A 56,440-nucleotide genomic window follows, 5' to 3' on the forward strand; every position below is an offset into this window, starting at 1 on the left:
CGCTCGAAGCGGGGCATCGGCTTGGCGCGAAGCATGTGCTTACCGTTGGCTTCGATCAGGACCGCGAGCGTCTCATGCGCAATTTTCGGGCGCTGTGCGAAGCGGCTGCACGCTTCGAGATGACGGTAGGCCTGGAGTTGATCACGTATTGCGCCATCGGCACGCTGGACGATGCGCTCGCCACCATCCAGGCAAGCGGTCAGCCGAACGCGCGGCTTTTGATTGATGCCTTGCAGTACTTCCGCTCGGGCGCGAAGGTTGAGGACATCGATAGTATCGACCCCGCGCTTATCGAATACATGCAGATTTGCGATGGACCGCGTGCCTCGCCGGTTGCGGTGGCCGACCGGCGAACCGAAGCACGCACCGCGCGTTTGCTTCCCGGCGATGGCGAACTTCCGTTGCACGATGTGCTGGTTAAGCTGCCCGCCGACCTGACGCTCGCCGTCGAAGCGCCCACGCTCGCATTGCGCGGACAACCATTCGATGAGCAAGCACGCACGATCATGTCGAGCATGAAGCGCTTCCTTGCAAAAGCGCAGTAACTCTATTCCGCGAGATATTGACGCTGGATGCGCACCGCGGATGCCTTGAGTATCGCTATCGACCGCTCCCCGATTTCCGGCGAGTAACGCACGGCTGGTATCGCGAGATTGAGCGAACCGAGCGGGAACCCGGTGGACGACAAAATGGGCACGCCAAGACCCACGATGCCCGGCGTGAATTCTTCAAGCGAATGAGCGAAGCCGTTTGCACGCACGGATTCCAGCTCGTTCAGCAAGGCTTTCTTGGTGCCGATGGTGTTCTTCGTGAAGCGCTCGAACGACACCGAGCGCATGTATTCGGCGCGCATGACATCGGGCAGGAAGGCGAGTATTGCCTTGCCGCCCGATACCGCATACAAGGGCGCGAGATCGCCGAGCCGCATATGCGATTGCAGGCGCTGCTGACTCACGACCGTTGCAACGACTTCGACCTGCTCGCCCTTGAGTTGATTGAGCGCGCACGATTCCGCCGTTTGCTGCGTAATATCGCCGAGGACCGGCTCGGCGCATGCAATCAAACTGCGCAACTGATTCGACTGCTGCGCGAGTTTCAGAATGGCATCGCCCAGCCGATACCCCTTCGTTTCAGGCACGAAACGCAGATAGCCGCGATCCGTCAGATTGCGGATGAGCTTGGTGAGACTGCTCTTGGGAATGTCGAGCGCCTCGGCAATCTCCGCATGCGACATCTCGCGGCCCCAGCGCGCGAGCAACTCGAAGAGATCGAGTGTGCGGTCCGCCGACTTGACCGTGCTGCTGGCTTCGATTTCCTCACGACGCATGCGCTGCTCCTCGTTCATATAGAGGAACATTTTAACTGCGCCGTGCTTCATGTCAACAATCCGCACCGTATAGTGCAGATTTTTATTCACGAGTGGGAACTTTTCATTTACCCGATACGGAATCGACGAACGCACCAAGATCGTTATCGAATCGCTTCGGCTCCTCGATGAAAGGCGCATGGCCCGACTTCGCATACAGCACGCTCCGCAACTTCGGGTTGATCTGACGCGCCCGCGCGATAGCCGGTTGCGCCTTGACGAGCGCATCGCGCGCGCCGTAGATCAGCAGCACCGGAACATGCGCCTGACCGAGACCATCGGCGGCGGCTACGCTCATCGACTGAACGGCAGCCTGCATGTCCCACGAAGCCATCGCGGCATTGGCGAGCAGGCGCTCGAACGTGACCTTGTCCGGCTGCGTGTCGAAGCAAAGCCTCAGGAAGGTGCGCTCGCCGTCGAGATGCGTCTTGAGATCGGCCGATGTCATGTCGCGATAGACATCGGGATGCGCCACGATCTGCTCGGGCGTAAGCTCGATCACACCATCCACATACACGGCGCCCGCGATCTTGCCGTCACCATAGGCCGCCAGATAGTTCGAGATGACCGCGCCGCCAAGCGACCAGCCAACGAGCACCGGCTTCCTTGCATGCGACGTTTCGATGACTGTTGCAAGATCGTCGGCCCAGCGGCGGCCGTCGGTATAGGCATCGGCATTCGTGGGCTTCCCTGAGCGACCGTGGCCGCGCATGTCGTAAGTGATGAGACGGTAGCCCTTCAGTCGCGCGCTTTTCACCTGCGCATCCCAGTTCAGGCGGCTGCCCAGCAGTCCATGAATCAGCACGACGGCGGGGCCGTCCGGGTTGCCGGATTCCTGCACGGCGAGCGCGACGCCATCCGGTGCATTGACGGTATAACTTTTTTCTTCCGCGAACGCAGCGGACGATACGGCGCTCAACGCGCCCGTCGCGATCAACGTGGAAACAAGGTAACGAACCATGCGAAAAGACACGATGACACTCCTCATTCATTCGAAAGTCCTGAGTGTCGCGCCTCACACTAATGTCAGGGTCAAGCGAAAAAGTGCTAGTCTTTTTGCATGACACGATCCGCTGAACACACGCTACTGACTATAGGCGAGCTATCTCGCGAAACCGGCGCGAGCGTTCGTTCGATTCGCCACTACGACGAGCATGGCCTGCTTACTTCGGTTCGCGCGAGCAACGGCTATCGCGTGTTCCCGCACGCGGCCATCTCTCAGGTGAAGCAGATACAGCGCATGATCGCGACCGGCTTCAGCCTCGCCGATATCCTCGCGTTTCCCGACTGCATGCGCCTGGTCGAAGGCGCGGTGACGTGTCCGGAGACCACCGCATTACAACGCGAACGCCTGGTGTCGATAGAGCGTCAGATCGCCGATCTGGAACGGCGCCGCGCGCGTCTGCTCAAAACCTTGAACGAAGGCGTCGTGCCGCCGCTGGATTGAGCTTTTTTGCCGTGGTCAACTGTCGGCTTGTTCAACCGACCGGCCATCCGGGCAAAGGAGTCGTCATGCAATCGCAGATTTCGCAGTTGTCGCGTTCCACGCTGACCGAACATATCGTCGATGCCAAGGCGCGCAAGGGACTCACCTACGCCGAACTCGCGGAAGGAACGAGCCTCAGCGTGCCCTACGTGACAGCCGCGCTTCTCGGCCAGCACCCGTTGCCGGAGCAAGCGGCAAAGAGCGTGGCGGACAAACTCGAACTCGGCGACGACGCCGCCGCGCTGCTTCAGACCATTCCCCTGCGCGGCAGCATTCCGGGCAACGTGCCGACGGACCCGACCATCTACCGCTTTTATGAAATGGTGCAGGTGTATGGCACGACGTTGAAGGCGCTCGTGCACGAGCAATTCGGCGACGGAATTATCAGTGCGATCAACTTTCGTATCGACATCAAGAAGGTGGAAGATTCCGAAGGCGGATCACGCGCCGTGATCACGCTCGACGGCAAGTTCCTGCCGTACAAGCCGTTCTGATCCTTCACGTCATGGCGCTGGCGCGTTGTGCACACAGCGGCGCGCCTTGCATAACCCTGCGACCATTCTCACCATAAACGCGGTGCCATGAGTCAGACGGCACAAGGCTTTCGCGGCGACATACGCGTTTGCCCCAGCGTTGACCTGCGCTATATCCGTCCGTATATTTTGCGCAGCCGGGCGCCATAACGAATCACAAGATCGCCCGCGCATCCCCCATGTCAAAGGTGACGCCGCATGATGTCCAGGGAAAGCATCGACTCCCATATGATCCGCGTTCTGCATACGCTCCTCACGGAGTCGAGCGTCTCGGGCGCCGCCAAGCTGCTCGGGCAATCGCAGCCGACTGTGAGCATTGCGCTGCGCAGGCTGCGTGAAATGACGGGTGATCCGCTTCTAGTGCGCAGCGGCAGCCGCATGGTGCCGACGAGTCATGCGCTCACGCTGATCGAGCCTGCCGCGCAGGCGCTCAGTCATATCGACGCGATCCTTCATCCCAACACCGAATTCGATCCGGCGTCGAGCAACTGCACGTTTCGAATCGGCTCGCCGGATTATCTCGATGTGTTCTTCGTGCCCGCCGTGATCGACGCGTTCCATCAAGCCGCGCCATCCGCGAAGCTCGAATTCAAGCACCTCATGATGGTCGATGGCGGCTACGAAAACGGCCTCGAAACAGGCTTGCTCGATCTCGTGATCGGCAACTGGCGCACGCCGCCCGCGCATCTGCATCTGCAACCGCTGTGTCAGGACGAACTGGTTTGCCTGATGCGCGCGAATCATCCGGTCAAGCCGGGCGAACTCACGAAGGACGCCTTCGAGAAAGCCGAGCATCTCGCTGTCACGACCTACAACACGACCGCGTGGGGCACCATCGATACGGAACTCGCGCGCAACGGTCTTACGCGCACGGTCACGACCACGCTGCCTTACTTCGGCATGGCGCCCTATGTGCTCGTGCGCTCGGACCTCATCTTCACGACGACACGCGCGCTCGCTTCCCACTACGCGCGCCTCTTGCCTTTGAAGATGGAGCCGATTCCCGGCGCAACGCCCGCACTCACGTATTACCAGTTATGGCATGAGAGAACGCATCGCAGCGCGACCACGCGATGGCTTCGCCGCCTCGTCACGAACGTTGCGCGCAAGCTCGCGGTCACGCCCGATGCATAGCACCATGAAAAACGACGCCGCAAGCTTTTGGCTGCGGCGTCGAAACGTCTACCGTGCGGCATCGAAGCGACAGGTTCTTCAAGCCACCGGCAAGCGCGACGCTGGTCGGTCAGAGGCAAGCTGCGTCGTTATCGTTGTAGAGCGGACTCGAAACTTCCCGATGTCATCGCCTTGAGAAGCGCGGCCTTGGCTGGCGTGGCCGAACCCAGCAAGGCGAATCCGAGTGGCCGGCCATCGGCGGCATGTTCGCAAAGCGCGTGCAGACCGTCGAGCGATTCGTCGGATACGTTGCTTGCATAGCGCCATGTTCCGGTTTCGTCGGGCAGCACGACTACCGTTGGAGATGCGGGCGCTTTAACCGTCACCGGCATGATCGGAAACGCGACGCGCGTTGCCTCGCCCGCGAGCGTGCGGGCAAGCGCGCGTGCTGCGTGCATGATCGGCAACACATACGGCTGCACTTTTCCTTCGATAGCCGCGCAATCGCCGAGTGCGTAAATATCGGCCGCACTCGTGCGGCAATAGGCGTCCGTACGTATGCCGCCTTCTATCGCGATGCCCGCTTGTTCCGCGAGCTGCGTGCGCGGCGCGAGACCTATCGCCGATAACACGACGTCGGCATCGATCGCCTCGCCATCGGAAAGCGTGAGCGCGTAGCCGCGTTCCGCGCGATTCACCGTTGCCACCGAACGCCCGAGACGCAGCCGCACGCCATGTCGTTCGAGAGCTTGTGCAAACGCATGACCCGCGCGTTCGGGCAGCAGCCGTGACAGCGGCGTGGCCGCGGGATCGATCAGCGTGACCTTGTAATTCGCGAGCGCGAGATCGTTGGCGAACTCGCAGCCGATCAGGCCCGCGCCGAGCAGCGCGACCGACTGCGCGCCTTCGAGCCGCTTTCTGAAGCGCACGTAGTCGTCGAGCGAGTTCACCGACAGCACGTCGCCTGCGCTATCGCCCGCGAGCGGAATGCGCCGCGCATCCGCGCCCAATGCGAGCACGAGCTTGCCGTAACGAAAAGATTGTCCATCGACGATGAGTTCGTGCGTATCCGCGAGAACGCGCTCCACCTTGCTGTGCGACAAAATGCTCGCGTTCAGCTGCGTGCCCATGGCGCGCGCATCGAAAGTGACGAGCGCGTGCGGCGCCTTGTTCATGGCAAGCGCGTTGGAAAGCGTCGGCTTCGAATAGAAGCTGCCGTCGTCCTCGCTGATGAGCGTGATGGGCACTTGCGCGTCGAGCTTGCGCAACTCCCGCGCCACCGTATAACCGGCGAGCCCCGTTCCCACGATAACGACCGGTAGACCCATATCGTGACTCATGCCGACACCTCCTGCATCTCGAAGTCCTGCTTGCCCGTGCCGCAATCGGGACAGAGCCAGTCGTCCGGCACGTCTTCCCAGCGCGTGTTGGCGGCAAGACCCGCTTCCGGCAAGCCCAGCGTTTCGTCATAGCGAAAGCCGCAGATCACGCATTCCCAGATTTTCATGATGCTCTCCGTTTCCGCCATGGCGATCAGCGGACGTACGCCTGACCAAGACCGATCTCGGCTAGCGCGCGGCGATATGCCCCCGAGGAACGATCCGCGAGAATCGGCGCTTCGGCGGCGCGGTCTATCGGCAGATCTTCGGGACATTGCAATTCGACGATCGCGCGATCTTCCTCGAACACCTGGCGATTGAACTCGTAGACGTCATCGAGCGGCAGATCCTTGTCGAAGTTGCGCGCAATCGGCACGAACAGACGCGTCAGACGCGCGGATACCGGGCTCGCGGCGTTGAGAATCGAGAGCCGGCCGCCTTCGGGAAAGAGCACAGTGAGACGTGCAAAGAACGGCACATCCACTTCGAAGATACGGCGCCACAAGAAGCCTTCGGGCGCACGATGCTGCATCGACTTCGGAAAGTTGCTGACGGTGCTGACATACTCCGCGCGCATGCCGTTGCCGCGCCGCTCGACCGTGTAGCTCGGCACCACGGGATTGCGCCGGTCCGCGAAGCTGCGATGATGAATCCACGCGAAATGCGCGACATCGATGAAGCCTTCCGTCTGACGTCCCGCGGATGCCTGGATGTCGATCGAAGGCGGCAAGATCTGCTGGAACCCTTCGCTGTTCCATGCAGGGAAATCGGGCAGCGCTTGCTCTCCACCGCCGAGCGACACCCAGATCAGGCCATAGGCTTCCTGCACCGCGTAAGTGGTCAGGCGCAGACGGTCGGGAATGGTGCCGCCTTCCTGCGACGGAATATGCTTGCACTTGCCGTCCGCACCGTATTCGAGGCCGTGATAAGGACACACGAGATGGCCGTTCTCGACCCAGCCTTGACTCAGCGGCGCGCCGCGATGCGGACACACATCGCGCGCGGCGACGAGTGCATCGTTCGCACGAAACACGACGAGCGGCTCATCGAGCAGCGTGACGCTCAACGGTTTGTCCGCAACCTGCGAGGCAAACGCGACCGGATGCCAGTATTGGCTGAGGATTTGCCAGTCGTGCGGATCGAAAGTGCAATTGCGTGGAAGATTGGGCGCGCGCTGAAACGTCAGCGGCGCGACGGTGGGGGTCGCCATTTTCGTGTCTCCAAGGAACTGGATCGTGTTGAAGCGGCCGGGATGGATTCGACCGCATGAACACTACGATAGCGACGTGCTACATGTCGCCCAATGGTTCGGGCGACATTGACTCTATGTTCGTTGGTCAATGAAACGATGCTTCGGCGGAGGTCACTTGCCAGGAATGAGCACTACTCTGAAACGCGCCTTGCCGCTCATCATGCGGTCGTAGGCTTCGGCCGCGCGCGAGAGCGGGTACTCTTCGGTCATCGGCTTCACGCCCGACAAAGCGCTGAACGCGAGCGTTTCTTGCGAGTCCGCCGCCGTGCCGGACGGCCAGCCTTGCACCGAGTTGCGACCCATGATGAACTGCGCGACGGGCACTTCCACGGGCTCTTGCGAGATGCCGACCATGATCAGCTTGCCGTTGATGCCGAGCCCGCCGATAGCCGCGCTCATCGCCTTGCCGCTCGTGGCGGTGGCGAGAATTACGCGTGCGCCGCCGAGTGCTTGCAGCGTTTCGCCGACGTTTTGCGATTCGCTGTCGATATAGTGATGCGCGCCGAGTTGCTTCGCGAGCGGTTCCTTGTCCTTGCCGCGCGCGATGGCGACCGTGACGAAGCCCATCTTGCGCGCGAACTGCACGCCGAGATGCCCGAGTCCGCCGATGCCGAGGATCGCCGCGACATCGCCCGCGCGGGTGCCGCTATTGCGCAGCGCGTTGAACGTCGTGATGCCGGCGCAGAGAAGCGGCGCGGCGTCGATATCGGAGAGATCGTCGGGCATGCGCGCGAGTGCTTCCTGCGGCGCCACCATGTATTCCGCGTAACCGCCGTCGTAGCTGATACCGGGAACGAGCGCGTTCTTGCAAAGCACGAAGTCGCCGTGACGGCAATTTTCGCAATGCCCGCAATGCCCGCCATGCCAACCGACGCCGACCCGCTGCCCGGCCTGCCATCCCTCGACGTTCGCACCGAGTTTCTCGATGACGCCTGCAATTTCGTGACCGGGTACGCGCGGAAACTCGAGACCCGGCCATTGGCCTTCTTTCGTGAGGGAATCGCTGTGGCAGATGCCACAGGCTTGCACTTTGATGAGCACGTGTCCTTCGGGCGGATCGGGTATTTCGCGCTCCACGAGTTCGAGCGGACCGCCGGCTTTCGCTACTTGCACTGCGTGCATCGTTGGCATCGTTTGCTCCTTGGTGTGGGAGGAACTTCGCGGCGTTGGGCGAGCCGCGTGCATGCTGTTCGGCACTGCAATGGGGATGCTATACGTAGTTGGGGGAAAGTTCAGGAAAGAGGTTGCTAAAGCGCGCTTCATGAATTCACATCACCCGCGCCCATCTCCGTCGTTCAAAATGCACCGTCTCGAACGCTTCGATCTGCGCCAGCGACTGAAGCGTCAAATCGACCGTATCCATTCCCTCCATCACCATGCGTTTATGACGCGCGCCGATGGAATACGCATATGGCTTACCCGATGCCGACACCACCGTCTGCCCTTCCAGATCGATGGAAATAACAGCACCCGGCGTCTCGGTCACTTCACGCGCAAGCATATCGACGACATCGCGTTCCAGTTGCACGAGCAGCAAGCGGTTATTCATCGCGTTCGAATAGAAAATCTCCGCGAAACTCGGCGCAATCACCGCAGCAAAACCATATTGCTGCAAACCCCACACCGCATGCTCCCGGCTGGAACCACATCCGAAATTCGCGCCGCCAATCAGAATGCGCGCCTTTGCAAACTCCGCCCGATTGAGCACGCAATCCCCACGCGGCGCGCCGTTTTCATCGAAACGCAAGTCGTACAGCAAACCATCCGCTAGACCCGCCTTGTCGATAATGCGCAGAAACTGCTTCGGCATGATCTGGTCGGTATCCAGGTTGTCGATGGACAACGGCGCCGCGCTGCCTGCAATCTTCGTCAGTCGCGTCATGATGCCTCTCCCATGAGCGTTCGAACGTCGGTGATACAGCCGGTCATCGCGGCCGCGGCCGCCATTGCCGGGCTCATCAGATGCGTGCGGCCGCCACGTCCCTGTCGACCTTCGAAGTTGCGGTTGGTGGTCGATGCGCAACGCTCGCCCGCGTCCAGCACATCGTCGTTCATGGCAAGGCACATCGAGCAGCCAGGCTCGCGCCATTCGAAACCCGCATCGATCAGCGTCTTCGCCAGACCTTCGCGCTCCGCCGCGCGTCGCACGCTGCCCGAACCCGGCACGATCATCGCGCGCACGCCGGGCGCCACGCGCTTGCCGCGCACGATGTCCGCCACCACGCGCAGGTCTTCGATACGCCCATTCGTGCACGAGCCGATAAACACACGGTCGATCCGCGTTCCCGCCAACGAACAGTTCGCCGTGAGTCCCATGTAATCGAGCGCACGTCGCAACGATGCCGCCGCTTCGGGGGTGGCCTGCGCGGCTTCGTCGGGAATGGGCTCGTCTATCGCGACGGCCTGATCCGGACTCGTGCCCCATGTGACAAAAGGTGCGATGGCATGCGCGTCGAAGCGATATTCGGCATCGAAGGTCGCATCTGCGTCGGAGTAGAGTTCGCGCCAGTCCGCGAGTGCGGCTTGCCAGGCGGCCTCATCGAGTGATTTTGCATGGGCGCGCACATAGTTGAACGTGGTCCGATCCGGCGCGATGAGCGCGGCGCGCGCGCCCGCCTCGACGGTCATGTTGCACAAGGTCATGCGCGCCTCGGCCGACAGCGACGCAATGGTCGAACCACCGAACTCGACAGCATAGCCACGCGCGCCTTGTGCGCCGATCTGGCTGATGATCCAGATCACCACGTCCTTGGACGACGTGCCGTAAGGCAGCGCGCCATCGATATCGATGCGCATGGTTTTCGCCAGCCGATAGACGAGCGCCTGCGTGGCGAGCACATGCTCCACTTCCGATGTGCCAATTCCAAAGCCCAACGCGCCAAGCGCGCCGTATGTCGTGGTGTGACTGTCACCGCACAACACGACCATGCCCGGACGAATGAGCCCGAGTTCCGGCGCCACGATGTGTTCGATACCCTGCAAGGGATCATTGGCCGCGAGAAGCCGGATGCCCGCGCGCTCGCAATTGCGCGCGAGATTTTGCGCCTGCAGATACGACGCCTCATCGCGAATCACGCGCGGCGACTCGGCGTGCGTCGGAATGATGTGGCTCACGACCGCAAGCTGCTGATGCGGGCGTCGCACCGCGCGGCCACGCGCATCGAGCGCGCTGAACGCTTGTGGACTGGTGTACTCGTTCATCAAATGCAGATCGACATAGAGCAGCACGTTCTGTTCGTCGATACGCGAGACGAGGTGAGATTCGACGAGCTTCTGGTACAGGGTTCGGTTCGACATGGCGTTAGTTGGTCAGAAAGGGCAGGACGTGCTCGAGCAAGATCGCCGGCGCTTCCTCGGGAATGTAGTGGCCGCAAGGCAGCGCCTCGCCCTCGACTTCCGGCGCGTAAGCACGCCATTCGCGCAGCGGATCGAAGCATTGTTCGATGACGCCCTCCTCACCCCACAGCGCCATGAATGGGCATTCAATTCGCTCGTTCGAAGCCAGCGTCGCGCGATCATGTTCGAGGTCGATGCTCACGCTCGCGCGATAGTCCTCGCAAATGCCATGCGCCGTGGCGGGATCGGACAAGCAGCGCAGATACTCGGCGTAAGCCTCTGCCGTGAACGGCGCGAGACCCGCGCTGCGCGCGCCGATGGTCTGCCTGAGATACAGGTCCGGGTCCGCGCGAATGAGCGTTTCCGGAAATGGCGCGGGCCGCACGAGCATGAACCAGTGCCAGTAGGCACGCGCGAAATCGAACGAGGTCTGCTCGTACATGGCGAGCGTCGGCGCCACGTCGAGCGTGACCAGACGCGTCACGACAGCCGGATGATCCAGCGCCATGCGAGCCGCGACACGCCCGCCACGGTCATGTCCGATGACCGCGAACGACGCATGGCCCAATGCGCGCATCAGCCCGACCTGATCGAGCGCCATGCGGCGCTTCGAATAATTCGAGTGACCGGGCGCGCCTGCGGGTTTGTCGCTGTCGCCATAGCCGCGCAAGTCGGCGGCGATCACCGTGAAATGCTCGGCGAGTGCCGGCGCCACTTCGTGCCAAATCGCGTGCGTCTGCGGATGCCCGTGCAGTAGCAGCAACGCGGGGCCTTGGCCGCCCTTGATCGCGTGAATCCTGATGCCATCGACGGAAATCGATAGCTCATCGAAGCCTTCGAACATGGTTGTCTCCCAACGTTGATTCGAGTCTAATTGATGCCTTAAGAGATTGGGTTTCCGCAAAAGCATTTCGGTCGTAACCGGCAGGAACGAATCAGGCAGATTTGGAGCGACGCGAGATGGATGGCTTTTCTGACCTCAACCTGTTTGCGCTTGTGGCGCGGCATCGCAATCTGGCTGCGGCGGCGCGCGAGTTGGGTGTGACGCCGCCAGCCGTGAGCAAGCGGCTCGCGCAACTGGAGCGGCGTCTGGGCGTGCGCCTGATGAATCGCACGACGCGGCGTCTGAGCCTCACGCCCGAGGGCGAGTTGTACCTGTCGAACGGCTCGCGCATTCTCGATGAGCTCTCGGAACTCGAACAGCTCGTCACGCAAAGTCGCGGCGAACCGACTGGTCTTCTGCGTGTGAACGCGTCGTTCGGATTCGGGCGGGCGCGTATAGCGCCTGCGGTGTCGGAGTTCATTGCGCGCTATCCGGCGATGAAGATCGTCCTGCATCTGACGGACCGTCCGGTGAGTCTTCAGGAAGAAGGTTTCGATGTCGGCATCCGCTTCGGCGAAGTGCCGGACGCGCGCATCAACGCGCGTCTGCTGCTGGCGAATCGGCGCATCTTGTGTGCATCGCCGGCTTACGTCGCGCGGCATGGCCGACCATCGGCGCCGCATGATCTCGCGCGTCACGCGTGCATCGTGTTGCGCGAAAACGAGTCGGCTTACGGCACGTGGCATTTCTCGCGCGGCAAGCGCACGGAGACGGTCAAGGTCGATGGCTCGTTATCGAGCAACGACGGCAGCGCGGTGTTGCAGTGGGCGCTGGACGGTCGCGGCATCGCGACGCGCTCGCAATGGGAGATAGACGAACATCTCGCGCGCGGTGAGCTCGTTTCCTTGCTCGATGAATGGGCTTTGCCGGACGCGAACATTCACGCCATTTATCTCGAACGCAATCAGCTTTCGGTCAAGCTCAGGACGTTCGTGGAATTTTTGGGGGAGTATTTGCGCGGGGCGTGATAGTCGTTTGAGCTTACCGTAGCGGCACATCTTCCGGCCAAATGATTTAGAGCGGCTTGGAATTTGGGTCCCGAATTCGTATCGGCCCGCTGGCCAGGGCCGGTTGCCCCGTCATTCGATCGATGCGAACCTTGGCTTTGTTGACCGCATCTGAACTTGCTCATCGGTGAAGCGGGTTTGATTGAGCGCAATTGGCACACCGCCGTTGTCGATTTCCGCTCAACAAATTCGTCGTCAGTGAACCTCATCAAAAGGATTTGCCATGAAATACCTCGGCCTCGCCTACTTCACCCCCGAAAAGTTCGCCGCGATGACACCGGACGAAATCAAGGCGCTAGTGAGTCAATGCCCGGCATTGGACGAGAAGATGCGTGCCACCGGCAAGGTCGTGGTTTCCGCCTCACTCGGCGATCTGGAAAACTGGAAGACGCTTCGCCCACTTGGTGGCACGACACGCGTTACCGACGGGCCTTACACCGAAGCGAAGGAAGTCGTGGGCGGCATGTTCATCATCGAGGCAGATAGTCCTGACGAGGCGGTGCGCATCGCGTCCATGCATCCGGCCGCGACATTGGGCGAAGAAGGCGGATGGGCCGTCGAGCTTATTCCCCTGGATTTTTATCTGGCACCATGAGTTGAACTGCTGCGCGGCGCTATTTCTCCGCAATGCCGTGACCCTTACCGCAGACAATGACCGGAAAAAACGTTTTCCCTATAGGTCAAACTTTCGTTCATCTTCAGGTTTTCTCGAGGCTGCCGTAAGCGTTGCAATGACTGCTCTTTCGTCACCGCACTCTTGGTCTAAGCGCGCGGAGCCTGCCGTTGCTCCCTGACCGATAGCGGACGACCGACAAAGCGCGGACATGGACGTCATGCTCGTACTCGCGCCACGGCGCCTACCCTGAAGACTCCGACTGAATCGCTCAATTCTTTGCTTTGAGAGGACGTATATGACTGCTTCCGTTCTGATCGTTGGCGCCGGTCCAGTCGGCATGACGCTCGCCTCCGAACTCGCCCGCTACGGTGTCCACGCGCGCATCGTAGACAAGGCGCCGCACCGTACCGATAAATCCAAAGCCATGGTGCTTTGGAGCAGGACGCTCGAATTGCTCGACCGGGGCGAAGGCGGCGCCGCGCCGTTCGTGAACGCAGGATTTAAGATCGACGGCGTCGTCTTCATGGCGCAGGACGAGGTGGTCGGTCGGGTTGCAATGGACACGATCCCCAGCACGCACAACTATGCGCTGGCACTGCCGCAATCCGAGACCGAGCGTTTGCTGGAGGAGCGTCTGGCGAGCCAAGGCGTATCTATCGAGCGCGGCGTCGAAGTAACGATGATCACGCCCGATGCCTCTGGCGCGGATGCGGTGTTGCGCCATCCGGACGGCCGCGAAGAGGCCGTGCGTGCTGACTGGCTGCTTGGTTGCGATGGCGCGCACAGCATCGTAAGACACGCCTTGAACGTGCCTTTCGAGGGGGAAACGCTGCTGAGCGATTGGTTCCTTGCTGACGTTCACATGACGGGGTATCCGCGCCCTGACACGGACGCTTCTGTCCACTGGCATAAGGATGGCGTCTTGCTGATTTTTCCCATCCAGGCTGGCCGTTACCGCGTCATCGGCGACTTGCCGGCGACGGCGGATAAGGTTTCACCGACGCCAACGCTCGCACAGGTGCAGCAGCTCGTAGACCGGCGCGGCCCGGCCGGTACCAAACTCCACGATCCCGTATGGTTGTCCGGCTTTCGCATCAACGGTCGCAAGGTGACGGGCTATCGACACGGCCACACGTTCCTTGCGGGGGACGCAGCGCATATTCACAGTCCCGCTGGCGGTCAAGGCATGAACACCGGCATGCAGGATGCGATCAACCTTGCCTGGAAACTTGCACTCGTGCTGCGCAACGAAGCGGATGAGTCGCTCCTCGACACCTACAGCCCGGAGCGCAGCGCGGTTGGCGACGAGGTACTGAAAGCCGCGGAACGACTGACATCGGTCGCCACGCTTCGCAACCCGATTGCACAGCGTTTGCGTAACCTTGCCGGGCACTTTGCCTTGGGCTTCTCGCATTTCACCCGTGGCGTTGCTCAAACCATGTCGGAAGTGACGGTCCACTATCCGCATAGCCCGCTCAACGGCCCATCCGTGCATGGGATGAAGCCTGGCGAACGCGTTGCGCCGACGTCCGACCACGCACCAGCAGGATCAGGCGTGCGGCCGGTGTTCGCGCTGTTCGCGGCGCCGACTGCGGCAGTGAAGCAGTTGATCAACGCCTATCCGGGCCTGCTCGACGACAACGTCCGACCACCATTGCAAGCCGACACGATCTCGCTCGTGCGGCCCGATGGATATCTCGCCTGCTCGGCTAGTGAAGCAGATACGATAGCCGCGTATCTCGATCGTTTGACGGCACGGCATGGCGTTCCTGCCTGATCCATTCGTCGCTTGATCGGGGGAGAAGCATTCTCCAGCATTGAACGGCTTGCCGCGAGTGGTGGCGGCAAGCTGGCTGCATGTTGCTTGACAGCCGTTCGCTGAACACTGCACGAAAACGCCGGCTTCTCGCAAAGGCTGCGAATCAGTCATTCACCGCCTCATACCGTGTTACTGCTCACCAAGCACGCCGAATCAACGCTCGCCCGGCAGCATCGCTAAATGCGTTGGCTAATCGTGGAACGGAACCCAGAGCATTTTTACATCGACGTTGAGCATGCCCGACTGTACTGTCGGATCATCGGTTGCTATTTTTCGGGCATCCGCAAGATCAGCAGCCTTGAAGATCGTCATGCCGCCGTCCGCCAGAACACCGGAGAGACCGCCGGCTTTCTCCATGAACGGACCGCTCATCACGGTCAGCCCTTTGTCCTGCATCTCGGCCATATAAGCCACGTGTTTCATAAAGTCCGGTTGCTCGTTGTACTTCACGCTTTGAATCCACTTCGGACCCGGCGTTTGAAACGCCACGAAATAATGAGGACCATTTTCATCGACCATTTTCTACTCCTGGGAAGGCTATTCGAAAGAGCACTTATCACTAAGACATGATGCGTTGCCGGAGCAAGTCATCGGAAAGTGCCTGAAGGGGAGGAGTTCGGCGAATGACGCCTCGACTCCGACATCTGCCTGTCGCCGTATATTCTTTCGCGGCGGCTTGAAATCAAAGATAGTCTCGCGCGGACGCTTTCGGTAGAGGGCGTGTTGGCATAGGACGTATTCAGTCTCCGAATAGCGTCGCTTGCGCTATCCACACGAGAGTTATCGAACCTTCAACCGGGGATCGGCGGCGAACAGGTCCGCTAAAAATTCGATGAAAACGCGGGTCCTGCCAGGCAACTGCCTGCTTCCGGGCCACACTGCGTTGATCGGAAAAGGCGCGGGCCGAAATGCCTTGAGAAGCGGTACGAGCCCGCCCTCCTCGACGTCCCGCGAATAAAGCCAGCCCGCGTTATGCCCAATGCCCAAGCCCGCAATTACCGCCGCTCGGACATATTCGGCGTCGTTGCTTCTTACTGGACCTTGCGGCACGTGTTCCTTCGTGCCGTCGGGGCCGGCAAACGGCCAGACTCGCGGAGACTCGCGAGACATCAGAGCAATGCATTCGTGATTGACGAGATCATCTACCGTCTTTGGCACGCCCATGCGATCGGTATAAACCGGCGAAGCGACAGTAAGGTACTCGGTGCTGCCAATTCGACGCGCAATTTGAGTCGAGTCGCTCAGCGGACCAATTCGTATTGCGACGTCGATGCCTTCTTCAATCAGATTGATATAGCGCTGCGCAACCGTGAACTCGACGCGGACGTCCGGGAACTGAGCGCAAAAGCGCGGCAGGTGCGGAACAATGCACATACGCCCAAAGGCTGGAGACAGGGCAACCCGCACCATGCCGGACGGCGACGCTTCGCCACTGCCGACGCGAGCCTCGACATCGTCCACGCTCTCGACGATCGCAACCGCACCTTCGTAGAAGCTTTGGCCAGCCTCTGTCAGGCCCAGGCCTCGCGAGCTTCGGCGCAACAGTTGCGCGCCGAGCCGTGCTTCGAGACCCGCAATCGTCTTGCTTGCCGTTGGCTGACTGATCCCGGCCGCACGCGCCGCCTTCGAGAAGTTGCCCGTGTCGGCAACACGGATGAAGAGCCGCATGACATCGATTCGATCCACTGGAACTTTCCTCCTACGAGATAAACGCGGCGGGACGAACGAGAAACGCAAGGCATCAGCACGGCTTATGGCATGCAGTTTATAGCTGGGTGATTCCTCCGTCCGCGATCAGATCGATGCCTGTGCTGTAGCTGCTTTCGTCCGAGGCGAGGAACAGCGCCGCCGCGGCGATCTCGTCAGCGCGGCCGATTCGGCCCAGTGGCGTGATCTGCTTGAACATTGCTCGTGCGCCGTCCGCCTCTTCCTTCGAACTGAACAGGCCGTCTACGATCGGCGTTTCGATCATTCCCGGACTCAGCGTGTTGACGCGAATGCCGCGGCCTTTGAATTCCGATGCCCAAGTCCGCGTGAACGAGCGGATCGCCGCCTTCGTTGCGGCATATACGCCGAAGTCCGGGAATCCCTTGATGTGCATCCCGGAAGAAACGATGACGATGGAGCTGTTATCGCGCAGCAGCGGCAGCGCCTTTTGCACCGTGAAGAACGTGCCCCGTGCGTTGATGCCGAAGGTCTTGTCGAAGTGTTCGGGTGTCACGGACTCTGTTGGCAACACCTCGACAAACCCCGCACTCGCGACGACGATGTCCAAGCCGCCTTTCGCGCGTCGCACCGTCTCGTAGAGGCGGTCGAGATCTTCAAGACTCGAGATGTCGCCCTGAACAGCCGTTACGTTCGAGCCGATGACAGTCTTCGCCTTGTCGAGTTCAGTTTGACGACGCCCCGTAATGAAGACATACGCGCCTTCCGCGACGAACCGCTTTGCGGTTGCGAGTCCAATCCCGCTACTTCCGCCCGTGATGACCGCAATCTTGCCTTGAAGCTTACCCATGATGATTCTCCGCATGACGTGGATGGTGCTCGACGCGAAGCTAGCTTCGCGACAAGCCGAGGCAAGAGAATGGAGTTGGCGGGCATGGATGAACAGAGGGCGCGGCGGCATAGCATGTATGCCGCGCATGCATGAGGTTCAGGAAGACTCGAAGGACGGCAAGGGCCTATGTTTTGAGTTGGACGAATCTCGACGGTTTCCGCCCGCGCATCGGGGCCGATCGAACACGAGCGCGTGGAAAACAGCCGACCGCCGCTCACAAAAGCCTCCAACGCGCGACCACCGTGCGAATCGGCAACGACCGTGCGCCTTACGGAAATCGCCGCCTTCGAAAGCCCTAAGCTCCATTCAACCCAACCGCACGCCGGCGCGCCAGTGCGTCACTCGAAACCATTGGAAACCGTCATGCGGATCGTCCGACTCGCCTTGAAAAGACCGCACACTTACATCGTGCTCGCCGTGCTGCTTGTCATTCTCGGCTCGGTCGCGATCGTCCGTACGCCGACGGATATTTTCCCCATCGTCAGCATCGGCTGGTCGGATAACGGCAGTTGATACGGCAAGCGCCTGCACCAACCCATCGGCAAGGAAACATGGCTCACGCAACCGAACCCGCGCCCGAGGAAGCAAGGCATCCTCTGCGCTTTCACGCACCCCACGCGCATCTGTCGAGCGTGTTCGGCAACGACTGGTTCGCATTGAAGGCCGAAGCCTTCGCGCGCTTCTTCGGCACGCCCACGTTTCTCATCGCGCAGACGCTGATCGTGGGCGGCTGGATCATGGCGAACATGCTCGGCATATCGCGCTTCGATCCGTATCCGTTCATTCTCCTGAACCTCGCGTTCAGCTTGCAGGCCGCTTATGCCGCGCCGCTCATCTTGCTTGCGCAAACGCGTCAGGCCGATCGCGACAAGGCGCTCGCTGAAGCCGACGCGCATCATCGCGAAGATATCGCGCTCGCGTGCCAGCAACGTGAAACCGAGCTTGCGCGCGAGACGTCGCAGATGGCCGAACTCCTTCGACGCAACACCGAACTCACCGAGCTTACGCGCCAGTTGGCCGAGCGCATCGAAACCTTGACGCGCGAGCTTCACGAGCATCTGACACCAACCCGACACTTCTGAAGCAATCCGATTCCCGCGCGTTCGTCTGCCTGCTTTTCACACACTCGTCAATTTTGACAAACCCCTACCGTCATTTTTGATTGTGCATTATGTGTTGTGCATCGCAATAACCGACGACTCGCGAGGATTGAAGATGAACCCCACCGAAGCACCCGCGCGTGCGGCGTCGCCCGACGCGAACCGGCTGCACGTGCGCCAGTTGAGTCACGCATTCCAGACCGCCGACGGCGTGAGTACCACCATCTTCGACCGCCTGGACTTCGCCGTGCGCGAAGGCGAGATCGTGTCCATCGTCGGGCGCAGCGGCGCGGGCAAGAGCACGCTCTTCAACCTGGTTTCCGGCCTGCTGACGCCGCAATCCGGCCACATAGCGATAGGCGCGCGCACCGACGGCTCGCCCGGACGCATCGCTTATATGCTGCAAAAAGACCTGATGATGCCGTGGCGCACCGTGCTGCAAAACGCGCTGCTCGGCGTCGAACTGTATCGCAAGGTGCGGCCCGACGACGTGACTCGCGCTCGCGACATGCTCGCGCGCTACGGTCTCGCAAGCGTCGCCGACGCATATCCGCATTCGCTGTCGGGCGGCATGCGTCAACGCGTGGCGCTCACTCGCACGCTGCTCGTCGAGCCGACGCTCGTATTGCTCGACGAGCCCTTCTCCGCGCTCGACTACGAGACGCGCCTCGCGCTCGAAGACGACATCATCGCGCTGCGCGAGCAGACCGGCACGAGCGTGGTGCTCGTCACGCACGACATCGAGGAAGCCATTGCCATGAGCGACCGCGTGATCCTGCTCGGCGGGCGCCCCGCACGCGTGCAGGACGAAATCGACATCACGCTGAGCACGCACGGCCCGCGCACCGCCGTCTCCGCGCGCGAAGCGCCCGAGTTCCGCGCCTATCACGCGCGCGTCTGGAACGGCTTGCGCAGCGGCGCCACCGTGCAATCCGACTCACGTACACCACAAGGAGCCGCACATGAGTGAAGCCGTGCTGTCCACCACCGTCACGCCCGGAAAGACCACGCGCCGCGCGCCGCGCAAGCTCGGCACGACTGGCGCCGTGATCGGCATCGTCGTGTTGCTGGTGGCGTTGTGGCAATTCGCCGTCGCCTCGGGCTGGATCAACGGCAAGCTGCTCGGCTCACCCGCCGGCATCTACGACGCCGCCGTGTTCGGGCTGTCGCAAGGCACGCTCGCATCCGATACCTGGGTCACGCTCTACGAGACGCTCGCGGGTCTTGCCATAGGCAGTGCGCTTGGCATCGGGCTCGGTTTGCTGCTGTGGTTCCTGCCCGCGATCTCAGGCGTCGCCGAAGGCCTCTCGGTCATCCTCAACAGCGTTCCGAAGATCGCGCTCGGGCCGCTCATCGTCATCTGGTTCGGCTCGGACGCGTCGTCGAAAATCTGGCTCGCGGCGATCTCCACTTTCGCCGTCGCGATGATCTCTTCATGCGCCGCCGCGCGCGAAGTCGATCGCGATTTGCTCAACCTCTTCCGCTCGTTCAAGGCGCGGCGCTCGATGATCTTCATGAAGCTCATCGTGCCGAGCGCGTTGCCGTGGATCTTCTCGACACTGCGCGTGAACATCGGCTTCGCGCTGATCGGCGCCGTGGTCGGCGAGTACATCGCGTCGCAGGCGGGGCTCGGGCACGCCGTGTTCGTCGCGGGCTCGCTCTTCGATCTGAACACCGTCTGGCTCGGCATCATCGTGCTGACCTTGATGGCATCGGTCCTTAGCTGGATCGTTCAATTTGCTGAAGCAAAGATCATTTCATGGAAGAGAAAATGAAGAAAAACGTTCTGCTCACGGGTGTCGCGGCTGCCTGCATGGCCGTCTTTGGATTGCAAGGCGCGCAGGCGCAATCGTCCGAACCGGTCGTCGTCTATCAGGCGTTCCAGTCGATTCAATACTTGCCGCTCTATGTCGCCATTGACAAGGGCATCTTCACGAAGAACGGCCTCACCGTGCAGAAAATCACGGCGGGTAGCGGTGCAGCGGGCGTGGCGGCGGTGATCGGCGGTCACGCGGACTTCTCGTTGCAAGACCCGATGACCGCGATGCTCGCGAACCTCAAGGGCGCGTCGCTCATCAACGTGGCCAACGTCGTGGCCGGCGTACCGGTGTGGGTGATCGCGCCGCAGGATTCGCCGGTCAGGAACCTGAAGGACTTGAACGGCAAGAGCGTCGCCACGGCCTTGCCGCCTTCTACGAGCACGTACCTGCTGCAACGGCTCATCAACGACGAAAAGCTTGCCGACGTGAAGATGAATACCGTGCAGATCGGCACCGAACTCGCGCCTGTCACGGCGGGACGTTCGGAAGCGGCCGCGCTGTACATGCCGCAAGCGGAAACCGGCATCTCGCAAGGCTATCGCATCGTGTATGCGTTTCCGAAGGCTTATCCGGGCGGCTATGCGTTCTCGACCATCGACACGCTTACGTCCACGATCAAGAACAAGCCGAAGATGGTGGAGGCCTTCGTGAAGTCGATAGGCGAAGCCGAAGCGCTGATTCAGCAATCGCACGATACGGCCAAGGCCGTGGCGCGCACGGAGTTCCCGTCGCTCGACCCGAAGATCGTGGATTCGGCGGTGCAGCGTCTGATCGATCAGAACATCTACGCACCCACGCCTGAAATATCGGAACAGGCGTTCAAGAACGCGCTTGCGTTGCAGGAATCCATCGGCAACATCAAGCCCGGCGCGATTACCTATGCGAGCGGTGTCGACAACTCGTTCGCGGCAGCTTCGGTGAAGGCCAAGTAAGCGATGACCGGTCTGCCTCGCTCTTTGCTCGCGACTCTCTTCGCGAATCGCCACGACGAAGCGGCGGTGAGCGCCACCTTGCAAGAGGCGCAGACGCGCGCCGACTTGCTCGATCCGTGGCTGCGCGCCTTCGTGCATCGTCCGGATGTCTACAGCGTGCGCGATGCCGTAACGGCCCCGCTTGCGGGCGTGCCAATCGGCGTGAAGGATCTCGCCGATACGCACGACATGCCCACGTCCTATGGATCGCCGATTTACAGCGGCCATCGGCCGGCTCATGACGCGCGCATCGTCGCTTCCATTCGCGCGCTCGGCGGCATCGTCTTCGGCAAGACCGCGACGACGGAGTTCGCCTGGCGCGGTCCCGCCGCGACGGTCAATCCGTGGAACCGCGCGCATACGCCGGGCGGTTCGTCGAGCGGCTCGGCGGCGGCGGTGGCAGCGGGCATCGTGCCACTTGCCATCGGCACGCAGACGGTCGGCTCGGTCATTCGTCCGGCTGCTTACTGCGGCGTGGTCGGCTACAAGCCCACGTATCGCAAGATCGCGACCGAAGGCGTGCATCCGCTTGCGGCTTCGCTCGATCACATCGGCTTCTTCGCGCGCTCGGCGGAAGATGTCGCGGTAGCCCATGCCCTTTTCGTCGATGCCGCGCCCGAGACCATCGCCGATAAAGCCTCCTGGCGCGCCTATTTCGATGGCGGCAACGGAGCGCCCCGGCTTGGCGTCGTACGCACGCCATTCTGGGACCAACTGATCGCGCCGCATCAACGCGCGAGCTTCGAGGCATCGCTGCAACGTCTGCGCGAAGGCGGCGCGCGTATCGTCGAACTGGACTACGGCGCGGACCTGCAACAGATGCGCGAAGCCACGCTGACGATACTCGCGATCGAAGCGCATCGCGCTATTGGCGACGCGGCCGCGCGCAAGCCCGAACTGATCAGCGAGCACATGCGCGTATTGCTTGCCGAGGGTGCCGCCATGCCGCTCACACGCTATCAGGACGCGTTGCTGTTGCAAGCCGAACTGCGCGTGCGTTCGCAGCAATTGCTCGAAGGTTGCGACGCGCTCGTGACCTTGCCATCGAGCGGCGAGGCGCCCGAAGGTCTGGGCGATACGGGCGACGCACGCTTCTGCGCGCCGTGGAGTTTGATGGGTGCGCCCGCCGTCACGGTGCCGTCCGGTTGGACCGACGCGGGCTTGCCGCTCGGCTTGCAACTCGTCGGCGGATATGGCGACGATCTGAAGCTGCTCCGCATCGCTGCATGGGTCGAAGGCATGCTCGGGTTCGAGCGGCGCGCGCTGCCCGACTGAACACACAAATCAAGGAGACGACGTTGAGCCAGCCATTTCGCACCATCGCGCAATATGTTCTCGGCACGCTGCGCGCGGAAATCTTGCAGGGTATTTATCCGCCGAACACGCGGCTTCGCCAGGAGGAAGTGGCCAAGCGGCTCAACGTCAGCACGACGCCTGTGCGCGAGGCGTTTCGCGACTTGCGCGCCGAAGGGCTCGTCGCTATCGATCCGAACAAGGGTGTCGTCACGCGTGAACTCACCGCCGCCGATGTCACCGAGATCTACGAACTGCGCATGGTGCTCGAACCGATGCTCGCCGAACGTGCCTGCGCCAACGCAAGCGAAACGAGTCTTGCCGCCGCCGAAGCCGTGCATCAGACAATGTGCGCGACGACCTCTTCCGAGACCTGGGCCATTCTCAACGAAGAGTTCCATCAGCATCTGATGGCGAGCGAAACCGGCACGCGCCTTTTCGATCTGGTCGAAGGGTTGTCGCTCGTCGCACGGCCTTATGTGTCGCTGTCGATGTACGTCAAGGGCGATATCATGGACAGCAACAATCACGAGCATGCGGGCTTGCTGCATGCCTACCGCGCGCGCGATGGCCGCGCCGTGCACGAGCAGACACGCGCGCACCTCGAAAACACGCGCAATGCCATAGCCGCGTGCGTCGAACAATCTTTCGCCCAAGCGGCGGCCTGATCGATCATGGATGACACGCTCGCTTCTCTTTCCGCTGTCGATGCACGCAGGCTCATCGCCACTCGCGAAATCTCGCCGGTGGAATTACTCGATGCGAGCATTGCGCGTATCGAGGCCCTCAACCCTTCGGTCAATGCGATGGCCGCGACATGCTTCGAGCGCGCACGCATCGAGGCACGGCACGCGGAACACGCGCTCATGCGCGGCGAAGCGCCGGGCTTGCTGCATGGTCTGCCCATCGGCGTGAAAGACCTCGAAGAGACCGCGGGCGTGCTCACGACATATGGCTCGGCGATGTATCGCGACCACGTGCCCGAGGCCGACAACGCCATGGTCGCGCGCATTCGCGCGGCAGGCGCCATCGTCACGGCCAAGACCAATACGCCGGAAATGGGCGCGGGCGCGAACACGCGCAACGTCGTGTGGGGCGCAACCGGCAACCCCTTCGCGCCGTTGCTCAACGCGGGAGGATCGTCGGGCGGGTCGGCAGTTGCGCTTGCCACCGGCATGTTGCCGCTGTGCACGGGCTCTGACACCGGCGGCTCGTTGCGCATTCCGGCTGCGTATTGCGGCGTCGTGGGCTTTCGGCCATCGCCGGGACTCGTGCCTGGCGATCGCAAGGACCTGGGCTGGGCGCCCATCACCGTCAGTGGACCAATGGCGCGTACCGTCGCCGACACGCGTCTGTTGCTCGCCGCGCAAGCGGGCTTCGATGCGCGCGATCCGCTTTCCCACGAAGTCGATGCCGATACCTTCACGAAGCATCGTCCAATCGATGCCGCTACGTTGCGCATCGGCTTCACGGAGGACTTCGGCACCTGCGCGCTCGACGACGCCACGCGCGCCACCTTTCGCAAGAAAATGGCAGCCGTCGCGCGGCATGTCGCGGTGTGCGAGCCGGTCGATATCGACATGCGTGACAGCGACCGCTGCTTCGACGTGATCCGCGCGCAGAACTTCGTCGCGCAGTTTCGCGAAGCCTATGAGCGCGATCGGTCGCTGCTCGGCCCGAACACGCGCGCGAACTACGAAATGGGCGTGAAGATGACGCTCGCCGATGTCGTGGGCGCGCACGTCACGCAGACCCGTTTGTACCGGCGCTTTCAGGAACATGTGCAACGGTATGACGTGATCGTGTCGCCGACCACTTCCATTACGCCATTTCCATGGTCGCAATGGCATCTGGAAGCGATCAACGGCCGGCCGCTCGACACGTACTATCGCTGGCTCGGACTCACATACGTCATCTCGATGATGACCAATCCCGCGCTCTCGTTGCCTTGCGGAATGGATCACGCGGGCATGCCCTTCGGTCTGCAACTGGTCGGCGCGCTGCGTGGCGACGCGCGCGTGCTCGATATCGCCGAAGCACTCGAAACCGCGTTTGCCGGGGACGAATCGCTCGAGCGCCCGACGCCCGACTTGAGCGCCTTGCGCGCGCCGGTGCCGCAACTGAAGTCGATCGTGACGCATCCGCCTGTCATCGTCTGAAGGGAAGGTGTGGGCGATTCGCGAAGCGTCGTCTAGACTGCAGGTTCTTCCCATTCGCGAGGAGATGCACGGTGTCCCGGAATAACGACGCAACGTTTTGGCGCAACGCGAAGCAGCATCTGATCCGCTACGGCGGCACGTTCGAACCCATGATCATCGAACGTGCGAAGGGCAGCTTCGTCTACGACGCGGATGATCGTCCCATTCTCGACTTCACCTCGGGACAGATGAGCGCGGTGCTCGGCCACAGCCATCCCGAGATCGTCGCGGTCATCAGCGAATACGCCGGCAAGCTCGACCATCTCTTCAGCGGGATGCTTTCGCGGCCTGTCGTCGATCTGGCGACGCGCCTCGCCGACATCACGCCCGAAGGCCTCGACCGCGCGCTGTTGCTCAGCACGGGCGCCGAGTCGAACGAAGCAGCCATCCGCATGGCGAAGCTCGTCACCGGCGGTTATGAGGTCGTCGGCTTCGCGCAGTCGTGGCACGGCATGACCGGGCACGCGGCCGCCGCGACCTACAGCGCGGGCCGCAAGGGCGTGGGCCCGGCTGCGGTCGGCTCGTTCGCGATTCCGGCTCCGTTCACTTACCGGCCGCAGTTCGAGCGCAACGGCGCCTACGATTACCTCGCGGAACTGGACTACGCGTTCGCGCTCATCGACCGCCAGTCGAGCGGCAATCTCGCCGCGTTCATCGCGGAGCCGATCCTGAGTTCGGGCGGCATCATCGAATTGCCCGAAGGTTACATGGCAGCGCTCAAGCGCAAGTGCGAGGAGCGCGGCATGCTGCTGATTCTCGACGAAGCGCAAACGGGCATCGGCCGCACGGGCAACATGTTCGCGTGCCAGCGCGACGGCGTCACGCCCGACATTCTCACCTTGTCGAAGACACTCGGCGCGGGGCTGCCGCTCGCGGCCATCGTCACGTCGGCGGCCATCGAGGAGCGCGCGCACGAACTCGGCTATCTCTTCTATACGACGCACGTGTCCGACCCGCTCCCCGCCGCCGTCGGTCTGCGCGTGCTGGACGTCGTCGAGCGCGAAGGACTCGTCGCGCGTGCGAACATCATGGGCGAAAGACTCAGGCGCGGCTTGCAAAATCTGATGGAACGCTTCGACTGTATCGGCGATGTTCGCGGACGCGGTCTTCTGCTCGGCGTGGAGATCGTCAAGGATCGCCGCACCAAGCAGCCCGACGACGGCCTCGGCGCGAAGATCACGCGCGAGTGCATGAATCTCGGCCTCAGCATGAATATCGTGCAGTTGCCGGGCATGGGCGGCGTGTTCCGCATTGCGCCGCCGCTGACCGTGCGCGAGGAAGAGATCGACCTCGGTCTCGATTTGCTCGGACAAGCCATTCAGCGCTCGCTCTGAGCGGGTCAATCTTCCAACCGGATCAACCCATGAGCCTTTTCGATGAAGACAGGATCGACTGTCATTGCCATATCTTCGATCCTGCGCGCTTTCCGTATCGCGACGACACGCCCTATCGCCCTGAAGGTCAGGAACTCGGCACCGCCGCGCAACTGATTCGCGTAATGGATGCCTACGGCGTGCGTCATGCGCTGCTGGTTGGCCCGACGAGCGGCTACCGGACCGACAACCGTTGTCTCGTCGACGCGTTGCAGACTTACCCGGCGCGGTTTCGCGGCATTGCGGTGGTGGATAACGACATCGGCCGAAGCGAACTGACTGCGCTGCGCAATGCGGGTGTGGTCGGCGTCGCGTTCAACCCGGCGATGGAAGGCGTCGAACTCGTGCTGAATGCAGGCGAGCTTTTCGCGTCGCTCGCGGACCTGGAGATGTTCGCGCAGGTTCAGGTGGTTGGCGATCAGATGGCGACGCTCGAGCCCTGGCTCGCGCGGCAACCGGTGAATGTCTTGATCGATCATGCCGGCCGGCCCGATAGCGCGGATGGCATCGATCAGAAAGGCTTTCAGGCGGTGCTTCGGATCGCAGAGACCGGGCGCGCGACGGTCAAATTGTCGGGCTGGCAAAAGTATGCGCACGAAGCGTATCCGTATGAGGACGTGTGGCCCTACGCTCACGCGTTGTTGCGCGCATTCGGACCGGAGCATTGCATCTGGGGCTCCGATTGGCCGTTCTTGCGTGCGCCAGAGCGGATGGATCATGGGCCGCTGCTTGCGCTCTTCGAGAAGATCGTCCCGGACGCGCAGGTCCGGCGGCAGATTCAGTGGGAGACGCCGCGTCGGCTATTTGGCTTTTGAAGGCGTGCGCCCGAACGCATTGAATCGAATCACCGAGGTAACGCAAGCCGCGAAACCACGTGCATGGCCTCCCGCAATTCCGCACGCGAGGCAAGCATCCGATACTGCTCGAACAACGCTTCATAAACATCCGCCGACGCGGCGTCCGGTTCGAAATGCTGGAACGCCCGCGCGCCGAAGCGAGCCGCACCGTCCGTGAAATCCCGCACCACGCCCGCCGCGACGGCGCCATGAATCGCGGCGCCGACCGCCGTTGCGTTGTGCATGTCGGGCACCGAGACCGGCTTGCCGAGCACGTCCGCCATCAACTGAAGCAGGAAGCGATTATTCTCGCTCAAGCCGCTCGCGAGGATGGTCCGCGTGACCGGCGCGCCCTCGCTCTGCATCAGCTCGATGATCGTGCGTGCGCCGAAGCACAGCGATTCCATCATCGCCCGATAAATCTCCGCGCGTGTCGTGGTCGTGCGCAAGCCAAGCAGCATGCCGCTCACCTGCGGGTCGGAAAGCGGCACGCGGCAGCCGTTCCACCAGTCGAGCGCGAGGAGCCCCGACCCACCCGGCCGCAAACGCGCCGCGCTCGCGTTGTACGCCGAGAAGTTCGCTGGCAAGTCCTCCGCCAGCGGCGCGGTTTTGACGAACCACGCGAGCGCATCGCCGAAACCGGCCTGCCCTGCTTCGTAGCACCATAGACCGGGAAGCGCCGCATCCTTCGCCACGCCTTCGATACCGTCGGGCAAGGGACGCTCGGTGTCATCGAGCAACATGTACACCGCCGATGTCCCCAGCGCGCCGACGAGCGTGCCCGCTTGCGTCGCGCCGAGCGCGGGAAGAATCACGTGCGAATCGATAGCCGCGACCGCCACGGCCGGTTCGCCTAGCATGCCCGTGCGCTCGATCCACTCGCGCCGCACCGTTCCCGCCGACGATCCGATACGCTTCGGCGCGCTCGATCGCGTGGCGAGTCCATCGACGCCGAGGGGTGGATAACCCGCATCCGAATAGTGGGCCTTGTAGCGCGCCATATCGGAGCTTCGCGCCTCCGTTCCGGTAAGCTGCCACACGAGCCAGTCGCCCGCCTCGATGAATCGCTCCGTCTGCGCCCAAAGTGTGGGCGCTTCCGCGGCAAGCTGCGCCGCCTTCGCGGGCAACCATTCGCCGGAAGTCTTGCCTCCCGACTTAGTCAGACGCACGCCGCGTTCACGGCTAATCTCGTCGGCCCAAGGCTGCGCCGAATGATGCTTCCAGAGCTTGACGTAAGCGTGAGGATCGTCGGGGAATCGCGTGGAAAGCGGCGTTCCGTCCGCCGACGCGGGCAATGGCGAACTCGCCGTGAACCCGATGCCGATAGCCTCGATACGCTTCCCACGTCCGAGCGCCGCGAGAATGACCTCGGCGCATTCGAGATAATCCGGCGCGTTTTGCAAAGCCCAGCCCGCCTTCAGCGGCAACCCGTCCGGAAGCGCGTCTATGAGCGTGCCATGCCGATACCGATGCGCATGCGTCGCGCACACCTCGCCGCTTTCGATATCCACCAGCACGCCTCTTGCCGAATCCGTTCCGTAGTCCAGGCCGATCAGGTAGCCACCGCTCATCGTCGCGATCCATGAGTTGAAGAAATTGAAATATAGTGCAGCGAGGTTCGCGCGTCATCGAAACGACGCGCATGAGGCCGGACCCGTTTCCCTATCCCAACACAACCCGTGGAACGATTCGCATGAAAGTGGACAAGCAAAGCTTCGCAGGGCGGCACGCGTTCATCACCGGCGGCAGCCGGGGCATTGGCTTTCAGACCGCCATCGCGTTAGGCGAAGCGGGCGCGGCGGTGACCGTATCGGACCTGACGGATCATGCGGTGAGCGAAGCCGTCGACAAGCTGCGCGCGGCCGGCGTCGATGCCAACGGCGTGGTGCTCGACGTCACCGACCCGGATCAATGCGACCGCGTCGCGCTCGAACTGAATGGCGGCGCAGCGGTCGATGTGCTCGTCGCCAACGCAGGCATTGCGTGGCCCGACACGCCCGCCGAGGAGATGAGCAACGAAGCGTGGCTCAAGGTGATCGACACCAATCTCAACGGCACGTTCTGGACGTGCCGCGCGTTCGGGCGTCATATGCTCGCCAAGGGCAAAGGCTCGATCGTGACCGTGGGTTCCATGTCCGGCGTCATCTCCAACAAACCGCAAAGGCAGGTGCAATACAACGCGTCGAAAGCGGCGGTGCATCATCTGACGAAGTCGCTCGCGGGCGAATGGGCGGAGCGCAACGTGCGCGTCAATTGCGTCGCGCCGACCTATGTCAACACGGTCATGTCGAACGTGACGGCAAAGGACGAGCGCTTCTTCAAGCCGTGGATGGACAACACGCCGATGCGCCGCATGGTGGAACCGGAGGAAGTGGCATCGGCGATTGCGTTTCTGGCGTCGGACGCGGCGAGCGCAATCACCGGCACCATCCTGCTCACCGATGCGGGCTACACCATCTGGTGACGCGTCACGCCGACAGCTTCGTCATCTCGGCGTAAAGGTCGGCCTTGCCCTCGAAACCGATGCCGGGCAAGTCGGGCATGGTGATATAGCCGTTTTCGACCTTCACGCCATCCGGGAAACCGCCGTAGGGCTGGAACAGATCGGGATACGACTCGTTGCCGCCAAGCCCCAGCCCTGCCGCGATATTCAACGACATCTGGTGCCCGCCGTGCGGAACGCAGCGGCTCGGCGACCAGCCGTGCTGATGCAGCATGTCGAGCGTGCGCAGATATTCGACGAGGCCGTAACTCAGTGCGCAATCGAACTGCAGCCAGTCGCGGTCGGCACGCATGCCGCCGTAGCGAACCAGGTTGCGCGCGTCCTGCATCGAAAAGAGGTTTTCGCCGGTGGCCATCGGCTTGTCGTAGTAGTTGCGCAGCGTGGCTTGCAACTCGAAGTCGAGCGGATCGCCCGGCTCTTCGTACCAGAAGAGATCGTATTGCGAGAGCGCCTTGGCGTACTGAATGGCCGTGTCGAGATCGAAGCGGCCGTTGGCGTCCACCGCGAGCTTCTGGCCGTCTTGCAGAATGCTCAGGATCGAATCGATACGGCGCAGGTCTTCATCGAGCGAAGCACCGCCAATCTTCTTTTTGACGACCGTATAGCCCCGGTCGATGTAGCTGCGCATCTCGTCCTTGAGCTTGCCGTGGTCCTGGCCCGGATAGTAGTAGCCGCCTGCCGCATACACGAATACCTTGCGGTCCGGCTGACCATTGCCATGACGGTCCGCGAGCAACTGAAAAAGCGGCTTGCCTTCTATCTTCGCGACCGCGTCCCAGATCGCCATGTCGATGGTCCCGATAGCCACCGAACGCTCGCCGTGACCGCCCGGCTTCTCATTCATGAACATGGTCGCCCACACCTTGTGGGGATCGATGTTGTTGCCGGTATCGTCGAGGAGCGTGCCCGGGTCTGCTTCGAGGATGCGCGGAATGAAGCGCTCGCGCATGAGTTTGCCCTGACCGTAGCGGCCGTTCGAGTTGAAGCCGTAACCGACGACAGGCTTGCCGTCGCGGATCACGTCGGTCACGACCGCGACGAGACTCAGCGTCATCTTGCTGAAGTCGATATATGCATTACGGATGGGCGAACTGATCGGAACGGTCTTTTCGCGGATTTCGACGATCTTCATAAATGTCTCCTGACGGCACTCGCTCATTGAAGACGTTAGGTTAGCCGCGAAGTGCCGGGTTAAGATTCACCCACATTCATTTCATTTTTTACTTAAAGTGAATACTGATTCGGCAACGGACTTCGAGTTCTTCATCTTGCTCGCGAAACTGAAGAGCATGTCCGGCGCGGCGCGCGCACTCGATCTCACGCCGCCCGCAGCGACCAAGCGGCTCGGCATCATGGAAAAGCGGCTGGGCGCGCAGCTCGTCAACCGCACCACGCGCAGCATCAGCCTCACGCCGGAAGGCGAAACCTATCTGCGCTATGCAACGCAGATTGTGGAACAAGTGCGCGAAATGGAAGAAGCGATCACGGGCGCGCGCACCGATCCGCAAGGGCTGCTGCGCATCAACGCGACGCTCGGCTTCGGCCGCACGACCATTGCGCCGCTCGTGTCCGAGTTTGCAAAGCGCTTTCCTCAGGTCGAGGTTCAGTTCGAAGTGACGGATCGGCCCGTCGATCTGATCGAAGGTGCGTTCGATATGGCGATACGCTTCGGCGAACTGCCCGACAGCCGCTTGAGCGCGCGACGCATCATGAGCAACCGGCGCTTTCTTTGCGCATCGCCGAAATATCTCGAACGCTTCGGCACGCCCGAAAAGATCGAAGACCTGCTGCAGCACCGCTGCATCATTCATCGGCAGAACGACGATGCCCATGGCGTATGGCGATTCATCGACGAAGACCACACGGAAGCGCTGAAAGTGCGCGGCGCGTTATCCAGCAACGATGGCGATATCGTCCTGCGCTGGGCGCTCGACGGACACGGCATTCTTATCCGCTCGGAATGGGACCTGGCGAAGTATGTACAGAGCGGACGGCTCGAAATCGTGCTGCCGAACGCCGTGCTGCCATCGGCCGATCTCTTCGTCTATTACCCGCGGCAACGCAACCAGACCGCACGCGCCCGTGCGTTCATCGACTTCCTGGTTGAGCGCTTTCAGGCGCCGTTCATTCCCGTCGATGCCGGCAAGCTCGTGCGCGAGCGCAAGAAACGCGGCGCCCGCCGTTGATCCGCTCGTGTACGGGCACGAACGTTCGCATCACGCGCGCCACGCGACTTGCCTCGTGCGTCGGACGATGCGAGACTCGGCACGCTGAAGTCGCCCGCAAAACGGAGGAGACATGCGGCCAGCCGATAGCCTGAAAACGCATTCACTCGCCGACACCGCGCCACTGCTTCCATGGGCTGCGGCGCTGGTGATTTTGCATATCGCGACCAATGGCGAATACGGCTTTCATCGCGATGAGCTCTCCACGTTGGAAGACGCGCGCTCGCTCGCATGGGGTTACGTCGGCGTCCCGCCGTTCATTCCGTTTCTTGCGCGAGGCGCGTTCGCGCTGTTCGGGCCGTCGCTGACCGGCTTGCGCTTTTTCTCGTCGCTGGCAATGGGCATCGCCTTCGTGCTCACGGGCCTGATTGCGCGCGAGCTCGGAGGAAGCAGACGGGCGCAGATCGTCGCCGCATTGGCCGCCGCTATTAGCAGTGTCGCGTTGAGCGCGGGCGCGCTTTATCAGTACGTCAGTTTCGACTATCTATGGTGGGTCGCGGCCGCATACTGCGCGGTGCGCCTGCTGTCCACGGACGATGCACGATGGTGTCTCGGCGTTGGCGCTGCCATCGGCATCGGCTTGTTGACGAAGTACACCATCGCGTTTCTGGCAGCGGGTATCGCCGCGGGCTTGCTCTTCACACCCGCCCGTCGATACTTCCGCAGCGCGTGGCTATGGCTCGGCGTCGCGCTCGTCGGCGTGATCGCGCTGCCTCACTTGATCTGGCAGTTTCAGCACGACTTCATCACACTGGATTTCCTGCAGAGCATTCACGCTCGCGACGTCCGCATGGGACGCGGCAACGGATTCCTGCTCGGTCAGTTCTGGATCACGACAAGCCCGTTCACGGTTCCCTTGTGGCTCGCGGGACTCTACTATCTTTTCGCCTTCGGGGAAGGAAAGCGGTTTCGCGTGCTTGGCTGGATGTTCGTCGTGCCGCTCGTGTTGTTCGTCGTGGCGAAGGGCCGCGACTACTATATGGCGCCTGCTTATCCGATGTTGCTCGCGGCGGGCGCGGTGTGGGCGGAGCAACGGATGGCATCGCTCAACATGCGCCACGCAGCGGCGATTCGCTGGTCCGTGTGCGTCGTGCTCGCAATCGGCGCGGTGCTGGGCGCCGCACCCGTACTGCCGATTGCTCCGGTCGGATCGACATGGTGGCGCTTTGCGGATCGCGTCAATGGCGGCAACTTCAACGAAGAACTCGGGTGGCCCGACATGGCGGAAAGCGTCGCGCGCATTCGCGACACACTTCCGGAGGGGCAACGTGCGAGCGTCGGCATTCTCGTCGCCGATACGGGCCAGGCCGGCGCCATCGATCTATTCGGCGCGCGCTTGAAGCTGCCGAGCCCGATCTCCGGCACCAACTCACACTGGTTTCGCGGATACGGCGACCCGCCGCCGAAGCCGCTGATCGTCGTGGGTTTTCCGAGCGATATCGTGCAGCGTGAGTTGGCGTCGTGCCGTATGGCCGCGCGTCTCACGAACCGCTTCGGGATTGCAAACAGCACGGTAAGTGGCCGCGATATCTTCGTATGCGAAGCACCGCGCCAACCGTGGCCGCAATTCTGGCGCGGCATACAGGTCTATGGATAGCGCGCATCTTCATTGCGCGTCCGTGCCCGCGGTCGTCTGAATGATAGTCTCGAGTTGCGCGCTCATCGGCAGATTGATGCTCGTGCCCGATGGCAGGCGGCGCAAAAACCAGCGCTTGTATTGCCGGTCCATTTCGCCGTCCGCCGCGAGTTCCTGGAACGTGTCCTTCACCACTTGCGCCAACTGCGGATCGTCCTTGCGAAACATGATGCCGTACGGCTCATACGAAAGGTAATCGCCGACCACGCGGTACGACCCGCCCGCGCCCGCGTGCTCGGCAATCAGCCCATAGAGCAAGACGTCGTCGGTGGCGAATGCGTCGGCATGGCCGTCGGCCACTTGCGCGAAGCCTTGCGCGTGGTCTGGCACGATCTGCAACTGAATGCCGAGCCGGAACTTGCTGTCCAGATCGCGCAGCGCCTTCTCGTTCGTGGTGCCAGCGGTCAACGTGACCTTCTTGCCCGCGAGATCGCGAAACGAGGCGATAGGCGAGCCGCTCTTGACCATCACCTTCGTGCCCGCGACGAAGATGATCGGCGAAAACGCCACGCGTTTCTGGCGTTCGATATTGCTGGTCGTCGAGCCGCATTCGAGATCGACACGGCCGCTCGTCACGGCGTCGATACGATTATCAGGCGTAACCGGCACCCACAGGATGGTCGGCGTCAGGTTGATCGCATCGCCGATGGCCGTCACCAGCGACTTGCATAACTCGATGGAATAACCGATAGGTTCATGGCGCGCGTTCAGATACGAAAACGGCACCGATGCCTCGCGATAACCAATCGCGACGACACCGCTCTTTCGCACCTTCGCGAGCGTTCCCGTGAGCGCGACGGGCGCGAAGCTATCGGGAATAGCGCGTGACGTTTGCGGATCGTCCTGCGCTCGCGCTCCGGCACAGGCGATCAAGGTCCCCGCGAGCGCGAGCATCGAGCAGAATCGCTGCATCTTCATGGCGCGGCTCCGCTCAACCTTCTGCCGGATGGGCGATGGTCGCTTCGAGCTCGGTTTCGATGCGCGCCGCGTTGGCGTCGGCTTCCGCTTCCGTCATCAGTTCGCCCTCCCACTTGGCGACCACCGCGCTCGCAATCGAATTGCCCACCGCGTTCGTGGCGGAACGGCCCATGTCGAGGAACGTGTCCACGCCGAGAATCAACAACAAACCCGCTTCGGGAATGCCGAACTGGTTGAGCGTCGCCGCGATCACGACGAGCGACGCGCGCGGCACGCCGGCCATTCCCTTGGATGTCAGCATGAGCACCAGCAACATGGTCAGTTGCGTGCCGATGGAAAGCGGAATGTTGTAGGCCTGCGCGATAAACAACGTCGCGAAGGTGCAGTACATCATCGAGCCGTCGAGGTTGAACGAATAGCCCATCGGCATCACGAACGCGGAGATCTTGCGCTTCACGCCGAAGCGGTCGAGCGCATCGAGAATCTTCGGATACGCGGCTTCCGAACTCGCGGTCGCGAACGAGAGCATGAACGCTTCTCTTATCAGTCCCAGCAGCTTGAGCACGCGTGGTCCGAGAAACAGGAAACCCGCGAGCGCCAACAACGCCCACAATATGAACAGCTCAAGTAGAAGTCGCCCATGAAGACCGCGAACTTGAGCAGAATGGTCAGGCCATTGACGGCGACAGTGGACGCCATCGCGGCCAGCACGGCGAGCGGTGCGAGCTTCATTACGTAGCCGGTGATCTTCAGCATGACGTGCGAGAGCTGGTCGATGGCGGCGACGAGAATCTTGCCCTTGTCGCCCAGCGCGGCGAGCGCCACACCGAAGAACATGGAGAACACGACGATCTGCAGCACTTCGTTGTTGGTCATCGCTTCCGCGAACGACCTCGGCACCATATGACTCACGAAGTCCTTGAGCGTGAACTTGGAAGTCGCCAAATTCGCCGATGCGCCGATATCCGGCAACGGCAGCCCGAGATTCTCGCCCGGCCTGAGCAGGTTCGACATCATGAGACCGAGCAGCAACGACACGAGCGACGCGGTGACGAACCAGCCGAGCGCCTTGGCAAACACGCGCCCGACCGAGGCTGCATCGCCCATATGCGCAATACCCACGACGAGCGTGGAGAACACGAGCGGACCGATCACCATTTTGATCAGTCGCAGAAACACGTCCGATATGAGCGAGATGTAGCCCGCGATTTCAGTAGCAGTCTTCTTGTCCGGAAAGCTCGAGTAGATCATGTAGCCGATCCCGATGCCCAACAGCATGGCGACCAGGATCCAGATGGCCGCATTATTTTTTCGGTTCATCTCGAAGCCTCCATTCACTGCTTTGATGGTTTGCGGGATGCAAAGCTCGAAACCGGATGCTGCCGCTTAGTGTGCCTTAACAAAAAGGGAATTGCATTGGCGTAATCCGCCATGCAAGGTGTTTGAATTGCCGGAATCGAAATGCGCGGCGATGGCATCGATGCATCGCATATATATCCGCTACGCTTGCCGCAATGCAGCGACAGGATCGAGTCTCGCGCCCGCCGAACGGCGCCGCGACGCTGGTGCGCTGCGCAACGGCACGTTTGGCGCGTTGCCTAACGCGCGTCCTCGTCAAGCACGAGGAGATTCTCGTGCGAAAAGCCGAGCGCGACCGGCTGGCCGCGTTCGGGCAGCAACCGGTTCGGGTCGTTGAAGACATCGAGCGAGACTACCGCGTCTTTCACGCGCGCGCGGATACGCACCACCGCGCCGAGGAAGCTGATTTCCTCGACGGTTGCCGCCAGCGAATTGCGGCCGCTCGCGGGCGGTTCCAGCACGATCGCTTCGGGACGCAACGCGAGAAGCCGCTCCCGGCCGGCATCGTCCGATGGCAACTGGCGCGACGTCACGAGTTCCTGACCGTCCACGGCCATGCGTCCGGTCGCGGGATCGATCACGCGGCCCGCAAGAATGTTGAGCGTGCCAACGAAGGAGGCGACAAAGCGCGTGCGCGGAAAGTTATAGATGTTGAGCGGCGGCCCGACCTGTTCGACGCGCCCCTCGTTCATCACGACGATGCGATCCGAAATGGATAGCGCCTCTTCCTGATCGTGCGTGACGAAGATCGACGTGATTCCAAGTTCGCGCTGTAACGCGCGAATGTCTTCGCGCAACGAGACGCGGATCTTCGCATCGAGCGCGGACAGCGGTTCATCGAGCAGCAACACTTGCGGCTTGCTCGCAAGCGCGCGCGCCAGCGCCACGCGCTGTTGCTGGCCACCCGACAGTTGCCACGGATAACGCTCGGCAAGATGCGGCAGCTTGATCAGTTCGAGCATTTGCGCCACGCGCTCGTCCATCTCCTTCTGCGGACGCTTCGCCACTCGCAGCGCGAAGCCTATGTTCTGCGCCACCGTCATGTTCGGAAAGAGCGCATACGATTGAAACACCATGCCGACGGCTCGTTCGCGCGTACGCAGATGCGTGACGTCGCGGCCATCGAGACGAATGATGCCGCGCGTGGGCGTCTCGAAGCCCGCGATCATGCGCAGCACGGTCGTCTTGCCGCATCCAGAAGGACCGAGGAACGTAATGAACTCGCCGCGCTCGATCTTCATGTCGAACTGATGCAGCGCGATGTTCGGCCCGAACGCCTTGTGAAGATTGTCGATTTCGAGAAATGCCATGCGTCGCGTGCCTCAGGCTCAAGTTTTCTGGCCGGCCAGCGCGCGCGCCGAACCGAATACCTGGATCAGCCCCATCGAGGCCCAGGTGACGACGAACGCGATGATCGCGAGCGCCGACGGCTCGTAGGCACGGTTCGCACCGATCAACTGCAGATACGGGCCGAACGCCGGACGATCCAGCAGGCTCGCGAGCGTGAACTCGCCGATGACGACCGCAAAAGTAAGGAACGCGCCCGACAGAATGCCCGAGCGCACATTCGGGAAGATCACTTTGAAAAGTATGGTCGCGCGGCCCGCGCCCAGACATTCGGCGGCTTCGGTGAGCGAGCGGATATCGACGGCGCGCATGCCGGCGTCGACCGCGCGATACATATACGGCAGCGACAGCGTGACATAGCCGAACACGAGCAAAAGGTCGGTCGCGCGTTCGTTGCCGGTGAGCGGCAGGATCGAACTGCTGTTGTAGATGCGCAGATAGCCGAACACGATGACGATGGCTGGAATCACGAGCGGCAGCAACGTGATGAACTCGACCACGGGGCGCAGCTTCGGCAAGCGCAGCTGCACCCAGTAAGCGGTTGGCACCACGAGCAGCACGCCGATCACGATGGTGAGAAAGCCCATCAGCACCGAATAGCCGAACGACGCCTGAAAATGCGGATCGCCGAGTACGACGCGATACGCGTCGAAGCTGTATTCGCCACGACGCATGCGCAGACTGAACTCGAATGTGGCGATCAGCGGAATCAAAAAATATAGCGAGCCGACGATCATCGCGATGGCGGCGCCCGCGCGCGACTGCGATTTCATCGGCGTCCCCTTTCGGCGCGCGCACGCAACCAGATATAGCCGCCGTTCGAAAGCCCCGTCACCACGATCATGCCGAGCGCGAGCGCGTAACCCAGGTTCTGGTTATGCAGCACGTCGCCGCGAATCTGCGCGTACAGCAGAATGGTCACGATATTGAGCGAGCTGCCGGTCAACGCATAAGCCGTGGCGACCGCGCCGAACGCGTTGGCGAACAAGAGCAGCGCCGCGCCCAGCAAGCTCGGCCACAGCACCGGCAAGCCGACATAACGCCAGTACTGCGCCGATGTCCCGCCGAGGCAATCGCAGGCTTCGCGCCATTCGCGCTTCAGACCGTCGAGCGCGGGCGTGATGATGAGCACCATCAACGGAATCTGGAAATACAGGTATGTGATGGTCAGTCCGGCGAAGCTCAGAATGCTGAAGCCGGTGGAATAGAGATTGAAGCCGAGGTACTTGCGCGCCAGCACGGTGACGAGACCCACGCGCCCCAACGTGCAAATGAAAGCGAACGCGAGCGGCACGCCCGCGAAGTTCGACGCCACGCCGGAGAAGGTCATGAGCGTCGGGCGAATCCATGCGGGTAACTGGCCTTTCACCGCCGCCCACGCGAGCAGCGAGCCGAGTATCGCGCCGCCCGCGGCCGACGCCGCGCTGACTTTCATGCTGATCCAGTAGGCATCGAGCACGCCCGGCTGGAACAACTCGCGGAAATTGACGAGCGTGAAGTGTCCCTGCGGGTCCTGGAACGCGCCCACCATCAAGAAGCCCGTGGGCAGCAGAAGGAATAGCAGCGCGAACACGAAGAACGGCAACACGCCGATATACGTGAGCCAACTCGCGCCGCCGCTTGCGCGCGCGGCACCGGCCGGCGGCACGGGCGCGGCCGGCGCCAGCAGATCCGGCCCGGCGCCTTGCGGAGGAGAGACGCTCATTGCAGGATCTCGTGCGTCACGCTTACTTCACGTTCGCGCCGACGATCTGATCCCAGCCCTTGGTGACGACGTCCTTGGTGGCGTCCTGTTGCGGCAGCGTCGGGAACACGACGCCTTTATACGCCGATGCGGGCGGCAGCTTGTCGAGCAGCGCCTGCGGCACCTTCTTCTGCGCCACGAGTTCGTTGTAGCGCATTGGGTGGCAATAGCCCGCAAGCCAGCCGAGTTGGCCTTCGTCGGAATAGAGGTATTCCATCCACAGCTTCGCGGCGTTCGGATGCGGCGCAAACGCGCTGATCGCCTGAACATAAACGCCCGCCACGACACCCGTCTTCGGCACGATCACCTGCACCTTCGGGTTGCCCTTGAGCGTGTCGCGGTCGGCGAGCGCGTTGTAGTCCCAGCGCACGATGATCGGCGTCGTGCCTTGCGCCAGCGACGCCGCCTTGCCGATCACCGGCACGAAGTTGCCGCTCTTGTTCAAATCGGCGAAAAATTTGAGTCCTGCCTGATCCGCCTTGCTTGCGTCGCCCTTGGTCTGCGACAAGCCCGCCGCATAGACGCCCTGAATGGCCTGATTCGCCGAGCGTGGATCGCCCGCGAGCGAAACCGCGTTGCGATAGTCGGCCTTCTGCAAGTCGCTCCAGTCGGCCGGCGGCTTGTCGATCATGTCGGTGTTGACTTCGAATGAAAGCACGCCGTAATAATCGCCGTACCAGTAGCCTTCGGCGTCCTTGGATTCAGCGGGAATCGCGCTCCACGTCGACACCTTGTACGGCTGCAACAAGCCTTCTTTCTTCGCCGTCGGGCCGAACGAAAGGCCGACGTCGATCACGTCCGGTGCCTGCGGTCCCTTGTTGCCTTTGTTGGCCTTGATCGCTTCGATCTCGTCGCCCGAGCCTGCGTCGGGGTTGAGTTCGTTGACGTGAATGCCGTACTTCTTCTGGAACCCGGCGATGACCGCGCCGTAACCGCACCAGTCATGCGGCAGTGCGATGGTGGTCAACTGCCCTTCCTGCTTCGCGGCTGCGATGAGCGCATCCGTTGGCGCCGCCACAGCCTGACCGATGCTGCCCGCGGCCAATCCAGCCGTGGCGCAGATGCACAAAACACGGCCTGTCCCGATACGCTTCATCGTCATTCTTGTCCTATACCGGAAGGTATTGCGTTGATGAGTTCCGCCGATTGCCGATGCAGGCTAAAGTCAATCAGCGCGTTTGGCAAGCCGCCAAAAAAGCCGGCTCCATGCGCGGCACCGGCGGCACCCTTCAGTTCCTTGGAGGCTCGCTGGGCGGCGCGCGGCGCGTGCCGAACGTCGCGACCACGATCGGACTCAGCGCCGCGAGGATCGCGCTGAAGTGCATCGTCGAAGCAATGCCGAGATGTTCGACGACCGCGCCGCCACCGAGCGAACCGAGCGCAATCGCGCTCGCGCCGCTGCGTTCCGGCTTGGCGCCGAGGGCGTGCCCATTAGCGCGTATCCCACGCGACGGCATCCGAGTCCGAAGGTGCGGCTCTTTATCGGCCGACTCGTCGATGCATGGCAGCCCGACCCATCGTGGGAACACGAGCCACGTGATTCACGATCCCGCAATGTGGACCACGCGCGAACGCGCTTCGAATGCGCTTTATTGAATCGCGCACGCCTGAGCGATACTGACACTGTCGGAACGCATGAGACGCGACGCTGTTGCTGAAGAGCCGTGACAACCCACCGAGGATTCGCACGATGGCCAAGATCTCCGCAGGCGTAGGTCCGAAGTTTCCGCAAGTGGTCGTGCTGTTCGGCGCCACGGGCGATCTCGCACGACGCAAGCTGTTGCCTGGCCTCTTCCATCTGTCGAATGCGGGGTTCATCCCCGGCTGCAAGATCATTGCCGTCGCGCTCGACGACATTCACGTGGACGACTTCCGCGTCACGGCGAAAGGCGCGCTCGACGAGTTTTCGAGTCGTAAGGTGACGCCGCAAGAGTGGGACACGTTCGGCGCCAATCTCGATTACGTGCCCCTGACAGCCGGCGCCGCAACGCTGAAGGCGGCGGTCCTGAACGCCGAGAAAAGCTTCGGCGGCGAATGCCGGCGCCTGCATTATCTGAGCGTTCCGCCCAACGCCGCGCTTTCGGCGGTCGGCATGCTTCATGAAGCGGGACTCGTGGAACGCTCGCGCATCATCATGGAAAAGCCTTTCGGCACCGATCTGGCAAGTTCCGTGTCGCTCAACGCTCACTTGCACGAGGTCTTCGAAGAGGCGCAGATTTTTCGCATCGATCACTTTCTCGGCAAGGAACCGGCGCAGAACATCCTCGCATTTCGCTTCGCCAACGGCTTGTTCGAACCGATATGGAATCGCAATTTCATCGATCACGTGCAGATCGACGTGCCGGAAACGCTCGGCCTCGGCAAGCGCGCGGGCTTCTACGAGCAGACGGGCGCGTTTCGCGACATGGTCGTCACGCACCTGTTCCAGATTCTCGCGTTCATGGCAATGGAGCCGCCCACATCGCTGGAACCTTCGCCTATCAGCGAGGAGAAGAACAAGGTTTTTCGCAGCATGTTGCCGATTCAACCTAACGATGTCGTGCGCGGTCAGTACACGGGTTATCGGACCGAGGAAGGCGTGAGCGCCGAGTCGGAAACAGAGACCTTCATTGCGCTGAAATGCTCGATCGACAACTGGCGCTGGGCGGGTGTGCCCTTCTATCTGCGCACCGGCAAGCGGCTCGCGGAAGGCCAGCGAATCATTTCCATTGCGTTTCGCGAGCCGCCGAAGAGCATGTTTCCGGCAGGTTCGGGCGTGGGTTCGCAGGGACCGGACCATTTGACCTTCGATCTCGCCGATGCCTCGAAGATGTCGCTCTCGTTCTACGGCAAGCGGCCCGGCCCCGGCATGCGTCTCGACAAACTGAGCCTGCAGTTCGCCATGCGCGACACGGGCTTGATCGGCGAAGTGCTGGAAGCCTACGAGCGCCTGATTCTCGACGCCATGCGCGGGGATCGCACGCTGTTCACGACTGCGGAAGGCATCGAGCGGCTGTGGGAAGTATCCACGGCGCTGCTCGAATCGCCGCCGCCCGTGCGGTTTTACGCGCCGGGTTCGTGGGGGCCGAATGCGATTCATCAGCTCGTCGCGCCGCGTGCCTGGCGGCTGCCGTTCGAGCGTGCCTGGCGCGATCCGAACGCGCTCGGAAGCTGATCCTCAGGCGCGTCCGTTGGCTGCCTGAACCGTGTCGGCTTTTGATCTGAACCGGTCGCGATAATCCACCGGATTGATACTGAGCCGCCGAAAGAAGGTTCTGCGAAAGCCGTCGGTATCCTCGAAGCCGCAGCGGCGCGCGATTTCCCGCATCGGCAATTCCGTGGCTTCGAGATAGTGCCGCGCCGCGTCGATGCGCGCATTGGCAAGGAAGGTCATCGGCGTCGTGCCGCAGTCCTTGGCGAAGATGCGCGAGAGATTGCGCGCGCTCATATGCGCGCGGTCCGCAAGCGATGCCACTGTATGTGCGACATGCAGGTTGTCGAGCATGAACTCCTGCAGTGCCATGGTCTGCGAGCCGGGCGCGGCCTGCGTTTCAAGGAGCGGGCTGAACTGCGACTGACCGCCCGCGCGCCGCAGATAAACGACCAGATACTTGGCGACATCCAGCGCCATCTGACGGCCGAAGTCGTCTTCGATCATTGCGAGCGACAAGTCGATACCCGCCGTGACGCCCGCCGTCGTGAAGATGTTGCCGTCACGAACGAAGATGTGGTCCGGCTCGATCCGCGCGCGCGGAAACGTCGCGGCGAGCCGCGGCACGTCCATCCAGTGCGTAGTCACGACTTTGTTGTCGAGCAGTCCCGCCGAACCGAGCGCGAAGAGACCATTGCAGATCGCCGATACGCGGCGGCACTGCTTGTGCTGCGCGCGCAGCCATTCGCTGAGCGCGGGATCGTCGAAGGCGTCGAAGATACCGAGCCCGCCCGGAACGATGATGGTGTCGAACTCCGGGCAGCGGTCGAAGATGGTGCGGTCCGGTACGGTCGTGAGGCCGCTCGACGACTGCACGCTGCCGCGCGTGGTGCCGACCGTCATCATTTCGTACTCGCATTCGCCCTTGCTCAACACGCGGACTTCGGCAAAGGCGTCCTTCGGCCCGGCGATATCGAGCAACTGGAACCCGGGAAAGACGAGCATGCCGACCTTGACGCGTTTCATCGGAGTTTTGGTGTCCGTCTGAAAGCGGGCGGCGGCGGAACACCGTCGCCCTGAACGATTAGTCTAACCGCCCAAAAACACGCGGTCGCGCATGTCATCGATTGCGCACCGCCGGCGCGAAAGCCGGTGCCTTGCGAGGCTGGCGAGCGCCGGCGAGTTCGCTACGCTCGGCGAGCACACCGAACAGCGCGCCAATGGTCGTCCAGACGATCGCCTGCATGCCGATGGACGCCATCCTGAACTTCCACAGCAGCGTGGCGGGAAAGCCGGCCGGCACTTCGTCGATCCCGGGCAGCACGATGATCATCACGGCAAGCATGACGCCGAACGCGAGAATACCGACGAGCGTTCCGTTCCACTGCCCGAACTTCCTCGCCGCGACACTGCGCACGTTGAGCGACAACAGCATGATCGCAAGCGAGATGGCGATGGTCAGAAAGAACAGCGCCGTGCGATAACCGATGGTTTCCGGGTCCCCGACCGATGGCGGATTCGCCGGATAGACGAGGCTCGGCACCACGACGAGCGATACGAACGCCGCAAGCGCCATCCACGCGGCAAGCGGCCGTGCGCCGAGCTTGCCCACCCTGCCCCACGCATATGCGAAGGCAAGCGCGAAGAGCCCGCCGAAAGCCGCGCCATAGGCCACGACACCCGTCAGCAAGCCCATGCCCGCCTGCGTCTCGCGACTGACGAGTTCGGGCTTGGGCGCATCGCCGTGAGCGGCGTGCGCGTGCTCTTCAATTGCAATCGCGCGTTCGACTTGCGGTTCGCCCACCACTCTCGCGAAACCGAACGCAAGCAGTCCCGCGACCACGCCCGCGAGCATGCCGCGCATCAACAGTTTGCCGACCATGATCGTCTCCGCGTCAATGACAGGGAAAGCCGAGCAGATGGCGTCCATCGTGCACGAACTCGTGAACGTACATGCCGGACACGATCGAGGTCGCGCCCTCTTCCGCGCCGACGAAATACAGCGCGAGCAACATCAAGAGACCGCCGAACACGATCCAGGGTAGTAGCTCGCGCAACGGGATTGGCGTGACCGGTTCGGTAGGAAAAGCAATAGCGTCGTTCATTGAAGACCTCGTTTGAATCGATGATGATGATTGGATGGATGCGCAAGACTCAGGCGTCAACGTTGACGCGCCGCGCCGTCACGACCTTCAGGAGTTCATCGCGCGACAACACGCCGCTCGTTTCGACCACGTTCAAAAGCGCTTCGAGAAAGCGTTCGTAGTAGTCCCAGCGCGGCTGGTCGATGCAACCGATAGCTTCCCACTGTGCAATCGATGCAATCAAGCTCTGCCGGAAGTCCTCCCACTCGAAGCAGCCCGCTTTCGATAACGACAGCGCAAGCCCGAACACATCGCGCTCCCAGCGGTTGGTGAAGAACAGCTTGCCGTCGAGACGCGGCGGCGAATCGGGCGCGCCGAGCATCGACGTCGCCGCGTATTCCTCGAATCGAGTGAACATGACGGGCCTCAGGTCGTGGGCGCTTCGATGAGGGCGACACCCATCATCGATTCCGGCGTCACGAGCGCGGCGAGTTCCGCTTCGCTCATGTGCTCCGTGTTGGCGGGACGCTCGGGCACGACGAACCAGCGGATTTGCGCGCTGCTGTCCCACACTTTCACTTCCTTGTCTGCAAGCACGTTCACGCCGAATTCCGCCAGCACGGCACGGGGCTCGCGCACGCCGCGTGCACGAAACACGGGGTCCTTGTACCAGTACGGCGGCAAGCCGAGAACCGGCCACGGATAGCACGAACACAACGTGCAGATGATGAGGTTATGCACGTTCTCGTCGTTGGCGACGGCGGCCATGTGCTCGCCTTCCGCACCCGTCATGCCGAGCGGCAGTGCAAGCTCCGCGATGGCCTTCGGTGTGTCGTCGACGAGGCGCTTCTTGTACTCCGGATCGGTCCATGCGCGCGCTACGATCTTCGCGCCATTGAACGGGCCGGCCATGGTTTCGAAGTGCTTGAGCACGGCATCGACGGAATCGCTCGCGATCACGCCCTTCTCGATCAACAATGCTTCCAGCGCGCGCACCTTTGCCGCGCTCGACGCTTCGCGGTCGTCGGGAAATTCAAAGAGTTGGCTCATGCTGCGGTGGCTCCGGATCAGTTGGCCGCTTGTACGTAGGCTTCGTACAAGTCGGCATAAAGGGTGGTGTTCGCTTCGCTCTTGTCGGCGCCCCAGATGTCGGCGGTATCGAACGCAATGCGATACACGGGCATGGGCGCGCCTATACCGTCCGGTCCCGTCGATACGAAATACGAGAACGCGCCCGGATACACGAGATCGACGACGCCGGTCTTGTTGCGCAGATAGCCGGGCAGACGCGTGTGATCGACCGCTTCGGGGTCGGCTATGCGTACCGCGTCGCCCTTCGCAAAACGCGCGGCGCTTTCGAGCGCGTGATAACTGGAGTCGCCGTTCGTCAGATACGCGTCGATCTGCGCGGTGAGCGCGGCGTCGGGTTTCCCAGGCAGCGCGGCATCGGGGTTCGCGCGGTAGTGCGCGGTCTTTTGCGCGAGTTCGTCGGCCGAGATGTAGCCTTGATCGACGAAGAACTGCGAGATGCCGCCGAGCCACTTCTCGTAGTACCGATACTTGAAATACTCGAACGGCTGCATGTCTTCCGCGCCCGTGCGCAGCGACGCCCACGTCCAGTCGTTCTTGAATGTCGTCGGCAGCGTGTCGACAGGATAGCGATGCAGCGCGTTGGAGAGATGCGCGCTTTCCGCCATCATCACGGTATGAATACCGAAGATGCGCGTCTCCCACGGTTCCACGAACACGCGCCGTTCGGTGCTGACGGGGCCGAGATTTTCGATGCCGCCAAGATGATGCTGTAGTTTCACGATGTGCTCCGTGCGTAAAGAAACGAGTTCAGCTCAGCCGATGCTCGCGTTTGAACAACAGCGCTTCGCCGACCACTTCCGACACGAAGCCGAAGACCGCGCCCGTCACGAGCGCCGCTGCGGCCACGAGTGCGGGATTGCCAATGCCAGCGGTCGTGATCGCCTTGCCTGTTGCCACCGTCGTGCCGACCGTCGATGCAAAGCCCCACACGATGGCCGGCAAGACATCGAGTAATCTGATCTTTGCTGCCTGCACCATCGCCGCGCTGCCGATGCCGACGAACACCGCCGCCGCAAACGCGCCACCGCTCGTCGTCGCAATGCAGAGCAACGTGAGCGATGCGATGACCAGCCCCGTGAGATTCGACGCGACGCTCTTCACGAGGCCCGCGCGACCGCCGCCAAGCACGAAGAACGACGCCCATGCAATGAACGTCACCCAGACGGGTACGGGAAATACGGTCCCGGTGAGCCATGTATCCGCGACGGCCAGTACGCCAATGCTCAATGTGTATGCTTCGGGCTTTTTCATGCGCGTGCTCCTCGATAAGAAATGAATGAATGGGTCAATGCATGCAGGAAAGAAGTCCATCGCGCATGTGGCGTGCGTCGATGTTTCTGCCGATCATCACGAAGCGGTTCTCACGCGCTTCGTCGCGCTTCCATGCGCGGCCGAAGCTCGCATCGAGCAGCATGTGGACGCTATGAAAATGCAGACGCCTTGCTTCCTCGTGCACGTTGAGCACGCCTTTCATGCGCAGCAGTTGTTGCCCCTGCGTCTGCACAAGCTGGTTGATCCACTGATTGAAGCGGCTTGCGTCAATGGCGCCTGGAACGACGATCGCGCAAGAAGCGATACTGTCGTCGTGTTCGTGATCGTGGCCTTCTTCATCGAGCAAACCGGGTTCGACGGCGAGCAGGTTATCGAGCGAGAAACTCCGCACGCCGAGCAATGCATCGACGTCGACGGCTGAATGGTTCGCGAAGTCGATCTGCGCGGTGGGATTGATTTGTCGGAGTTCTTCGACGAGCGCGGCCACTTTCGCGGGCACGGCCACATCCGTCTTGTTGATGATGATGCGGTCCGCAAACACGATTTGTTCGCGCGCGATGTCATCGTGAAGCTGGGCGGATGCGTGCATTGCATCGACAACGGCTACGACGGCTTCGAGTTCGAGACGTTCGCGCACGTCGGGGTCTGCGAGAAAGGTCTGTAGCACGGGCGCGGGATCGGCGAGCCCGGACGTTTCGATGATCAGCCGTTCCAGCCGGTCGCCGAAGCGTGTAAGCAGATCGCGCACGCTTGCGACGAGATCCGTGCGGACCGTGCAGCACACGCAACCGTTATTGATCTCGATGACGGCTTCTTCGTCGGCGACGATCAACTGACCGTCTATGCCGACTTCGCCGAACTCGTTGACGACGATGCCGATCTGCATCGGCCGCGTTGCATCGAGAATGTGATTGACGAGCGTGGTCTTGCCCGCGCCAAGAAAGCCGGTGACGACGGTAGTGGGAATTCTGCGGATTTGCATGGCGGAGTCATCCTTGGCGCGTGCTTCGCAGCGATGCGCGGTTTGTGAACGGATGACTCTTTAGCGACTTCCACGCCGTGTTTGGCGAGGTGGCTGTGTGCTGTCGATTGTTGGCGGGGTTGGGAAGGGTTTGTGGCCGTTTCGGTTGCTAGCGGCTGAGACGGACACAAGTGGCCGTTTGGTGGCGTGCTCGAGTTAGCGCCGCGTTGCGCGATGGCGGCGCATGGTGGAGCGGGAATGGTGCGGGACGTGCTGCTTGGGTGTGCACTTGAAGCGGCCAAACGCTTTGACTAAGAGGGATTCGACGACACCAACGGCGCAGCGCCGACCGCAGGGTCAGGTGTCATCACATGTGCTGCGCGCAAGCGAGCGCCAATAGCGTTTCCCGTTTCCGCTGCACTTTTGTCGATGCCACCAAGAAGAAAGTCCATGTGCTCCGAGACACTGGCGCTGATCTTTTGCTGATAGAACGTGTTCATCTCGACACGCGTATTGAAGCGCGAAGGGTCCTGCTCGGTGGGAACCAGCGACGCTTTCACGTCAGAAAGCGTGACTTGCCATACGGCCTCGGTGTCGCCGCGCGAGCGCGACGTGACGCGTACGGCTTTGACCTGCATCAACTGCGTCGCATGCGACGACATGATGATCTTCGGCAGAGCGCGTGAATCGGCTTCGGAGTCCAGGCGCAGCAGCGTCACAGGAATCGAACCGGCCGTTTCTCTTAACGTGTCGCCGAGCGTGTGCGCAAAATGTCTACCGGCCCCTGCGTTCCATGAATCGCCGAACAGCGAACTGTCCACCACGATCAGCAAGCTGCGTACTTTTGTGGGCTGCTGTCGCGCATTCACGGTCGAAAGCACTTCGGGGCCGCTTGCGCAGCCCGACAGTATCGATGCGGCGCAAAGCAGCGTGGCGAGTCCGGCTCTTCTCATCATGGAAGTTCCAGTTGTAGTTTTAGATGTTTACCGTGCAGGCGTTGGCGATGTTTACGGCTTGAACGATGCGAACTTGAGGTTGTGCCGCCTTTTATATGACGGACAACCTCTGTACGCGCTCGCGCTCTCAGAACGTCTGCCAGTCCCCTTCCGCGCTCGCAGTCGCTGCATGCGTCGGCGCAGGTTTTGCCGCTGTCTTCGCTGAGGCGCGAGGCTTGGTCGGCGCTGGAGCGCGAGGTTTGAGAGCGACGCGAGACGCGCTCGTTGGCTTCGCCGCCGTGGATACCGGAACCGCGCGCGCAGCCGCTGCATCCACCTTGAATACAGCGACGAGATCACGCAACGAAGCCGACTGCGACGCCATGGACTGCGCGGCCGCCGATGCTTCCTCGACGAGCGCCGCGTTCTGCTGCGTCATTTCATCCATCTGCATGACTGCGGTGTTGACCTGTTCGATGCCATGATGCTGCTCGCCCGATGCCGAGCTGATCTCGCCCATCAGATCGGCCACGCGCTTCACGGCCTGCACGATCTCCGTCATCGTGCGGCCCGCGTTGTCCACGAGCGCCGAACCATTGTTCACGCGCTCCACGGACTCGGTGATCAGATCCTTGATCTCCTTTGCGGCCGTCGCGCTGCGCTGTGCAAGCGTGCGCACTTCGCCCGCCACCACCGCGAAACCGCGACCTTGTTCGCCTGCGCGCGCGGCTTCCACTGCCGCATTCAATGCGAGGATGTTGGTCTGGAACGCGATGCCTTCGATGACCGAGATGATCTGCGCGACTTGCTCCGAGCTGCCGGCCCGGTTACGAACCGTGTGGCTGCAGTCCGTCCGTCTGCGGTTATTCGCCGGCTTGCACCGCTGAATCGAACGTCCGCAGGCGCGCATGAGTCTTCACGACCCTCAACCGCCCTTCTCCCCCACGTACCGACGACGACGGCTTTCAACGCTATAACGGTCATTCGACATGCAGCTATCGAGGCCCGAACGAAGACCGCAGCTATACGAACGTCATTCGAGCAATGATGCGATCTACATCTAAGTTTCCAACTCGAAGTCTGCATAAGCCGCCCTGCTCTCCGCTTATCTGCTCGACGAGCGCGAAGCCAGGTAACGTTGTGGCGCCTCTCCCGTGACCTGACGAAACATGACGATGAAAGCACTGGCACTGCGATAGCCAAGCTTCTTCGAAACTTGCGTCACAGGTTGTCCCAGCGTAAGGAGCGTGATTGCCTCCGCGACTCGTATCTGCTGACGCCATGCGCCAAAGGTCAATCCAGTCTCGGCATTCAGATAGCGCGCCAATGTTCGCCCACTGGTGTGAAACTGCTCGCCCCAGAAATCGAGCGTCAGTTCGCTCGCCGGGTCGTTCATCATGTGCTCGCAGATCTGCAGCAGCCGTGCATCGCGCGGCAATGGCACGCCGGGCTCTGCGAGCGCGGGCGTCTCTCTCAACACCTTCAGCAACAGCGGCGCGCTGAGCGAGGCATGGCTTCCCTCGGCGTATCGCTCGCCCGCGGCGCCCAGCACGATGGCCAGCTCTCTCATCAACGGCGACACGGCAATCACGGCCGGCTGATGCCACGACCACGGAAACACACGCGGCTCGAAATACACACTGCATAGTTGCGTGTCGCCGACCGCGTGCAGTTCGTGATCGACATCGGATGGCAGCCAAACTGCGCGCGACTGCGGCAGCGTCCAGGTGCGCGAGGGCGTGAGCACGCGCACGACGCCGCGCACGGCGAACACCAGTTGTCCGTGCTTGTGTTGATGCCAGGTTATACGCTCGCCATGACGATAGTCGACGAGGGTCGCCATCACGTCTCGCGACAGCGGGACGCGTTCGATCGGATAGCGTTTGAGCAGGAACTCTTTCATGGTCGCGAAAAAGTGGTACGCAAAAAACTATCGATAAAACACCAATAGTTGTCAGAAATTCGATATCCGGTGTCGGCCTGATTTTTCGACGAAACGCTAAACTCGTCGTCACTCAACACTTTGCGCCGACCCATCGGTTGAAATGTTAATGGTTCGCATTCTCGCATTTTTGTTGCCGCCCAATGCGCTTTGTGGGCAGCCGCCTGCCTTGGCTGCTTTCAACGAGGGTGTGCGCACGTGTCTCTGATAGCCTCGTCGATCCGCGGCGCGCGCGGGTTGTTGCCTGTCGCGCTGGTCGTCAGTCTCGTCAGCGGCGCGGCGAACGCGGCGCTCGTCGCGCTGATCAATCAGGCGCTGCGCGCAACCGGCGACGAACTACTCACGCTCGGCGTGCGCTTCGCGGCGCTGGGCGTCGTGGTCATTCTCACGCGGGTCGTTTCGCAGATGCTGTTCATGTATCTCGGACAGCACGCCAAGGCGAGGTTGCGCTTGCAGACGATCGGCCGCATCGCGGGCGCGTCGTACCGCGATCTCGAACGATGCGGCGCGTCGCGCGCCATCAACGCGCTCACGCAGGACCTCGACACCATCGTCGTGTTCTTCATCAGTCTGCCGTCAATCGTCATGCAGGGCGCGGTGATCGCGGGTTGTCTCGTCTATCTCGGCATGCTGTCCCTGCCGATTCTGCTGTTCGCGCTCGTCGCGATCGGCGCGGGATCGCTCGGCACGCATCTGATCGGCTCGCGGGCGCTTCTCCATCTGCGCGCTTCGCGGCAGCGTGAAGACGGCCTGTTGCAACGCTTTCGCTCGCTCTTCGACGGCGCAAAGGAACTGAAGCTGCATCGCGCGCGTGCCGAAGCGTTCGTCGCGCGTGATCTCGCCCCGCATGTGGAAGCGGTGCGCGCGCAGCGCACGCGCGGCTACATGCTGCACGCGTTGGCCGCGAGCTGGGGCAATCTGCTGCTGTTCGGCTTCGTCGGCCTGACCCTCTTCGTGCTCGCGCGTCTCTTCGATGCCGACGCGCACGTGATGTCCGGTTACGCGCTCGTCTTCCTTTACCTCATCATGCCGGTCGAAGGATTGCTGGCGGCCCTGCCCGCCATCGGCAGCGCGCGGATCGCGTTCGAGCGCGTCGATCAGCTCGAACAAGCCCTGCCGCCCGAGCCCGCAAGCGCCTCGCTCGACGCCGACGCGTTCGCGAGCATTACGCTCGAAGGCGTCGAACATCGCTACGTGCGCGAAGCCGAGGACGGTTTTTTCACGCTCGGACCTATCGATCTGACGTTCCGGGCGGGCGAACTCGTCTATCTCGTGGGCGGCAACGGTAGCGGCAAGACCACGCTCGCGAAGGTGCTGGTCGGGCTGTATGCGCCGGAGTCGGGACGCATCGTCATCGACGAAACGGTGGTGGACGACGGCAATCGCGCCGCTTACCGCCAGCTTTTTTCCGTCGTCTTCAGCGATTTCCATTTGTTCGATTCGCTGCTCGGCCTGCCCGCGCACAGCGAGGCCACGGCGCGCGCGCTGCTCGTGGCGTTGCAACTGGAGCACAAGGTGCGCATCGACAACGGCCGTTTTTCGACGCTCGATCTGTCGCAAGGCCAGAGGAAGCGTCTTGCCTTGCTGGTGGCGTTTCTGGAAGACCGCCCGTTCTATCTCTTCGACGAATGGGCCGCCGACCAGGACCCCGCGTTCAAGGACATCTTCTATCGCGTGCTGCTGCCGCAACTGAAGGCACGCGCCAAGACGGTGCTCGTCATCACCCACGACGACCGTTATTTCGATCTCGCCGATCGTATCGTCAAGCTCGACAGCGGTCAGGTGAGTTCCACGAAAAAGGCGGCGCTCGCATGAACGGCCACGTCTACCAGACGGCGTACGCGACCGCGACGCCGCCCGCCTTCTCGCTCGAAGGCGTGTCGCGCTCGGCGGGCGGGCGCACGCTCTTGCATCCGCTGGATCTGCATATCGAACCGGGCCGCGTGACGGGGCTTGTCGGGCACAACGGCTCCGGCAAATCCACGCTCGTCAAGCTGCTCGCAGGACAGATTGCGCCGGATACGGGCGTCGTCCGATGCGCGGGCCGGCCGCTCGCCGACTGGAGCACGCGCGAGTTCGCGCGTGAAGTCGCCTGGCTTCCGCAGCAGACGCCATCGACCGATGGCATGACGGTGCGCGAGCTCGTCGCGCTCGGCCGCTATCCGTGGCACGGCGCGCTCGGGCGCTTCACGGCCGGCGACGCCGCGCACGTCGACCGGGCGATGCAAGCCGCCGATGTTCATTGTTATGCCGACCGCACCGTGGACAGCCTGTCGGGCGGCGAGCGCCAGCGCGCGTGGATCGCGATGCTGGTCGCGCAGAACGGGCGCTGCATGCTGCTCGACGAACCGACGTCGGCGCTCGATGTCGGCCATCAGCTGACCGTGCTCGAACTCGTCAGGACGCTGTGCGCCGAGCGCGCGATGACCGCTGTCATCGTCATGCACGACATCAACATGGCGACGCGCTTCTGCGACCGGATCGTCGCGTTGCGCGAGGGGCGTCTGCTGATGCGCGAGGACGCGGCGGTCATCGTCGATCCGGCGCGGCTCGAAGCCATCTACGGCGTGCCGATGTCGGTTACGACCGATGCGTCCACCGGCCGCCGCATGTGTTTTCCGTCATGAAGTCGCCACCGAGACGCGCGCTGCTGCGAGGCGCCGCCGCGCTGCTCGCGTTCTCGCGCGCCGCGCGCGTCGTGGCCGGACCGGCGCCGCGACGTATCGTCGTATTGAACTGGGAGCTGACCGAGACGCTGCTCGCGCTCGGGCGCGCGCCGGTCGGCATTCCGCTGCCCGCGTGGTATGCGAACACGATCGCGGTGCCGCCGCTGCCGTCCGATGTCGCGGATATCGGCCTTCTCTATCAACCCAATTTCGATGCGCTGCTCGCGCTCGCGCCAGACCTGCTGATCGTCACGCCCGCGCATGCGGGACTGCTCGCGCCGCTGCGGCGTATCGCCCCGACGCTTACGCTCGGCGCGTATATGACCGACGGGCATCCCTACGCGAGCCTGTGCGCCGAAACCCGCGTGATGGCCGATGCCTTCGACGCCCGCGCCCGGGCCGACGCGCTCTTCGCGTCGACCGAGCGCGTCATGAGCGACATCGCGGCGCGCGTGCCGCGCGGCCGGCCGGTGATCGTCGCGGACGTGATCGACGAGCGGCATCTGCGTGTGTACGGCGCGGGCAGTCTCTTCAACGATGTGCTCGCGAAGATCGGGCTGTCGAACGCCGCGACTGCGCGCGTGCGCTGGACGACGAACGCGATGGGTTCCACCGTCGTGCCGTTGCCCCGTCTCCTCGAAGCCGCCGACGCCGATATCGCGTTGACTCGGCCGCTCGCGCCCGACATCCGCGCGGCGCTGACGGCGAGCCCGCTCTGGCGCGCGCTGCCAGCGGTCCGCGAGAAGCGCGTGGCCGTGTTGCCGGTGATCGCCCCGTACGGCGGCCTGATTTCGATGCAACGCTTCGCGACCGCGATGGCGAATGCACGCGCCATCATCGATAACGGCGGAGGTGGGCTTGCGTAGCAGCCGCGTCGCGCTCACTCGCCCGTCGGCGCCGCCACGCGACTGGCGGCTTGCACTTTTCGCCGGCCTGATGCTGCCCGCCGCGTGCCTCGCCGCGTTGCATTTGCATGGCGCGCTCGACGGCGCATCGTTCTGGAAGGCGCTCGTTTCGCCCGATCTCACCGACATGCGCGACGTGCTGGTGCACGAGAGCGTGCTGCCGCGCATCGCCATGACGCTGCTGTGCGGCACGGCGCTCGGGCTTGCGGGCGTGCTGGTGCAGCAGGTGTTGCGCAATCCGCTTGCCGAACCGATGACGCTCGGCATCTTCCCCGGCGCGTATCTCGGGCTCGCCGTCGTGAGCGTGTGGCTGCCGGGCTGGCTCGCAGCGGGTCGCGAAACCATCGCGCTCGCGGGTGGCGCGCTGGCAATGATCCTCGTGCTCGGCCTGGCATGGTTGCAACGCATGTCGTCGCTTGCCGTGATTCTCGCGGGCATGGTGGTGAATTTGTACTGCGGCGCGATCAGCCTCGCGATCGGCGTCATGCATTTCGATCTGCTGCAAGGCTTGCAAATCTGGGGCGGCGGCGCACTCGATCAGACCGGCTGGCAAAGCGCCGCGCGCGTTGCGGCGAGCGTGGGCGGTTGCGCGCTGGCGTCGGCGCTGCTGCATCGACCGCTGCAACTCTTCGATGCCGGCGATGCCACCGCTCGCAATCTCGGCGCCGCGGTCGGCTGGATGCGCGGCGCGGCGCTGCTGGTCGCGGTCGTGCTCACGGCGAGCGTGGTGGCGCAGGTCGGCGTGATCGGGTTCGTCGGATTGGCGGCGCCGCTCTTCGCGCGGCTCACGGGCGCGCGCCGCCTGCGCGACCGCCTCGTGTGGGCGCCGCTTTTGGGCGCCGCCCTGCTTTTCCTCACCGACGAACTCGTGCGCATCGTCTCGCAGGGCGAGCTGTTCTCGGCGCATCTGATTCCCACCGGCACGGTCACGTCGATGATCGGCGTGCCGCTCCTGGTCGTCCTGCTGCCGCGCCTTCGCACCACGCCGGACATCCGCGAAACGCATGACCGCGGCACCGCGCCGCACGCAGTGCGCACGATGCCGCTCGTATGGGCAGCGCTCTTCGCGATCACGTGCGCGTTGTCGTTCGTCGTCACGCGCGGACCGGACGGTTGGCTCGCGCATCCGGCCGACATCGACGCGCTCCTCTTCTGGCGCGTGCCGCACCTGCTGGCCGCGCTCGCAGCGGGCAGTCTGCTGGGCGCGGCGGGCGCGCTGTTGCAGCGCATGACCGCGAATCCGATGGCAAGCCCAGACCTGCTCGGCGTCGGCTCGGGCGGCATGTTCGGCGTCGTCGCGGTGCTGCTGATCGCGGGCAGCTTCGAACCGGCCGCGCTGTTCGCGGGAAGCGTGGCCGGCGCGTGCACCACGCTTGGCTTGCTGCTCTGGCTCGGGCGGCGCGCGCGGTTCGCGCCAGAGCGGTTGCTGCTCGTCGGATTGTCGATCAGCGCGCTGTTCCAGGCGGTCGTCGGCGCGGTCATGGCGAGCGGCGATCCACGCGCGGGCGTGCTGCTCGATTTGCTGGTCGGGTCGACCTACTACATCGAGCCGGCGATGGCATTGCTCATGGCCGTGCTGGCGATGTCGGTACTCGCCGTGGCGCCGCTGTTCGCGCGCTGGCTGGCGGCGCTCGGCGCCGGTCCGCAGGTGGCGGCGAGCATCGGCGTGCCGGTCGGGCGCGCGCGCTTCGGCCTGTTGCTGCTCGCGGCGGTATCGACGGCGGCGGCGACGGTCGTGGTCGGACCGCTGTCCTTCGTCGGGCTGATCGCGCCGCATATCGCGCGGCTCTCGGGCGGGCGGCGTCCGCTGCCGCAGGTCTACCTCGCAGCGATGCTCGGCGCGCTGCTGATGGTCGTCGCGGACTGGCTGGGACGGCAGATTCCTTATCCGGAGCAACTTCCGGCCGGTCTCGTCGCGACACTGCTCGGCGGTCCGTGGCTCGTCATGCTGATCCTGCTGCGCGGTGCGCGGCAAACATGACGGTTGCATCGAAGTCGATAGAACGGGGCCGCGCGTGCCTCGCACCACACAACCAATGTCCCCATCCGATTCAAGCCCGCATGCAGCGGGACGACGCCGTTTGTCTATTCAACGATGGGATGAGAAAACATGAGAAGAGGGAATGACCCGCGCGGCGCGATGCCCGCGCCGACGACGGGATGGCACGTGCGCGCGCCGCGCATGACGCCGCTTGCGCTCGCGCTTTTGACGATGCTCGGCGCGACGTCGCCGCCCACACGCGCGCAAAACCCGGCGGGCAGCGATGTGACGTTGCCCGCCGTCGTGGTGACCGACAGCACCGGCGCCGATGCGACGACCGAAGACAGCGGCTCGTACGCCGCGAAACGCGCGACCATCGCGGGCAAGAGTGCGCAATCGATCAAGGAGACCCCGTATTCGGTTTCCGTCGTCACGCGCCAGCAAATGGACGACCGCAACGACACGACCATCGAAGAAGCCTTGCGCTACGTGACGGGCGTCAGTTCGGTCAGCTACGGCGACGGCACGGCTTATTTCCGCGCGCGGGGCTCACAACTTGGCATCGAATTCGATGGCACGCCCATCGTCAGCGGCCTGCAATATCTCACGCAATTCGACCTCGCGATGTACGACCGCGTGGAAGTGTTGCGCGGACCGGCCGGCGTGATCGACGGCGCAGGCGAGCCCGGCGGCGTCGTCAATCTCGTGCGCAAACGGCCGCAAAATCAATTCCATCTGACGACCGACACACAAGTCGATTCCTTCGGCAGCGTGCGGCAGATGATCGACGTCACCGGACCGC

The 56,440-nt window shown here is 62.6% G+C and carries 56 protein-coding genes and 2 pseudogenes (2 of these 58 only partly in view); 26 read left to right on the plus strand and 32 right to left on the minus strand.

Annotated elements, in window-relative coordinates; translation table 11 throughout:
- Positions 1-545 carry the 3' portion of a sugar phosphate isomerase/epimerase family protein gene (locus tag NCT04_RS30480; RefSeq protein ID WP_250469605.1) on the plus strand. 262 nt of this gene lie to the left of the window's left edge, so only the last 545 of its 807 coding nucleotides appear in the window; its start codon lies beyond the left edge, outside the window; its stop codon occupies positions 543-545.
- A 2-nt stretch (positions 546-547) separates the two neighbouring features.
- Here the strand turns inward: NCT04_RS30480 and NCT04_RS30485 are convergent, their stop codons facing one another.
- Positions 548-1,378, minus strand: coding sequence for an IclR family transcriptional regulator (locus NCT04_RS30485; RefSeq protein ID WP_250469606.1), 831 nt, complete (start codon positions 1,376-1,378; stop codon positions 548-550).
- Positions 1,379-1,430: 52 nt separating this feature from the next.
- Positions 1,431-2,339 (minus strand): alpha/beta fold hydrolase, encoded by a 909-nt coding sequence (locus NCT04_RS30490; protein ID WP_502800714.1) that lies wholly within the window; start codon positions 2,337-2,339, stop codon positions 1,431-1,433.
- 87 nt (positions 2,340-2,426) lie between these two features.
- Between NCT04_RS30490 and NCT04_RS30495 the strand changes: the two genes are divergently transcribed.
- The 3 genes from NCT04_RS30495 (at position 2,427) to NCT04_RS30505 (ending at position 4,519) form a co-directional block, all read left to right on the plus strand.
- A complete protein-coding gene (locus tag NCT04_RS30495; RefSeq protein WP_250469607.1) occupies positions 2,427-2,813 on the plus strand; it encodes a MerR family transcriptional regulator in 387 nt (128 codons plus the stop codon).
- Between the two features lie 65 nt (positions 2,814-2,878).
- The gene (cynS, locus tag NCT04_RS30500; protein WP_244831632.1) at positions 2,879-3,346 is read left to right on the plus strand and encodes a cyanase; all 468 of its coding nucleotides are present in this window, start codon (positions 2,879-2,881) and stop codon (positions 3,344-3,346) included.
- A 237-nt stretch (positions 3,347-3,583) separates the two neighbouring features.
- Positions 3,584-4,519: a LysR family transcriptional regulator gene (locus NCT04_RS30505; RefSeq protein WP_250469608.1), complete on the plus strand. Its 936-nt coding sequence runs from the start codon at positions 3,584-3,586 to the stop codon at positions 4,517-4,519.
- A gap of 128 nt (positions 4,520-4,647) precedes the next feature.
- Here the strand turns inward: NCT04_RS30505 and NCT04_RS30510 are convergent, their stop codons facing one another.
- From NCT04_RS30510 to NCT04_RS30540, 7 genes are all read right to left on the minus strand, one after another.
- On the minus strand, positions 4,648-5,838 hold the full coding sequence (locus NCT04_RS30510; RefSeq protein WP_250469609.1) for an NAD(P)/FAD-dependent oxidoreductase: 1,191 nt from the start codon (positions 5,836-5,838) through the stop codon (positions 4,648-4,650).
- On the minus strand, positions 5,835-6,005 hold the full coding sequence (locus NCT04_RS30515) for a rubredoxin (protein WP_250469610.1): 171 nt from the start codon (positions 6,003-6,005) through the stop codon (positions 5,835-5,837). Before NCT04_RS30515 ends, NCT04_RS30510 begins: the two co-directional genes overlap by 4 nt.
- Positions 6,006-6,031: 26 nt before the next feature.
- Positions 6,032-7,087 carry a Rieske 2Fe-2S domain-containing protein gene (locus NCT04_RS30520; RefSeq protein WP_250469611.1) on the minus strand — a complete coding sequence of 352 codons (1,056 nt, stop codon included), beginning with the start codon at positions 7,085-7,087 and terminating at the stop codon, positions 6,032-6,034.
- A 153-nt stretch (positions 7,088-7,240) separates the two neighbouring features.
- The gene (locus NCT04_RS30525; RefSeq protein WP_250469612.1) at positions 7,241-8,260 is read right to left on the minus strand and encodes an alcohol dehydrogenase; all 1,020 of its coding nucleotides are present in this window, start codon (positions 8,258-8,260) and stop codon (positions 7,241-7,243) included.
- 136 nt (positions 8,261-8,396) lie between these two features.
- Positions 8,397-9,011 carry a 3-isopropylmalate dehydratase small subunit gene (gene leuD / locus NCT04_RS30530; protein ID WP_250469613.1) on the minus strand — a complete coding sequence of 205 codons (615 nt, stop codon included), beginning with the start codon at positions 9,009-9,011 and terminating at the stop codon, positions 8,397-8,399.
- Positions 9,008-10,426: a 3-isopropylmalate dehydratase large subunit gene (gene leuC, locus NCT04_RS30535; protein WP_250469614.1), complete on the minus strand. Its 1,419-nt coding sequence runs from the start codon at positions 10,424-10,426 to the stop codon at positions 9,008-9,010. Before leuC ends, leuD begins: the two co-directional genes overlap by 4 nt.
- Before the next feature lie 4 nt (positions 10,427-10,430).
- Positions 10,431-11,309 carry an alpha/beta fold hydrolase gene (locus tag NCT04_RS30540; protein ID WP_250469615.1) on the minus strand — a complete coding sequence of 293 codons (879 nt, stop codon included), beginning with the start codon at positions 11,307-11,309 and terminating at the stop codon, positions 10,431-10,433.
- Between the two features lie 116 nt (positions 11,310-11,425).
- Here NCT04_RS30540 and NCT04_RS30545 point away from each other — a divergent pair, with 116 nt between their 5' ends.
- From NCT04_RS30545 to NCT04_RS30555, 3 genes are all read left to right on the plus strand, one after another.
- The gene (locus NCT04_RS30545; RefSeq protein WP_244831649.1) at positions 11,426-12,316 is read left to right on the plus strand and encodes a LysR family transcriptional regulator; all 891 of its coding nucleotides are present in this window, start codon (positions 11,426-11,428) and stop codon (positions 12,314-12,316) included.
- 262 nt (positions 12,317-12,578) lie between these two features.
- A complete protein-coding gene (locus tag NCT04_RS30550; protein WP_244831651.1) occupies positions 12,579-12,950 on the plus strand; it encodes a YciI family protein in 372 nt (123 codons plus the stop codon).
- Between the two features lie 316 nt (positions 12,951-13,266).
- Positions 13,267-14,748, plus strand: coding sequence for an FAD-dependent monooxygenase (locus tag NCT04_RS30555; protein ID WP_284509472.1), 1,482 nt, complete (start codon positions 13,267-13,269; stop codon positions 14,746-14,748).
- A 231-nt stretch (positions 14,749-14,979) separates the two neighbouring features.
- Here NCT04_RS30555 and NCT04_RS30560 read toward each other — a convergent pair whose 3' ends face one another.
- The 3 genes from NCT04_RS30560 to NCT04_RS30570 all read right to left on the minus strand — a co-directional run bounded on the left by NCT04_RS30560 (position 14,980) and on the right by NCT04_RS30570 (position 17,305).
- Positions 14,980-15,309, minus strand: a complete 330-nt coding sequence (locus NCT04_RS30560) for a YciI family protein (RefSeq protein WP_244831655.1) — start codon at positions 15,307-15,309, stop codon at positions 14,980-14,982.
- A 261-nt stretch (positions 15,310-15,570) separates the two neighbouring features.
- On the minus strand, positions 15,571-16,458 hold the full coding sequence (locus NCT04_RS30565; protein WP_250469617.1) for a LysR family transcriptional regulator: 888 nt from the start codon (positions 16,456-16,458) through the stop codon (positions 15,571-15,573).
- A gap of 97 nt (positions 16,459-16,555) precedes the next feature.
- Positions 16,556-17,305, minus strand: coding sequence for an SDR family NAD(P)-dependent oxidoreductase (locus tag NCT04_RS30570; protein WP_250469618.1), 750 nt, complete (start codon positions 17,303-17,305; stop codon positions 16,556-16,558).
- 234 nt (positions 17,306-17,539) lie between these two features.
- On the opposite strand from NCT04_RS30570, the gene NCT04_RS30575 reads away from it, so the two are divergent.
- The 10 genes from NCT04_RS30575 to NCT04_RS30620 all read left to right on the plus strand — a co-directional run bounded on the left by NCT04_RS30575 (position 17,540) and on the right by NCT04_RS30620 (position 26,917).
- Entirely contained in the window at positions 17,540-17,860 is a 321-nt protein-coding gene (locus tag NCT04_RS30575) for a hypothetical protein (RefSeq protein ID WP_250469619.1), read from the plus strand.
- Between the two features lie 38 nt (positions 17,861-17,898).
- Positions 17,899-18,429, plus strand: coding sequence for a DUF1003 domain-containing protein (locus NCT04_RS30580; RefSeq protein ID WP_250469620.1), 531 nt, complete (start codon positions 17,899-17,901; stop codon positions 18,427-18,429).
- A gap of 133 nt (positions 18,430-18,562) precedes the next feature.
- The gene (locus tag NCT04_RS30585) at positions 18,563-19,417 is read left to right on the plus strand and encodes an ABC transporter ATP-binding protein (protein ID WP_250469621.1); all 855 of its coding nucleotides are present in this window, start codon (positions 18,563-18,565) and stop codon (positions 19,415-19,417) included.
- Positions 19,410-20,222, plus strand: a complete 813-nt coding sequence (locus NCT04_RS30590; RefSeq protein WP_250469622.1) for an ABC transporter permease — start codon at positions 19,410-19,412, stop codon at positions 20,220-20,222. Before NCT04_RS30585 ends, NCT04_RS30590 begins: the two co-directional genes overlap by 8 nt.
- On the plus strand, positions 20,219-21,199 hold the full coding sequence (locus NCT04_RS30595) for an ABC transporter substrate-binding protein (RefSeq protein ID WP_244831667.1): 981 nt from the start codon (positions 20,219-20,221) through the stop codon (positions 21,197-21,199). Before NCT04_RS30590 ends, NCT04_RS30595 begins: the two co-directional genes overlap by 4 nt.
- Positions 21,200-21,202: 3 nt before the next feature.
- Positions 21,203-22,513 carry an amidase gene (locus NCT04_RS30600; RefSeq protein WP_250469623.1) on the plus strand — a complete coding sequence of 437 codons (1,311 nt, stop codon included), beginning with the start codon at positions 21,203-21,205 and terminating at the stop codon, positions 22,511-22,513.
- Between the two features lie 23 nt (positions 22,514-22,536).
- On the plus strand, positions 22,537-23,199 hold the full coding sequence (locus tag NCT04_RS30605) for a GntR family transcriptional regulator (RefSeq protein WP_250469624.1): 663 nt from the start codon (positions 22,537-22,539) through the stop codon (positions 23,197-23,199).
- 6 nt (positions 23,200-23,205) lie between these two features.
- Positions 23,206-24,690: an amidase gene (locus tag NCT04_RS30610; protein ID WP_250469625.1), complete on the plus strand. Its 1,485-nt coding sequence runs from the start codon at positions 23,206-23,208 to the stop codon at positions 24,688-24,690.
- 71 nt (positions 24,691-24,761) lie between these two features.
- Complete coding sequence (locus tag NCT04_RS30615; RefSeq protein ID WP_250469626.1) at positions 24,762-26,063, plus strand: aspartate aminotransferase family protein; 1,302 nt, start codon at positions 24,762-24,764, stop codon at positions 26,061-26,063.
- Between the two features lie 29 nt (positions 26,064-26,092).
- Positions 26,093-26,917, plus strand: a complete 825-nt coding sequence (locus NCT04_RS30620; RefSeq protein WP_250469627.1) for an amidohydrolase family protein — start codon at positions 26,093-26,095, stop codon at positions 26,915-26,917.
- A gap of 29 nt (positions 26,918-26,946) precedes the next feature.
- Here NCT04_RS30620 and NCT04_RS30625 read toward each other — a convergent pair whose 3' ends face one another.
- A complete protein-coding gene (locus NCT04_RS30625) occupies positions 26,947-28,509 on the minus strand; it encodes an FGGY-family carbohydrate kinase (protein WP_250469628.1) in 1,563 nt (520 codons plus the stop codon).
- Between the two features lie 122 nt (positions 28,510-28,631).
- Between NCT04_RS30625 and NCT04_RS30630 the strand changes: the two genes are divergently transcribed.
- On the plus strand, positions 28,632-29,402 hold the full coding sequence (locus NCT04_RS30630; protein ID WP_250469629.1) for an SDR family NAD(P)-dependent oxidoreductase: 771 nt from the start codon (positions 28,632-28,634) through the stop codon (positions 29,400-29,402).
- 4 nt (positions 29,403-29,406) lie between these two features.
- Here NCT04_RS30630 and NCT04_RS30635 read toward each other — a convergent pair whose 3' ends face one another.
- The gene (locus NCT04_RS30635) at positions 29,407-30,573 is read right to left on the minus strand and encodes a mandelate racemase/muconate lactonizing enzyme family protein (RefSeq protein ID WP_250469630.1); all 1,167 of its coding nucleotides are present in this window, start codon (positions 30,571-30,573) and stop codon (positions 29,407-29,409) included.
- A 97-nt stretch (positions 30,574-30,670) separates the two neighbouring features.
- Here NCT04_RS30635 and NCT04_RS30640 point away from each other — a divergent pair, with 97 nt between their 5' ends.
- On the plus strand, positions 30,671-31,627 hold the full coding sequence (locus tag NCT04_RS30640) for a LysR family transcriptional regulator (protein ID WP_350029331.1): 957 nt from the start codon (positions 30,671-30,673) through the stop codon (positions 31,625-31,627).
- Positions 31,628-31,739: 112 nt separating this feature from the next.
- A complete protein-coding gene (locus NCT04_RS30645; RefSeq protein ID WP_250469631.1) occupies positions 31,740-33,263 on the plus strand; it encodes a glycosyltransferase family 39 protein in 1,524 nt (507 codons plus the stop codon).
- A 9-nt stretch (positions 33,264-33,272) separates the two neighbouring features.
- On the opposite strand, the gene NCT04_RS30650 is transcribed toward NCT04_RS30645, so the two are convergent.
- From NCT04_RS30650 to NCT04_RS30680, 7 genes and pseudogenes are all read right to left on the minus strand, one after another.
- The gene (locus tag NCT04_RS30650; RefSeq protein WP_250469632.1) at positions 33,273-34,220 is read right to left on the minus strand and encodes an amino acid ABC transporter substrate-binding protein; all 948 of its coding nucleotides are present in this window, start codon (positions 34,218-34,220) and stop codon (positions 33,273-33,275) included.
- Between the two features lie 13 nt (positions 34,221-34,233).
- A pseudogene (locus NCT04_RS30655) lies at positions 34,234-35,540 on the minus strand (dicarboxylate/amino acid:cation symporter).
- Between the two features lie 278 nt (positions 35,541-35,818).
- Positions 35,819-36,889, minus strand: a complete 1,071-nt coding sequence (locus NCT04_RS30660) for an ABC transporter ATP-binding protein (protein WP_250469633.1) — start codon at positions 36,887-36,889, stop codon at positions 35,819-35,821.
- A gap of 18 nt (positions 36,890-36,907) precedes the next feature.
- The gene (locus NCT04_RS30665; RefSeq protein ID WP_244831687.1) at positions 36,908-37,699 is read right to left on the minus strand and encodes an ABC transporter permease; all 792 of its coding nucleotides are present in this window, start codon (positions 37,697-37,699) and stop codon (positions 36,908-36,910) included.
- Positions 37,696-38,631 carry an ABC transporter permease gene (locus NCT04_RS30670; protein ID WP_244831688.1) on the minus strand — a complete coding sequence of 312 codons (936 nt, stop codon included), beginning with the start codon at positions 38,629-38,631 and terminating at the stop codon, positions 37,696-37,698. Before NCT04_RS30670 ends, NCT04_RS30665 begins: the two co-directional genes overlap by 4 nt.
- 22 nt (positions 38,632-38,653) lie before the next feature.
- Positions 38,654-39,772 (minus strand): ABC transporter substrate-binding protein, encoded by a 1,119-nt coding sequence (locus NCT04_RS30675; RefSeq protein WP_250469634.1) that lies wholly within the window; start codon positions 39,770-39,772, stop codon positions 38,654-38,656.
- 127 nt (positions 39,773-39,899) lie between these two features.
- The gene (locus NCT04_RS30680) at positions 39,900-40,127 is read right to left on the minus strand and encodes a hypothetical protein (RefSeq protein ID WP_250469635.1); all 228 of its coding nucleotides are present in this window, start codon (positions 40,125-40,127) and stop codon (positions 39,900-39,902) included.
- Positions 40,128-40,360: 233 nt separating this feature from the next.
- On the opposite strand from NCT04_RS30680, the gene zwf reads away from it, so the two are divergent.
- A complete protein-coding gene (zwf, locus tag NCT04_RS30685; protein WP_250469636.1) occupies positions 40,361-41,824 on the plus strand; it encodes a glucose-6-phosphate dehydrogenase in 1,464 nt (487 codons plus the stop codon).
- Between the two features lie 3 nt (positions 41,825-41,827).
- Here zwf and NCT04_RS30690 read toward each other — a convergent pair whose 3' ends face one another.
- The 11 genes and pseudogenes from NCT04_RS30690 to NCT04_RS30740 all read right to left on the minus strand — a co-directional run bounded on the left by NCT04_RS30690 (position 41,828) and on the right by NCT04_RS30740 (position 50,047).
- Positions 41,828-42,826 (minus strand): GlxA family transcriptional regulator, encoded by a 999-nt coding sequence (locus NCT04_RS30690; protein ID WP_250469637.1) that lies wholly within the window; start codon positions 42,824-42,826, stop codon positions 41,828-41,830.
- A gap of 94 nt (positions 42,827-42,920) precedes the next feature.
- Entirely contained in the window at positions 42,921-43,682 is a 762-nt protein-coding gene (locus tag NCT04_RS30695; RefSeq protein ID WP_250469638.1) for a CbtA family protein, read from the minus strand.
- Positions 43,683-43,695: 13 nt separating this feature from the next.
- Entirely contained in the window at positions 43,696-43,905 is a 210-nt protein-coding gene (locus NCT04_RS30700) for a CbtB domain-containing protein (protein WP_244831694.1), read from the minus strand.
- A gap of 49 nt (positions 43,906-43,954) precedes the next feature.
- Positions 43,955-44,302: a nitrile hydratase accessory protein gene (locus NCT04_RS30705; RefSeq protein WP_244831695.1), complete on the minus strand. Its 348-nt coding sequence runs from the start codon at positions 44,300-44,302 to the stop codon at positions 43,955-43,957.
- An 8-nt stretch (positions 44,303-44,310) separates the two neighbouring features.
- Entirely contained in the window at positions 44,311-44,934 is a 624-nt protein-coding gene (gene nthA, locus NCT04_RS30710; protein WP_244831696.1) for a nitrile hydratase subunit alpha, read from the minus strand.
- A 17-nt stretch (positions 44,935-44,951) separates the two neighbouring features.
- Positions 44,952-45,695, minus strand: coding sequence for a nitrile hydratase subunit beta (gene nthB / locus NCT04_RS30715; protein WP_250469639.1), 744 nt, complete (start codon positions 45,693-45,695; stop codon positions 44,952-44,954).
- A gap of 28 nt (positions 45,696-45,723) precedes the next feature.
- Complete coding sequence (locus tag NCT04_RS30720) at positions 45,724-46,227, minus strand: DUF1097 domain-containing protein (protein ID WP_250469640.1); 504 nt, start codon at positions 46,225-46,227, stop codon at positions 45,724-45,726.
- A 34-nt stretch (positions 46,228-46,261) separates the two neighbouring features.
- On the minus strand, positions 46,262-47,230 hold the full coding sequence (locus NCT04_RS30725; protein WP_250469641.1) for a CobW family GTP-binding protein: 969 nt from the start codon (positions 47,228-47,230) through the stop codon (positions 46,262-46,264).
- Positions 47,231-47,520: 290 nt separating this feature from the next.
- Complete coding sequence (locus NCT04_RS30730; RefSeq protein ID WP_250469642.1) at positions 47,521-48,165, minus strand: hypothetical protein; 645 nt, start codon at positions 48,163-48,165, stop codon at positions 47,521-47,523.
- Between the two features lie 127 nt (positions 48,166-48,292).
- Positions 48,293-48,961, minus strand: a pseudogene (locus NCT04_RS30735) (methyl-accepting chemotaxis protein); the annotation flags it as partial.
- Between the two features lie 288 nt (positions 48,962-49,249).
- On the minus strand, positions 49,250-50,047 hold the full coding sequence (locus tag NCT04_RS30740) for an AraC family transcriptional regulator (RefSeq protein ID WP_244831704.1): 798 nt from the start codon (positions 50,045-50,047) through the stop codon (positions 49,250-49,252).
- Between the two features lie 237 nt (positions 50,048-50,284).
- Between NCT04_RS30740 and NCT04_RS30745 the strand changes: the two genes are divergently transcribed.
- The 5 genes from NCT04_RS30745 to NCT04_RS30765 form a co-directional block, all read left to right on the plus strand.
- Complete coding sequence (locus tag NCT04_RS30745; protein WP_250469643.1) at positions 50,285-51,901, plus strand: cyclic peptide export ABC transporter; 1,617 nt, start codon at positions 50,285-50,287, stop codon at positions 51,899-51,901.
- Complete coding sequence (locus tag NCT04_RS30750) at positions 51,898-52,713, plus strand: ABC transporter ATP-binding protein (RefSeq protein WP_250469644.1); 816 nt, start codon at positions 51,898-51,900, stop codon at positions 52,711-52,713. The genes NCT04_RS30745 and NCT04_RS30750 overlap by 4 nt, the downstream gene beginning before the upstream one ends.
- A complete protein-coding gene (locus tag NCT04_RS30755) occupies positions 52,710-53,618 on the plus strand; it encodes an ABC transporter substrate-binding protein (protein WP_250469645.1) in 909 nt (302 codons plus the stop codon). The genes NCT04_RS30750 and NCT04_RS30755 overlap by 4 nt, the downstream gene beginning before the upstream one ends.
- Positions 53,611-55,638, plus strand: a complete 2,028-nt coding sequence (gene fhuB / locus NCT04_RS30760) for a Fe(3+)-hydroxamate ABC transporter permease FhuB (RefSeq protein ID WP_250469646.1) — start codon at positions 53,611-53,613, stop codon at positions 55,636-55,638. Before NCT04_RS30755 ends, fhuB begins: the two co-directional genes overlap by 8 nt.
- 129 nt (positions 55,639-55,767) lie before the next feature.
- Positions 55,768-56,440, plus strand: the 5' portion of a protein-coding gene (locus NCT04_RS30765; protein WP_250469647.1) for a TonB-dependent siderophore receptor. Its footprint extends 1,526 nt past the window's final position; the window shows 673 of its 2,199 coding nt (coding positions 1-673); the start codon lies at positions 55,768-55,770; the stop codon falls past the right edge of the window.

Origin of the sequence: Caballeronia sp. GAFFF2 (assembly GCF_023631485.1) — a bacterium.
GTDB lineage: Bacteria > Pseudomonadota > Gammaproteobacteria > Burkholderiales > Burkholderiaceae > Caballeronia.

What these genes read in the sequence shown, in the direction of transcription:
- NCT04_RS30485 (WP_250469606.1), bottom strand. Translation starts at nt 1,378, where the DNA reads ATGAAGCACGGCGCAGTTAAAATGTTCCTCTATATGAACGAGGAGCAG.
- NCT04_RS30495 (WP_250469607.1), top strand. Translation starts at nt 2,427, where the DNA reads ATGACACGATCCGCTGAACACACGCTACTGACTATAGGCGAGCTATCT.
- cynS (WP_244831632.1), top strand. Translation starts at nt 2,879, where the DNA reads ATGCAATCGCAGATTTCGCAGTTGTCGCGTTCCACGCTGACCGAACAT.
- NCT04_RS30505 (WP_250469608.1), top strand. Translation starts at nt 3,584, where the DNA reads ATGATGTCCAGGGAAAGCATCGACTCCCATATGATCCGCGTTCTGCAT.
- NCT04_RS30510 (WP_250469609.1), bottom strand. Translation starts at nt 5,838, where the DNA reads ATGAGTCACGATATGGGTCTACCGGTCGTTATCGTGGGAACGGGGCTC.
- NCT04_RS30515 (WP_250469610.1), bottom strand. Translation starts at nt 6,005, where the DNA reads ATGAAAATCTGGGAATGCGTGATCTGCGGCTTTCGCTATGACGAAACG.
- NCT04_RS30520 (WP_250469611.1), bottom strand. Translation starts at nt 7,087, where the DNA reads ATGGCGACCCCCACCGTCGCGCCGCTGACGTTTCAGCGCGCGCCCAAT.
- NCT04_RS30525 (WP_250469612.1), bottom strand. Translation starts at nt 8,260, where the DNA reads ATGCCAACGATGCACGCAGTGCAAGTAGCGAAAGCCGGCGGTCCGCTC.
- leuD (WP_250469613.1), bottom strand. Translation starts at nt 9,011, where the DNA reads ATGACGCGACTGACGAAGATTGCAGGCAGCGCGGCGCCGTTGTCCATC.
- leuC (WP_250469614.1), bottom strand. Translation starts at nt 10,426, where the DNA reads ATGTCGAACCGAACCCTGTACCAGAAGCTCGTCGAATCTCACCTCGTC.
- NCT04_RS30540 (WP_250469615.1), bottom strand. Translation starts at nt 11,309, where the DNA reads ATGTTCGAAGGCTTCGATGAGCTATCGATTTCCGTCGATGGCATCAGG.
- NCT04_RS30545 (WP_244831649.1), top strand. Translation starts at nt 11,426, where the DNA reads ATGGATGGCTTTTCTGACCTCAACCTGTTTGCGCTTGTGGCGCGGCAT.
- NCT04_RS30550 (WP_244831651.1), top strand. Translation starts at nt 12,579, where the DNA reads ATGAAATACCTCGGCCTCGCCTACTTCACCCCCGAAAAGTTCGCCGCG.
- NCT04_RS30555 (WP_284509472.1), top strand. Translation starts at nt 13,267, where the DNA reads ATGACTGCTTCCGTTCTGATCGTTGGCGCCGGTCCAGTCGGCATGACG.
- NCT04_RS30560 (WP_244831655.1), bottom strand. Translation starts at nt 15,309, where the DNA reads ATGGTCGATGAAAATGGTCCTCATTATTTCGTGGCGTTTCAAACGCCG.
- NCT04_RS30565 (WP_250469617.1), bottom strand. Translation starts at nt 16,458, where the DNA reads ATGCGGCTCTTCATCCGTGTTGCCGACACGGGCAACTTCTCGAAGGCG.
- NCT04_RS30570 (WP_250469618.1), bottom strand. Translation starts at nt 17,305, where the DNA reads ATGGGTAAGCTTCAAGGCAAGATTGCGGTCATCACGGGCGGAAGTAGC.
- NCT04_RS30580 (WP_250469620.1), top strand. Translation starts at nt 17,899, where the DNA reads ATGGCTCACGCAACCGAACCCGCGCCCGAGGAAGCAAGGCATCCTCTG.
- NCT04_RS30585 (WP_250469621.1), top strand. Translation starts at nt 18,563, where the DNA reads ATGAACCCCACCGAAGCACCCGCGCGTGCGGCGTCGCCCGACGCGAAC.
- NCT04_RS30590 (WP_250469622.1), top strand. Translation starts at nt 19,410, where the DNA reads ATGAGTGAAGCCGTGCTGTCCACCACCGTCACGCCCGGAAAGACCACG.
- NCT04_RS30595 (WP_244831667.1), top strand. Translation starts at nt 20,219, where the DNA reads ATGAAGAAAAACGTTCTGCTCACGGGTGTCGCGGCTGCCTGCATGGCC.
- NCT04_RS30600 (WP_250469623.1), top strand. Translation starts at nt 21,203, where the DNA reads ATGACCGGTCTGCCTCGCTCTTTGCTCGCGACTCTCTTCGCGAATCGC.
- NCT04_RS30610 (WP_250469625.1), top strand. Translation starts at nt 23,206, where the DNA reads ATGGATGACACGCTCGCTTCTCTTTCCGCTGTCGATGCACGCAGGCTC.
- NCT04_RS30620 (WP_250469627.1), top strand. Translation starts at nt 26,093, where the DNA reads ATGAGCCTTTTCGATGAAGACAGGATCGACTGTCATTGCCATATCTTC.
- NCT04_RS30625 (WP_250469628.1), bottom strand. Translation starts at nt 28,509, where the DNA reads ATGAGCGGTGGCTACCTGATCGGCCTGGACTACGGAACGGATTCGGCA.
- NCT04_RS30630 (WP_250469629.1), top strand. Translation starts at nt 28,632, where the DNA reads ATGAAAGTGGACAAGCAAAGCTTCGCAGGGCGGCACGCGTTCATCACC.
- NCT04_RS30635 (WP_250469630.1), bottom strand. Translation starts at nt 30,573, where the DNA reads ATGAAGATCGTCGAAATCCGCGAAAAGACCGTTCCGATCAGTTCGCCC.
- NCT04_RS30645 (WP_250469631.1), top strand. Translation starts at nt 31,740, where the DNA reads ATGCGGCCAGCCGATAGCCTGAAAACGCATTCACTCGCCGACACCGCG.
- NCT04_RS30650 (WP_250469632.1), bottom strand. Translation starts at nt 34,220, where the DNA reads ATGAAGATGCAGCGATTCTGCTCGATGCTCGCGCTCGCGGGGACCTTG.
- NCT04_RS30660 (WP_250469633.1), bottom strand. Translation starts at nt 36,889, where the DNA reads ATGGCATTTCTCGAAATCGACAATCTTCACAAGGCGTTCGGGCCGAAC.
- NCT04_RS30665 (WP_244831687.1), bottom strand. Translation starts at nt 37,699, where the DNA reads ATGAAATCGCAGTCGCGCGCGGGCGCCGCCATCGCGATGATCGTCGGC.
- NCT04_RS30670 (WP_244831688.1), bottom strand. Translation starts at nt 38,631, where the DNA reads ATGAGCGTCTCTCCTCCGCAAGGCGCCGGGCCGGATCTGCTGGCGCCG.
- NCT04_RS30675 (WP_250469634.1), bottom strand. Translation starts at nt 39,772, where the DNA reads ATGACGATGAAGCGTATCGGGACAGGCCGTGTTTTGTGCATCTGCGCC.
- NCT04_RS30680 (WP_250469635.1), bottom strand. Translation starts at nt 40,127, where the DNA reads ATGCCGTCGCGTGGGATACGCGCTAATGGGCACGCCCTCGGCGCCAAG.
- zwf (WP_250469636.1), top strand. Translation starts at nt 40,361, where the DNA reads ATGGCCAAGATCTCCGCAGGCGTAGGTCCGAAGTTTCCGCAAGTGGTC.
- NCT04_RS30690 (WP_250469637.1), bottom strand. Translation starts at nt 42,826, where the DNA reads ATGAAACGCGTCAAGGTCGGCATGCTCGTCTTTCCCGGGTTCCAGTTG.
- NCT04_RS30695 (WP_250469638.1), bottom strand. Translation starts at nt 43,682, where the DNA reads ATGGTCGGCAAACTGTTGATGCGCGGCATGCTCGCGGGCGTGGTCGCG.
- NCT04_RS30700 (WP_244831694.1), bottom strand. Translation starts at nt 43,905, where the DNA reads ATGAACGACGCTATTGCTTTTCCTACCGAACCGGTCACGCCAATCCCG.
- NCT04_RS30705 (WP_244831695.1), bottom strand. Translation starts at nt 44,302, where the DNA reads ATGTTCACTCGATTCGAGGAATACGCGGCGACGTCGATGCTCGGCGCG.
- nthA (WP_244831696.1), bottom strand. Translation starts at nt 44,934, where the DNA reads ATGAGCCAACTCTTTGAATTTCCCGACGACCGCGAAGCGTCGAGCGCG.
- NCT04_RS30720 (WP_250469640.1), bottom strand. Translation starts at nt 46,227, where the DNA reads ATGAAAAAGCCCGAAGCATACACATTGAGCATTGGCGTACTGGCCGTC.
- NCT04_RS30725 (WP_250469641.1), bottom strand. Translation starts at nt 47,230, where the DNA reads ATGCAAATCCGCAGAATTCCCACTACCGTCGTCACCGGCTTTCTTGGC.
- NCT04_RS30730 (WP_250469642.1), bottom strand. Translation starts at nt 48,165, where the DNA reads ATGATGAGAAGAGCCGGACTCGCCACGCTGCTTTGCGCCGCATCGATA.
- NCT04_RS30740 (WP_244831704.1), bottom strand. Translation starts at nt 50,047, where the DNA reads ATGAAAGAGTTCCTGCTCAAACGCTATCCGATCGAACGCGTCCCGCTG.
- NCT04_RS30750 (WP_250469644.1), top strand. Translation starts at nt 51,898, where the DNA reads ATGAACGGCCACGTCTACCAGACGGCGTACGCGACCGCGACGCCGCCC.
- NCT04_RS30755 (WP_250469645.1), top strand. Translation starts at nt 52,710, where the DNA reads ATGAAGTCGCCACCGAGACGCGCGCTGCTGCGAGGCGCCGCCGCGCTG.